At 62.2% G+C, this 57,671-nt stretch carries 45 protein-coding genes and 3 pseudogenes (2 of these 48 cut by a window edge); 16 read left to right on the top strand and 32 right to left on the bottom strand.

Annotation, left to right across the window (positions count from 1 at the left end; translation table 11 throughout):
* Positions 1-9, top strand: the 3' end of a protein-coding gene (locus tag J2W36_RS23500; protein ID WP_307692201.1) for a GlcG/HbpS family heme-binding protein. The gene continues 417 nt to the left of window position 1, outside the view; 9 of the gene's 426 nt are visible here — the last part of the coding sequence; its start codon lies off the left edge, out of view; the stop codon is at positions 7-9.
* A gap of 20 nt (positions 10-29) precedes the next feature.
* Here J2W36_RS23500 and J2W36_RS23495 read toward each other — a convergent pair whose 3' ends face one another.
* Positions 30-965: a LysR family transcriptional regulator gene (locus J2W36_RS23495; protein WP_307692200.1), complete on the bottom strand. Its 936-nt coding sequence runs from the start codon at positions 963-965 to the stop codon at positions 30-32.
* Between the two features lie 159 nt (positions 966-1,124).
* Here J2W36_RS23495 and J2W36_RS23490 point away from each other — a divergent pair, with 159 nt between their 5' ends.
* On the top strand, positions 1,125-2,192 hold the full coding sequence (locus J2W36_RS23490; RefSeq protein WP_307692199.1) for a porin: 1,068 nt from the start codon (positions 1,125-1,127) through the stop codon (positions 2,190-2,192).
* Here the strand turns inward: J2W36_RS23490 and J2W36_RS26635 are convergent.
* The 17 genes from J2W36_RS26635 to J2W36_RS23410 all read right to left on the bottom strand — a co-directional run bounded on the left by J2W36_RS26635 (position 2,162) and on the right by J2W36_RS23410 (position 31,322).
* Positions 2,162-2,347, bottom strand: a complete 186-nt coding sequence (locus J2W36_RS26635; protein WP_370869377.1) for a ParB N-terminal domain-containing protein — start codon at positions 2,345-2,347, stop codon at positions 2,162-2,164. The two genes, J2W36_RS23490 and J2W36_RS26635, sit on opposite strands and share 31 nt — an antisense overlap.
* Before the next feature lie 1,556 nt (positions 2,348-3,903).
* A complete protein-coding gene (locus J2W36_RS23485) occupies positions 3,904-4,620 on the bottom strand; it encodes an RNA polymerase sigma factor (protein WP_307692198.1) in 717 nt (238 codons plus the stop codon).
* A 166-nt stretch (positions 4,621-4,786) separates the two neighbouring features.
* Positions 4,787-16,810, bottom strand: coding sequence for a filamentous hemagglutinin family protein (locus J2W36_RS23480; RefSeq protein WP_307692197.1), 12,024 nt, complete (start codon positions 16,808-16,810; stop codon positions 4,787-4,789).
* Positions 16,811-17,097: 287 nt separating this feature from the next.
* Positions 17,098-18,063 (bottom strand): FecR family protein, encoded by a 966-nt coding sequence (locus tag J2W36_RS23475; protein WP_307692196.1) that lies wholly within the window; start codon positions 18,061-18,063, stop codon positions 17,098-17,100.
* Between the two features lie 160 nt (positions 18,064-18,223).
* The gene (locus tag J2W36_RS23470) at positions 18,224-18,730 is read right to left on the bottom strand and encodes an RNA polymerase sigma factor (RefSeq protein WP_307692195.1); all 507 of its coding nucleotides are present in this window, start codon (positions 18,728-18,730) and stop codon (positions 18,224-18,226) included.
* A 2-nt stretch (positions 18,731-18,732) separates the two neighbouring features.
* Positions 18,733-19,347, bottom strand: a complete 615-nt coding sequence (locus J2W36_RS23465) for an energy transducer TonB (RefSeq protein WP_307692194.1) — start codon at positions 19,345-19,347, stop codon at positions 18,733-18,735.
* A 710-nt stretch (positions 19,348-20,057) separates the two neighbouring features.
* Complete coding sequence (locus tag J2W36_RS23460; RefSeq protein ID WP_307692193.1) at positions 20,058-20,552, bottom strand: YbjN domain-containing protein; 495 nt, start codon at positions 20,550-20,552, stop codon at positions 20,058-20,060.
* 74 nt (positions 20,553-20,626) lie between these two features.
* Entirely contained in the window at positions 20,627-21,559 is a 933-nt protein-coding gene (locus J2W36_RS23455; protein WP_307692192.1) for a peptidylprolyl isomerase, read from the bottom strand.
* 166 nt (positions 21,560-21,725) lie between these two features.
* Complete coding sequence (locus J2W36_RS23450) at positions 21,726-22,517, bottom strand: hypothetical protein (protein WP_307692191.1); 792 nt, start codon at positions 22,515-22,517, stop codon at positions 21,726-21,728.
* 10 nt (positions 22,518-22,527) lie between these two features.
* The gene (locus tag J2W36_RS23445; protein WP_307692190.1) at positions 22,528-24,273 is read right to left on the bottom strand and encodes a putative porin; all 1,746 of its coding nucleotides are present in this window, start codon (positions 24,271-24,273) and stop codon (positions 22,528-22,530) included.
* Between the two features lie 40 nt (positions 24,274-24,313).
* Positions 24,314-25,036 (bottom strand): energy transducer TonB, encoded by a 723-nt coding sequence (locus tag J2W36_RS23440; protein WP_307692189.1) that lies wholly within the window; start codon positions 25,034-25,036, stop codon positions 24,314-24,316.
* Positions 25,037-25,046: 10 nt separating this feature from the next.
* On the bottom strand, positions 25,047-25,457 hold the full coding sequence (locus J2W36_RS23435) for an ExbD/TolR family protein (protein ID WP_307692188.1): 411 nt from the start codon (positions 25,455-25,457) through the stop codon (positions 25,047-25,049).
* Between the two features lie 14 nt (positions 25,458-25,471).
* The gene (locus J2W36_RS23430; protein ID WP_370869376.1) at positions 25,472-27,310 is read right to left on the bottom strand and encodes a DUF2341 domain-containing protein; all 1,839 of its coding nucleotides are present in this window, start codon (positions 27,308-27,310) and stop codon (positions 25,472-25,474) included.
* Between the two features lie 61 nt (positions 27,311-27,371).
* Complete coding sequence (locus tag J2W36_RS23425) at positions 27,372-29,003, bottom strand: ShlB/FhaC/HecB family hemolysin secretion/activation protein (RefSeq protein ID WP_307692186.1); 1,632 nt, start codon at positions 29,001-29,003, stop codon at positions 27,372-27,374.
* A gap of 670 nt (positions 29,004-29,673) precedes the next feature.
* Complete coding sequence (locus tag J2W36_RS23420) at positions 29,674-29,823, bottom strand: hypothetical protein (RefSeq protein WP_307692185.1); 150 nt, start codon at positions 29,821-29,823, stop codon at positions 29,674-29,676.
* A gap of 606 nt (positions 29,824-30,429) precedes the next feature.
* Positions 30,430-30,951: a RadC family protein gene (gene radC, locus J2W36_RS23415; RefSeq protein WP_307692184.1), complete on the bottom strand. Its 522-nt coding sequence runs from the start codon at positions 30,949-30,951 to the stop codon at positions 30,430-30,432.
* A 236-nt stretch (positions 30,952-31,187) separates the two neighbouring features.
* A complete protein-coding gene (locus J2W36_RS23410) occupies positions 31,188-31,322 on the bottom strand; it encodes a hypothetical protein (protein ID WP_307692183.1) in 135 nt (44 codons plus the stop codon).
* Between the two features lie 125 nt (positions 31,323-31,447).
* On the opposite strand from J2W36_RS23410, the gene J2W36_RS23405 reads away from it, so the two are divergent.
* Together J2W36_RS23405 and J2W36_RS23400 are read left to right on the top strand one after the other, a co-directional pair.
* A complete protein-coding gene (locus J2W36_RS23405) occupies positions 31,448-32,185 on the top strand; it encodes an MFS transporter (protein WP_307692182.1) in 738 nt (245 codons plus the stop codon).
* Positions 32,186-32,601: 416 nt separating this feature from the next.
* Entirely contained in the window at positions 32,602-33,225 is a 624-nt protein-coding gene (locus J2W36_RS23400; protein WP_307692181.1) for a hypothetical protein, read from the top strand.
* A 489-nt stretch (positions 33,226-33,714) separates the two neighbouring features.
* Here the strand turns inward: J2W36_RS23400 and J2W36_RS23395 are convergent.
* Positions 33,715-33,876, bottom strand: a pseudogene (locus J2W36_RS23395) (transposase); the annotation flags it as partial.
* Positions 33,877-34,325: 449 nt separating this feature from the next.
* A complete protein-coding gene (locus J2W36_RS23390) occupies positions 34,326-34,835 on the bottom strand; it encodes a hypothetical protein (RefSeq protein ID WP_307692180.1) in 510 nt (169 codons plus the stop codon).
* A 406-nt stretch (positions 34,836-35,241) separates the two neighbouring features.
* Between J2W36_RS23390 and J2W36_RS23385 the strand changes: the two are divergent.
* The 3 genes and pseudogenes from J2W36_RS23385 to J2W36_RS23375 form a co-directional block, all read left to right on the top strand.
* A pseudogene (locus J2W36_RS23385) lies at positions 35,242-35,667 on the top strand (IS66 family transposase); the annotation flags it as partial.
* Between the two features lie 43 nt (positions 35,668-35,710).
* A pseudogene (locus J2W36_RS23380) lies at positions 35,711-36,140 on the top strand (IS3 family transposase); the annotation flags it as partial.
* Between the two features lie 72 nt (positions 36,141-36,212).
* The gene (locus J2W36_RS23375) at positions 36,213-38,303 is read left to right on the top strand and encodes a sensor domain-containing diguanylate cyclase (RefSeq protein ID WP_307692225.1); all 2,091 of its coding nucleotides are present in this window, start codon (positions 36,213-36,215) and stop codon (positions 38,301-38,303) included.
* A gap of 187 nt (positions 38,304-38,490) precedes the next feature.
* On the opposite strand, the gene J2W36_RS23370 is transcribed toward J2W36_RS23375, so the two are convergent.
* On the bottom strand, positions 38,491-38,907 hold the full coding sequence (locus tag J2W36_RS23370; protein WP_307692179.1) for a nuclear transport factor 2 family protein: 417 nt from the start codon (positions 38,905-38,907) through the stop codon (positions 38,491-38,493).
* A gap of 69 nt (positions 38,908-38,976) precedes the next feature.
* Between J2W36_RS23370 and J2W36_RS23365 the strand changes: the two genes are divergently transcribed.
* Positions 38,977-39,918 carry a LysR family transcriptional regulator gene (locus J2W36_RS23365; protein ID WP_307692178.1) on the top strand — a complete coding sequence of 314 codons (942 nt, stop codon included), beginning with the start codon at positions 38,977-38,979 and terminating at the stop codon, positions 39,916-39,918.
* Here the strand turns inward: J2W36_RS23365 and J2W36_RS23360 are convergent.
* From J2W36_RS23360 to J2W36_RS23310, 11 genes are all read right to left on the bottom strand, one after another.
* Positions 39,871-40,389 carry a GNAT family N-acetyltransferase gene (locus tag J2W36_RS23360; protein ID WP_307692177.1) on the bottom strand — a complete coding sequence of 173 codons (519 nt, stop codon included), beginning with the start codon at positions 40,387-40,389 and terminating at the stop codon, positions 39,871-39,873. The two genes, J2W36_RS23365 and J2W36_RS23360, sit on opposite strands and share 48 nt — an antisense overlap.
* Positions 40,390-40,465: 76 nt before the next feature.
* Complete coding sequence (locus J2W36_RS23355; RefSeq protein ID WP_307692176.1) at positions 40,466-41,320, bottom strand: DNA/RNA non-specific endonuclease; 855 nt, start codon at positions 41,318-41,320, stop codon at positions 40,466-40,468.
* Between the two features lie 209 nt (positions 41,321-41,529).
* Positions 41,530-41,958: a hypothetical protein gene (locus tag J2W36_RS23350; RefSeq protein WP_307692175.1), complete on the bottom strand. Its 429-nt coding sequence runs from the start codon at positions 41,956-41,958 to the stop codon at positions 41,530-41,532.
* Complete coding sequence (locus tag J2W36_RS23345; protein WP_307692174.1) at positions 41,955-43,097, bottom strand: ParB/RepB/Spo0J family partition protein; 1,143 nt, start codon at positions 43,095-43,097, stop codon at positions 41,955-41,957. Before J2W36_RS23345 ends, J2W36_RS23350 begins: the two co-directional genes overlap by 4 nt.
* Positions 43,094-43,858, bottom strand: a complete 765-nt coding sequence (locus J2W36_RS23340; protein WP_307692173.1) for a ParA family protein — start codon at positions 43,856-43,858, stop codon at positions 43,094-43,096. The genes J2W36_RS23345 and J2W36_RS23340 overlap by 4 nt, the downstream gene beginning before the upstream one ends.
* A gap of 179 nt (positions 43,859-44,037) precedes the next feature.
* Positions 44,038-44,268, bottom strand: a complete 231-nt coding sequence (locus J2W36_RS23335; protein WP_307692172.1) for a hypothetical protein — start codon at positions 44,266-44,268, stop codon at positions 44,038-44,040.
* 117 nt (positions 44,269-44,385) lie between these two features.
* Positions 44,386-45,888 carry a DNA topoisomerase gene (locus J2W36_RS23330; protein ID WP_307692171.1) on the bottom strand — a complete coding sequence of 501 codons (1,503 nt, stop codon included), beginning with the start codon at positions 45,886-45,888 and terminating at the stop codon, positions 44,386-44,388.
* 5 nt (positions 45,889-45,893) lie between these two features.
* Positions 45,894-46,388 (bottom strand): toprim domain-containing protein, encoded by a 495-nt coding sequence (locus J2W36_RS23325; protein WP_307692170.1) that lies wholly within the window; start codon positions 46,386-46,388, stop codon positions 45,894-45,896.
* Positions 46,389-46,779: 391 nt separating this feature from the next.
* The gene (locus J2W36_RS23320; RefSeq protein ID WP_307692169.1) at positions 46,780-47,391 is read right to left on the bottom strand and encodes a YjaZ family protein; all 612 of its coding nucleotides are present in this window, start codon (positions 47,389-47,391) and stop codon (positions 46,780-46,782) included.
* A 133-nt stretch (positions 47,392-47,524) separates the two neighbouring features.
* Positions 47,525-50,857, bottom strand: a complete 3,333-nt coding sequence (locus tag J2W36_RS23315) for an LPD7 domain-containing protein (RefSeq protein WP_307692168.1) — start codon at positions 50,855-50,857, stop codon at positions 47,525-47,527.
* The gene (locus J2W36_RS23310) at positions 50,841-51,275 is read right to left on the bottom strand and encodes a plasmid mobilization protein (protein ID WP_307692167.1); all 435 of its coding nucleotides are present in this window, start codon (positions 51,273-51,275) and stop codon (positions 50,841-50,843) included. The genes J2W36_RS23315 and J2W36_RS23310 overlap by 17 nt, the downstream gene beginning before the upstream one ends.
* Positions 51,276-51,485: 210 nt before the next feature.
* Here J2W36_RS23310 and J2W36_RS23305 point away from each other — a divergent pair, with 210 nt between their 5' ends.
* The 8 genes from J2W36_RS23305 to J2W36_RS23270 all read left to right on the top strand — a co-directional run.
* On the top strand, positions 51,486-52,145 hold the full coding sequence (locus J2W36_RS23305) for a hypothetical protein (RefSeq protein WP_307692166.1): 660 nt from the start codon (positions 51,486-51,488) through the stop codon (positions 52,143-52,145).
* Positions 52,146-52,175: 30 nt separating this feature from the next.
* Positions 52,176-52,874 (top strand): StbB family protein, encoded by a 699-nt coding sequence (stbB, locus tag J2W36_RS23300; RefSeq protein ID WP_307692165.1) that lies wholly within the window; start codon positions 52,176-52,178, stop codon positions 52,872-52,874.
* 5 nt (positions 52,875-52,879) lie between these two features.
* On the top strand, positions 52,880-53,254 hold the full coding sequence (locus J2W36_RS23295; RefSeq protein ID WP_307692164.1) for a hypothetical protein: 375 nt from the start codon (positions 52,880-52,882) through the stop codon (positions 53,252-53,254).
* 201 nt (positions 53,255-53,455) lie between these two features.
* Positions 53,456-54,100, top strand: coding sequence for a response regulator transcription factor (locus J2W36_RS23290; protein ID WP_307692163.1), 645 nt, complete (start codon positions 53,456-53,458; stop codon positions 54,098-54,100).
* On the top strand, positions 54,087-55,484 hold the full coding sequence (locus J2W36_RS23285; RefSeq protein WP_307692162.1) for a sensor histidine kinase: 1,398 nt from the start codon (positions 54,087-54,089) through the stop codon (positions 55,482-55,484). Before J2W36_RS23290 ends, J2W36_RS23285 begins: the two co-directional genes overlap by 14 nt.
* A gap of 300 nt (positions 55,485-55,784) precedes the next feature.
* A complete protein-coding gene (locus J2W36_RS23280; RefSeq protein WP_307692161.1) occupies positions 55,785-56,090 on the top strand; it encodes a TrbC/VirB2 family protein in 306 nt (101 codons plus the stop codon).
* A gap of 2 nt (positions 56,091-56,092) precedes the next feature.
* On the top strand, positions 56,093-56,413 hold the full coding sequence (locus J2W36_RS23275; protein WP_307692160.1) for a VirB3 family type IV secretion system protein: 321 nt from the start codon (positions 56,093-56,095) through the stop codon (positions 56,411-56,413).
* Positions 56,410-57,671, top strand: partial view of a VirB4 family type IV secretion/conjugal transfer ATPase gene (locus J2W36_RS23270; RefSeq protein WP_307692159.1) — the 5' portion only. 1,138 nt of this gene lie beyond the right edge of the window; the window shows 1,262 of its 2,400 coding nt (coding positions 1-1,262); it begins with the start codon at positions 56,410-56,412; its stop codon lies beyond the right edge, outside the window. Before J2W36_RS23275 ends, J2W36_RS23270 begins: the two co-directional genes overlap by 4 nt.

The raw sequence follows: 57,671 nt of genomic DNA, 5'->3' as shown, positions 1-57,671 counted from the left end.
GCCGGATAGCGCGCGGCATCGCGCGCGCTTCAGGCGGGCGCATCCGCCGCCGCGGCAGGCGGCGGGTTCGCGCTTTCGAGGAGCATACGGCGGAACCATTGGTGCGCCGGGTCGTTGTCCAGATGCGGCGGCCAGCACATCATCGCGACGAGCGTCGGAATCTCGAACGGTGGCGGTACCAAGCGAACTGGCAGATAGCGCGCGAAGTGCTCCGCCATGCGGCTGTGGATCGTGGCGATGCGGTTCGTCCCGATGATGAGCAACGGCAAGGTGCTGAAGTTGTCGACGCCGATCTCGACACGCCGCTGCTTTCCGTAGCGAGGAAGAAACCATCCTTCGAAGGTGACGGCCCGGTCGTCGCCGAAACGCACGGCGACGTGGCTCATGGACATGTACTCGTCGAAGGTCATGGTGTCGGTGACCAACGTGTTGCGTGCGCAGACCAGGCAGACTTGGTCGTCCGTGAACCAGCGCTGCTTGGTGTACGTCAGGCGCTCCATGTACTGCTCCGGCATCACCAGCAGGTCGATGCTGCCGCGCTCGGACAACTCGAAGACGTCCTTCGGGGGCGTGCGAATGTCCACCGTCAGGTTTGGCGCGATCTTGCTGACGCGTTGCAGGGCGTCCGCGAGCATCACGGTGGTCACGTAATCCGAAGCGCAGACGGTGAAGCGTTCCGTCGCCGTGCCGGGATCGAACTGAGGCGTGGCCGAGATCGCAGCCTTCACGCTGAGCAGGCTTTCGCGCACCGGTTGAACCAGCGTCTTCGCCAGGGGCGTGAGCGTCAACTGACGTCCGACCATCACCAGCAGTTCGTCACTGAAATAGTCGCGCAACCGGGCCAGGGAACCGCTGGCGGCCGATTGACCGATGTGCAGGCGCTCGGCTGCACGCGTCACGTTCTTCTCTTCGAGCAAGGCATCCAGAACGACCAATAGATTCAAGTCGAAGCGTTCAAAGCGCATGAGTCCGTGTCTCGCAGGTATTGCCGATGGCGATGGAGACCATCGGCATAAATTGTTTTTCTATCAAGCGGGTTCCATCGAGAGTTCGGGCGTCCAGTCACGGTACCCCAAAGCCGTTGCCGACTGGACGCATTCTAAAAAAGAAGACCGGAGACAACCATGAGAACCAGATATTTCGCCATCCTGTTGGGTTTGAATCTCGCGCTAATGGCCTGCACCACGCAGGCCCAGGTGCAGCTCTACGGCACGGTCGACGCCTCCGTCGGCACCGTGTCCGCCCAACCACCCGGCGCGCCCAACGCGCCGATCACAAAGACCACCGGGGTGCATAGCGGCACCCTACAAACCAGCTACTTCGGCATGCGCGGGAGCGAAGATCTCGGCGGCGGGCTCACCGCGAGCTTCGTGCTCGAAAGCTTTTTCCGCGTCGACAACGGCGCGTCCGGGCGCTTCGATGGCAACCCGACCTCCGCGGGGGACCTCATGTGGTCCAGGCAGGCGGTCGTCGGGCTCGCGGGGCCGTGGGGGGAAGTACGTCTGGGCTCTAACGACAACCCGATGTTCGTGACAATGCTGCTGACCAACGCCATGGGCACCAACTCAACGTTCTCGCCGTCGTTCCGGCAGTTGTTCAACACCGGCGCCCGCGGCGTGCTGGAAGCGGACACCACGATTGTCAACTCCGTGCGCTACACCTCGCCGCGCCTCGGCGGCGTCGAGTTCAATGTCGAGGGGTCACCCGACGAAGGCCGCGGCTCGCCCAACTATGCCGCCAACGTCATCTACGTGGACGGCCCCTTGCTGCTGAGCGCCGCCACGCAGCACGTAGGCTACGCGCCGCCGCCGGCCTCCACAACCTTGCTGGTCGCCCCTTTCATGCCACTCGACACACGGCGGGACCAGACCACGCACATGCTGGGCGGCGCCTACGGCGTCGGTCCGGTGCGCGTCTTCGGCCAATACGCGCGCGTGCGGAACGACCGCACGGGCACCACCGACAAGATGCCCGATGTGGGCGTGACAGCCTGCTGGGGCAACGGCGAACTGCAGATGGCGGTCGGGCAGGACAAGACGAGCGGAAGCTTGACGGCCCGGCGGACCACCAGCACGCTGGGCTACGTCTACGACCTGTCCAAGCGCACGGCGCTCTATGCATTCGCGATGGCCGACAGGGTCAGCGCGGGAACGGCCAAGAGCTACGTGGTGGGCGTGCGCCATCGCTTTTGAAAACGGGGCGGCTTGGAGTGCAACGCCATCAGGCGGCGGCCACCAGCGATCACGCCGAAACGGCCCGTGGCGCGCTTCGTCTTGCCTTCCTCGGCCACCACACACAACGGGTTCAAAAGGCCTTCGGCTTCGATCAGCGCAGCGAGTTCAGGGATGTGACTTCACTGACACGCCAGGTTCCTAGATTCAGAGCCCTCCAAATGAGGGTTTTGTTGGCATCGGCCTCTTGCCCGTAGCTGGCCGCCGTTTTCCTGAGTTCTTCGCCCGGTGAGATGCGGCGACCCCGAGGACGGGGGAGCAAGGGGGTAGCATTCGCAACGCGCCCAGCGTTATGAACACCCCCTTGCAGGCAAAGCCGGCCCATGCCAGCAGGGGCGCAAATTCAACGGAATAGAGCGAAGGACGAGGGAAACGGCTGTCTTCGGGACAGCGGGCAGATGGCAGACAGAGCCGCCGCGCGGTGAGCGCCACATCGCGCCGCAGGACGCGACAAATCAGGGCTGCTGGAGGTCTGGTTTTCAGGGAGGTGCGGCGACGCCGCGCGCGGGACGTTATGCGCCCGCTGACTTGGGCTGCGCACGAACAGTGTGATACCGTCGCCGCCCTTCAGGGAGTCACGGATGAAAACAGGGATGCTCTCGGCGCGTGCTGTACGGGGATCCACGGCACCGTGCGGATCGGCGTGGCCGGAGCGACCAGCTATCCAGAAGTGCCGTCACGACAACTCGAGGTTTTGCTTTGAAGCCGCAGACGAAGCGATCACCCTGCACAGCAGGCCGACGCTTGCCAGCGTCGTACCGTCAAGCGATCCCACTCGATAGGCTGCCGAAATACGCGCGACGCTCCCCCCGCGTCCGATTGGCTACCGGCCTCAACGGACAGCCAAACGGGACCAGTGGCTGATAATGCCCATGCCCCAATCGACGGTATCGAGCGCAGGTCGCGATAGGCGGTTGAGAGCCGCAGTTTTGAATTTGAATCACCCGTTGCTCCGTGTTCCGCCAGGTAGAGCGACGGTCCATGCACGCTCGCGACAGCGCCGCGGGCATGGGATATCGAGCTTGGTTCCCCAGCTCGATTCACCCCTCCAGCCCGTCTTTGCAACGATCACGACGCCGCCAGATCATGCTCAACATGAGCACCACACCGACTCCCTGCATCGCGCCCAGGGTGATAAGAACTTCCTTCATGGCCCGAACCCGAATGCGATGGAGAAATCATCGATGTGGTGCAGGAAACGGCCTCGTAGTCGTAACTCGGAGCAGCACTGCATGCCGGTGATCAAATCGTCGGCCCCACGGACGCAGCTAACGTAGCTCATAGGATGCAACATAGCCTTCCGCTCTTCCTTATTTCACTTTGGGCTTTTCCGCTGCAGAACAACCACAACAGCCAGCAAGATCTGTGCACGCAATAGCTCGTCGGCATTTGTTGCATACCGCGCGGAGTATTCAACGGGTCGTTGCACGCTTCGCATGCGCTTGAAGCGCGCTCGACTGCGGTGGCACTCTGCACAAGACGCACGTCTAAGCGATGAGGACGCGTCCGACGGATACGAACGGCAGTCCCTGAATTCACCACATTTCAGGCCCACCGGCGCCGGGCCTAAAGACAGAACATCAACAACGTTCTCGCCTCGATGGTCGCAGTGCCACATGTCAGTCCGATTGAAAATTCTCGGGAGCGATCCCTCGCGGTTGATGCGGAATATTCAACTGGATATTGATACGCGGCAGATCGCGGACGAAGGATGTGGGCGCCAATCGCCACTGCGTTGCCGCGCCGACGCGGTGCCCCCTGAGGCAGCCCGCCACCGCCGCGAAAAACCACGCCTCGTTCGACTGACCCCCCCCATGACGACCTGACCCGTTGCTTCAGCACAATGGTCCAGCGCTTGGCGCAACATCGTGTCCACGCTCGCGAGCGAAATGTGACAGCCATCCGCGACCTCCTGGCGAGACTTCTGCTCGACACGCAAAGCGACCAGCACGTAGCGATGCCGGTGCGGCAGGCGCTGCATCGCATGCTCGACAGCCCTCAGATCCGATCGCAGTTCAGCAAGCAGGTGCGGACCGGGCGCGGGATCGACCAAGTGCTCGAGTTCAGCTTGGTCTAGGTGGAGCGATGAGCGATCGCCGCGCAGCTGATCTGTCGCGGCGTTGCAAGCTGCACGATAGATATAGGCTTCGGGACATTGCACCGCTCCCGAAAGCGTTACCTGCCCGAGCCGTAGCCAGGTCTCGTGCAGACATTCGCTCGCGAGGTCGGGACAACCCAGGCGCCGCATCAGACGACGGTGCAGGCCCGCATAGTTTCCTAACAGGAAATCACGCAGGGTGATGGTGGGTCCGTTGCCGACAAGCGGCCCCTCGGCAACGTCGTCGATGGCATGGGATGCGCTTGTGCAATGCGCCGCGTTTGGCTTCATGACGGATCGACCTCCGATGTTCAGCTGCGATCGGCCGCGCTAAGGCGATACGAGGTCGGCAGCGAGAAAGAATAATCAAAGACCATATACAACTCCAAGGCAAGACGGTGGTCACCTGTTCTGGGCCGAGACAAGAAGGAGGCAAATCCGATTTTTTGAGAGTGCCCTAGCGGTCATGTTGCAGAAGACGCTGCTCCTCGGCAGTCAACCGAGCTGCCTGCCTCGGGTCGACGGTGCCACCAAGACCGACAATCTGTACCGGACTGGCTTGTTGGTACGACCCTCCATCGGATTTGAGCTCTGGCGGCGACGGTGGCGCTTTTTCCCCGCCCTCCATCGGCTCGTTGCCGAAGCCAAGCACCCGTACCGTGAAGACCGAGGGTTGCGCCTGACGTGCTTCCTCGCGGGCGCGTTGCACCGTCTCCTGCGCCGCGATGGCCGCCGAACTGGCGGCCGCACTGGCGCTGGTCAGGGCACCCACGTTGACCGCCGCTACGGCCGGCAAGCCTGTCGATTGGCCCTGCGCCTGGATGTTCTCGGCATTCACCACGTGCAGCGCGGCGATGTTGACGTTGCCCGACACGCGAATACCCGCTTCCCCTGCATCAACGGTGCCGAGCGGGGCAATCAGGTCGATGTCGCCCGCCGGGACTTCTGGAATCGGGTTGAGCGTCGCGATGCCGGCACCCGACGATGGCACCTGCGGCGACAGCGTGACATTGCCGTAGGCGTCATAGACGCGCTTGGGGGGCGTGTAGATCTGCGTCGTCTTGCTGCCGCGACCGGCGTTGATGTCGCCCTGCGCGGACCAGGCGAGGATGTCGCCGCCAGAGGTCGTCATGATGCGCGACAGACCCAGCAGGATCGAGTCCTGGGAATACAGAGAGATATCGCCAGCGCCTTGCGTCACCACGCCCGCCGTCGAGGGCGGCACCTGCCCGTCGACGCCGATGATCTGTTTACCACCTGGCGTCAGCATCTGGATGTCGCCGCCGAACAGCGTCCGGACGCCACCGCCGCGCCGAACGTTGGGACCGAGCGCCGCGGAGGAGGTGAGCATGGTGATGTCACCGTCGTAGGTCTGGTCGGCCGGAAACAGCGCGGCGATCGCGGCGCGCCCGCGCAGGTAGGAGCCGTAGCGCGAGCTTGTGGGATCGTTGTACTCGCGCCCGGCCGCCTTCAGTTCGGCGAAATAGACCTCGCGCAGCAGGATGTTCTGCTGATCCGGCGCCAGCGCCGCGAAATAGGCGCGGGCATCGGCACCGTCCTTGGCGACATAGCCGAAGCGCTCCTTGAGCCAGGCGATCAGTTCGTCCTGATAGGTCTTGGCGACCTTGCCGGGCTGGTCGACGAGTGGCGCGCCCGCCGATGCCTGGTTGGCGGGATCGAGGTAGAGCTGTGCCAGCTTCGCATAGTCTGGCCCGGTGGCGCCTGCGCCGGCCGACACCACGATCGAGGCGCCTGGCCGCGTGTCGCCGGTGACGATGGCGCCGTACGAGATGATCGAGCCCTTGTCGTTCAGGTACTGACTGCCTTGGTCGCTCTGATAGACGTTACGGCCAGCCGAGACCTCGAGCTGGCCAGGCCCCCAGATTCCGATGACGGAGTTCAGGATGTCGCGCCCGGCGGAGATGACGGACACATCGGTGGGATCGTTGTTGAGGATATAGGCATTGGTGAGGATGTCGCGGCCGGCCCGCATCACCACGGGCTTCGCAGCGAGCAATTGGGGAGCATCAGACCCCGTGTTGTTGCTGTCATAGTTACCGACCGCCAGAATGACGTCGCCGGCCACGGCATAGAGACGGATCGGATCGCGGTCGCCGGCATGAAGATCGGTCGCCGTCGGTCCGCTGGTCATGATGGCTGTGCCGAACAGGCTGTCGCCGGCCAGCAGTTCCAGACTTCCGGTGCTGCTGGGAGACAGCATGAGCCCCACTGTGATCGAACCGGACGGCGCGATGGCCGTGAAGTTCGCCGGATCGAAGCTCAGATTGTCGCTATTGGAAAAACCGGCACCCGCCACCGGAAGTTGACTGAGACTTCCGCCGGCCGAAAACAGCGTGTAGCCGCTGCGGTCGGTCCAGAGGGATATGCCGTCCGGAGACGGGTCGGTTGCGGTGAGGACTGCGGCAGTGCCACGGGAATGAACCGTGATGCTGCCATCGCCGGTTACCAGCCGCAGCGGCGTATAAAACGTGCGGTCGCGAGGCCGCGTGGTGTCTGCGGCACGCGGGTCGTAGGGCGCCATCGAACTGACGGTATTGCGCAGGCCGTAGCCACTGGTCACGAGCTGGCCGATCGATCCGGCATCGATCGTGGTATCACCGCGCAGATTGATCACGGCGCCGGTACCGACTCCCAAGTTGTCGGCGAGCCCTCCGCTCGTATAAACGCCGGTGTTGATGCGGCCGCCGACATCCAGTTGCAGGGTGCCGCCGCCAAATTGGCTCGGCGTTGCGCCCGCGACATACCCGCTGCTGGCGACCACGACATTGAAGGAGTCGTCCGATGTAGGCAGATACCCAGAATTGTCTTTGACACTGAAGCTGCTGGTGGAGCCGGCATCGCCGCCGGCATGAATGTGGACGTTTCCGCCGCCGAGGGCACCCATTCCGGCAAAGCCGCCGAAATGGATGCCCCAGGCCGTGACCTCGCCTTGTGACGAATCACCCTGCTGCCACAGCCAGTTGGAAGGTTCGCTGCTGTTGAATTCACCACCTGCGGGATCGTAGGCTGTATAGCTACGCAGATCGCCTTGAGCGCTGACGGTGACATCGCCGCCGTGATCGACAAAGTACATGCGCTGGGTGTCCGAAGCTGTCTTGTTATAAGTATCGGTACCGGCGACCTGGGTACCGGCGGTGTAGATGCCGTAGAGCGAGTTCTGCCGGAAATCTCCACCGGCACGCAGGTCGAGCGAACCGGTGCCGGTGCGGAGTACCGACGCGACCTCAAGGCCGGTGGACGGATCTGTGGTGATCGGCGCATCCAGCACCAAGCTGCCATAACCGGGGCCTACCGCCCGCAGCGCCGAGGCGGCGACGAGCGTGCGCTGATCCGCAGACGCCGGATCGGCGCCAGCAACCAGCCGCAACGAAGCGCTTTGCGTGCCCGCCGCTTGCATGACAGCCCCGGCCGTTGCGCCGCTTTTTCCCGGGACGTCGGGCATGCCGGCAGTGAACGTAGCTGCAAGAACTGGCAACGTGACACCGGGGTCTATATAGAGTTCCCCCAAATAGAAGGGGGTTCCGGCCTTGACGGTATCTCCGGGATTGTAGGATCCGCTACCGAGGTAAAGTCCGTACTCATAGCTTGGGGTATTGGGAACGACCCAATCGGTGGCCATGTAGTACTGGGTGTTGTAGTCGAAACTGTAGTACCCGCCTGCGCCGTCAGATTCGAACGTCCCCGGAATATTCACCACGCCGCCATAGACATTGGGCGTTCCCGGAATGCCCGGCGTGCCGGCGAACCCGTCGGAGATGCTGCCTTTGACAGTGAGCGTGCCGGCGGCGCGGATGACCAGCGCCATCGGCTCGCCGGCGCCATAGGTGGCCGAGCTTGCGTCTCGGTTGGCATTGAGACCGTAGCGATAGCCCGACAGATCGAGATCGCCCGAGGTGGAGAGGTCGCCGGTCGATGCGATCTCGACGCCCGGCCGCAGGTGGAAGGCGTCGCCATAGGTCTTGAGACCGGCGAGGCGGGTCTGCAGCGCGCCATTGCCGAGCGCTGCGTTGATGAATCTGGTGTTTGCCGCATCGTAGCCATCGAGCGTCGTCTGGGTGATCACGCTGCCGCCCGGCAGCGCATAGGTCCAGAACGCGTCGAGCGCAATGTTGGCTGCGCCCTTGATCGCGAGCGGGCCGGCGGCGGCGATCAGGATGTCGCCTGATGTCTCCCCCGTGCGCGGCGTGTTGAGCACGACTTGACCATAAGCGCCGCTCGGCGTCGACAGGTCCAGCGTCGCGCCGGTATTCAGACGCAGCGTGCCGGCTTTTGCAGTCAATTCGATCTGGCCGCGGTTGTTGGCCTCGATTGGCGCGCCGCGACCATCGACGGCGAGGGTCGTGCCATGGACGTCGAGCACGGCGGTAGAGGCCAGCGTCAGGTCGTCACGTGCGGCCAGCGAAATGCTGCCAACGCTCGTCCCCGAGGCATCGATCCGGCCATTGACGGTGAGCGATCCGCCATCGGCCGAGATCGCAACGGTCTTGGCGCGCACCTCGTCGCCGATGGTGAGGTCGCCGGTTTTGATCACGAAGCTGCGCGCCTCCAAGAACCCTGCGGCGTTCAGCTTCTGGTTGAAGCGGGTGAAATCGTCGAGGCTGGTGACGCGCAGATCCATGCTGCCGGAGGCCAGGCCCTGACCGCCGGCACCGGCCAGGCTGCCTGCGAAGTCTACGGTGCCGCCGACGCCGGTCGCCGTGACCGTGACCGATCCGGCCTCACCTCTCGTCGACGACACGTCGATGCTGGACGCGGTCGCCTGGGTGATGGCGCCATGGGTGGTTTCCAGCAGCAGATCGCCGCCCCAGCTCTCTTTGGTAACGTCGAAGGCATGCACTGTCCGGCCGGCCAGGTCGATGGCGGCGCGCCCGTCGAGCGTGATGCCGTTGTCGGCGGTGATGGACAGCCGGCCGCTCGGCAACGCCACGGCAGTGTCGATGCTGACCTGGTTGCCGAACAGCTGGATGTCGGCACCGAGGGCGGTGACGGACGCGGTCGCAGCGGCGCCTGCCGCCGGCGCACTGACGGTCAGACCGCCGCCGGTGCGATAGGCCATTGACGAGCCGGCATCGCCGGTCAGAAGCGGGGTGACGAGGTTCAGCGTGCCGCCCTGGCCGACATAGGTGTCTGGGTCGAAGACCGCTCCGCGATTCGGTCCGGAGGCATAGACCGAGAGCGTGTTGCGATTGTTGGCGGTGATGCTGTCACTGGCGACGAGGTTCACCGTCGAGAAGCCGCGCGTCAGCCGGTGGAGTGCGGTCTGGTCCTGGCTACGAGCGCCGGGCGCGTAACCGAACACGATGTTGCGGGCATTGATGCTCAGGCTGCCGGAACCGGTGCCGGCACCGCCCGCCGTCACCGCGCCGGGCGTAGCGCTGACAAAGGGGCTGCCCGGCACGCCAAAGCCGCTGGACACCCCGCTCCACACCACCGTATCGGCGATGATCGAAGCCTGATCCGAGGCGCCCCCCCAGCCGTACAGCGCGGGCGTATTGAGCACCAATGTCGGCGCGACGCCAGCCTGATCGGTCAGATCGATGGCGGCATTGCCGTAAAAATTGATCGACTGGCTGGCCGCCAGCGTGATCTGCTCCAGCGGCGTGCCCGATCCGAGCAGTCGATCGATGATCGATTGGGTGAGGGCGATGCCGCCCGTGCTGCCGCCGGCAGCCAGGCTTTGCGCTGTACCGATGTTGAAGGCGGTGGTCGACAACGCCAGATAGCGCGCTTCAAGATTGACGTCGCCGAGCGTCTGCGCGCCGCTGCTTGATAGCGCGATGGTGCCGCGCGTCAGCAGCGATGCACCGTCCTTAATGGTGATACTGCTGGGCAAGGTGCCGCTCGCCGCGCCGAGGAAATCGAGTCGGCCATTGCCGACAGCGAGGATGGCGCTGCTGCCCTGATTATTCTGGGGCGACGAGATATTGAATACGTAGCCCAGTGAGGAATCCAGCAGGTTGGTAGCTCCCTGCCGCGTGTCGATCGTCGCACCGCTCTCGACGGTGACCGCGTCCTTGGCCAACACGAACACCTGCCCGGCATGAACAGCGGCGCCGGCGCGCAGGACCGTGCTGTCGGAAGCGGCGGAGAAGACAACCTCAGGCCCTGACGCCAAACCCGTCGATTGGTTGTTCGTCGCGTTTGTAAGGCTGTAGCGGCCACCGAGGGCCAGCGTGCCGGCATTGAAGCGCGACAGGTCCTCGGCGGTGACCGAGGCCATACCGGCAGTCGCGGCGGATCCCTCAGCCCGCACCTCGATTGAGGTGGGGAGGTTCAGCCTGCTGCTGGTGCCGACGAACAGGGTGCCGGCCTTTCCACCCTCATCGGCGGTCAGGTCGGCGAGCCCTTCGAAATCGAGCACATTGCCGGTGTTCGGGCCAAAGTCGATCGAGATCGACGAGGCGTCGCGTTCCAGGCGCGAGGTAACGCCGCCGAAGGTGGCGGCATTGGCGATGGCGAACTGGCTGTAGCTGGTCTCGTTGTATTGCGAATAGCTGCGAACCGCGGCCGCCGGGGTGATGGTCACGTTTGTCGCCAAGGAGTCGCGCAAGCCCGTATGGGCCGTGCCAAGCATGCCGGTGGCGACATAGGAGCCGTTGGTCAGTCGGACCGCATCCTGGGTCAGGGTTGTCTTGGTCCCGAGTTCGATGCGATAAGCGCCCGGTAGCAGCGCATAGGTCGCCGGCATCAAGGTGTAGGTGCCAGCCGGCAGGTCGCCGACCGCGTGGTCCAACGTGATCTGTTGGCCGATGGCTGGCGTGGTGGCGTCGGCGGTCGCTGGCGCGTAGGCAGATGCATTGCCGGGCACCAGCGCATAGACCTGTGAGCTCGAGTTACTGTAGGTGTTGGCCGGATTGGCGTTGGCCAGCGCGGTGTGCAGCACGTCGACCGAACCGCCGCGCCCGGCGACGAAGCCGGCGCCAGTCAGCAATCCTCCGCCGGAGACGTCGATCAGCGACCCCGCTTGCGCTGTCAGCGTTGCACTGTTGAAGCTGATGCCGCTGTTGAGCGTCGCCAGATCGGCAAACGACACAGCCTGCCCCTCATAGAGCCAGGACAGCCCATCCACGGTGCCGCCATAGGGCATTGTCAGCCCCTCGGCGCTGACCGAGGTGATGCTGCCGGCGCCGAGCGTGACGTGCGAGACATATTGCTTATTGCCACCGGTGTCGTAATAGGAGTAGTTTCCTTTGCCGAACGCGATCGTCCCGAGCGGCGCTCGGACGATGCCATTCTGGTGGATCGTCGGCGCATTCACGGTGAGCGATCCGAACGCCGACAGCGGTACGGCGGGGTTGTCGCCGAGGCCGTTGATTGTCAACGTCCAGTTTGGATCGCCGGCGGTCGGGTTCTCGTTCGGACCGACCTGTATCACCCCAACCCCGCCAGTGACCGGATAGAGCTGCGAGGCAGTGATGGTGAAATCCGCCCCACCCGAATACAGTCCAGCAGGAAGGTTCGTATAGCTGGCCGGATCGGTAGGATCGAACGACGCATCGCGCAGAACTTTGTGGCCCGCAAAGCGAAGATCGCCGCTGCTTTTCAATGCGACATGAGCGAAGCCGAGATCCTGCACCTCACCGAACGAAGACGATGCACCGAAGTAAACTGATTTATCGACATCGATCAGTGCAGCGGAGATTGTCAGGCTGCCGGCGTTGGTAGCCCCGACATCCAGGTTTATCGCCGCACCGTCCTTGATCGTCGCCGCTCCATCCAGAAGCACATAGGGCGCAGACAGCACGACACTCGACGCTGCCTCGGTATGTGTGAGCATCCCGCGATGCAGCAACAGCGACTTCGGCAGATTCAGTGAGACGTCACCATCGAAGACGAACTTGCTGCGCGACCACAGGTCGAGCGTGCCGAACCCGCCGGCGGCGACCCGATCGGCGCTGATCTGCGCCTGGCCGGTTGGCAAGCCGGCGGCATTCGCTGGCGTCAGGTCGGCGGCGAGACCCGACGCGACGTCGCTTTGAGTCAATGTAATGATGCGCCCGGCCGGATCGATCATCGGCTGGCCGGACTGATTGAGGACGGTACCGACTTCGAGCACGAGATTGAGCGTGCCACCGGCAGCGTTGGCGCCGCCGGAGCGCGCCTCCAGGGTACCGTCATTGAAGATGCTCTTGGTCGATCCGATGCGGATCAGACCGCCCTCACCGGCCAGCGCGACCTGAGCGGCCGCACCGGACAAGCCATCGGCCTGCGCGACATCGATCGTCGCGGCGGCACCGTTGGCCAGAAGTCGCGCACCCGGCCGTATCACTACCGGCGTCCCCATCGCCTTGAGCGTCGACCAGTTCCCGACGGCGTCGGGAGTCGAGGTATTGCTCTCCAACCCGATCAGGAGCGAGCCGCCGGTCTGCGCAAAACCGTAGCGACGCCCCCGGCTGTCGACGGCGATCGCCGCCTCGCCAGAGACGTCGAGCAGTGCGCTCTCGCCGATCCACAGCACGCCATTGTCAAAACTGGACGCAGCCCTGGTGAGATCGGGCAGCAAGGCGATGGTGCCGCCATGTGCCACCAGGTCGCCGTTCACGACGATCGAGTTCGACGCAGTCAGGCGGATCGACTGCGTCGGGTCGACCGTCAGGCTGGCGCCGCTGCCGACCGTGATTTCGCTGCCAGCCAGCGCGACGCTGGCGCCCGCCCGCTGGGTCAGCTCGCCGTGGATCGGATCTTCCGTATAGAGCATCGGCAGCACCAGATCGACCGCGCGCGCGACATCGCCGCCGGTCGCCAACCGAGAGGCCGAGGCCGAAAGCTGGTAGACCGGCATGGTCACATCCACTTTGGTGCCATCGCTGACGAAGACCCCGTGACCGCCATTGACCGCGTACTTGGAGAAACCAGAGCCGAAAACGCCGGGATCGAGTTGAAGGGGGGCCTGCACCGACGCCGCCTGCTGCAAGGTCGTGCCAGCGGAAATGACCGTGCCGGCCGACACGGCTACATCGACCGTGTATGTCGAACCCACCGCATAGGTGATCGTGAACGAGCTGAACTGATCCTTGAGGGAGGCGAAGACGCTGCTCGGAAATTGGACGACCGGCATTACGGTCAGTCCCGCGGTTTCGATGGAAACAAGGTTCACACCGGCCGGAATCGTGCCGCCCTTCGATACCGATACCGTACTTCCGCCGGACCGATAGGTCATCGCGACCGGAATGTCGGTCCACGCGCCGACGGTGGCGTTGTTGGCAAAAAATCCGGACCAAGCCACTACCAGAGCGCTCGCATTGCTGGCTGGCATCGCCTGATCGAGCAGCGACGTACCCGGCGCATAGTATCGCGTCATCTGAACTGGCAGTGGCGTTCCGGCCGCCACGTTGTAGTCCTGGACCAGCGTCAGGTCGTAGGGCGCGGCCACGCCCGCCGGCAGTTGCCCCGAGGAGAGATCGACCGCCTGGTCACCGATCGTCACCGTCCCGCCGGTCTGAATCGTCAGCGCGCCGCCCTTGCTGAAACCATAGGAGGCCAGTGTGCCGTCCAATGTCAGCGTCGCGGCGAGTCGCGACGATTGATGGGAACTGTCGTTCCAGTCGAAGGTCGCCAGCGTGATGTCGCCGCCCTTGCCGCCGGTGAATTTGCCATTGGCGAGGATGGCGCCGCCGGCGGAGGCATCGATCCGCGAACCCGTCTCCAGCGTCACGTCGCCGGAGTTGGTTGTCTGCGTATTGTCCCCGCCGGTCAGCTTCAGCGACACCCCGCCGCCGTCGATGAAGGCCAGACGCCAAGGATCGGCGTCGGGATCGGTGAGCAGGTTGGTCCACAAGCCACGCGTGTCGATCGTGGCCCCCGTATGCAGCCCGATATGGACCGCGCCATTGGCATCGATCAGCCCGATCGAACCGGCAAGACTGCCGAGGGACACGCTGCCGCCCCGCGCCGTGAGATTGGCATAGACGTCAACGCTCGGCGCAGCGAAATCGACCTTGCCGCCCGGTGCCAGCGTCAAGGCATCGGCGACGGCGATGCCCTTGGTCGACCACACCGTGAGGCCGCCAAGGCCGAAGCTGCTGATCGCGTCGGCGTTGAACCAGCTGGTGCCGGTGCGATCAGCGGGCGCCTTGTCGTTGCTGAAGGTGACTTGGGTGTCCGAGGCCAAGACCGTTGGCACGTTACCGAGGACGCCATAGCTCTGAAGCGCCAGCGTGCCCGGCAGTGCGACGGTGGTTTGCGTCAGTTTGTAGCCATCGGTGACGCCGGAAGGGCGTGCGCCGGCCTGGCGCTGGCCATTGAAGACGGTGGCGACGATGCTGCCCTCGAAGCTGGAGGTGGGCGCGTCGATCTGAAGCCGTCCCGCATCGCGCCCCACGGTGTAGCCGTTTTCCAGACGCTGCTGCGGCGCAATGATGGGACTGTAGAAGTGTTCGGTGGTGTTTTCGCCCCAGCGGGCGTGTTCGGCGTCGTAACCCGTGGTCACGCCCGTGAACAGCATGTCGGCCGGGGCCTTGTCCGCCCGGTACATCTGCCCATCGCTGCCGCGTAGCCAGGTCTGGCGGATCACGCCGGTCTGCACGTCGAGACTGCCGCCGGCCAGGTTCACCACCGAGCCCTGCTGCGTGACGACTTCCTTGCCGCTGAGCGTGACGGTGCCGCCCTGGGCCGCCCATTCGCCGATGCCGTGGCCCTGCAGGCCCAGGTAACCGCTGACCTCGAGCAGGCCACCGGCGCTGTACCAGCGGTCGCTGGTGTAGCCGCCCGTGCCGGCAGACACCAGGGTGAGCTCTCGCCGGTCGAGCCAGACGTTCTCGTTGAACAGGGTGGCGGCATTGCGGTTCAGGGGCGAGTCGCGCAGCTCATTGCCCTGCACGTTGACCTGCACGCTGTTGCTTTCCATGGCGACGTTGACGCCCACGGCGCCGGAAACGTCGAGCTGGGCACCCTCGGCGACGAAGCTGCGCTGGCCGGCGCTGACGGCGATCTGCCCGCCAGTGGCCACGGTGAGGCTGCCAGATTGGAACTTGGCGGTGCCGCCGGTGACGATTTCCACCCGGGATTGATCGCGACGGTCGCTCAGCACGGAGAGGTTGTCGAAGCCGCCGGTGCGGGTGCGCAACGCATCCTGGGTGGCCGACTCCTTGATGAGGGCGTCGCGCTGGCTGTCCAGGGCGGTGGTCTTGCCGTCGTCTTCGATCAGAATGGCGGTGAGGGCGTCTGGCCCGAGGGTGACCTGCCCCGTGCCGTCACTGGCCGAGTTGAGCAGATGGATAGTGCCTCGGGTGTTGACGGTGGTGCTGGAGACCGCCACGCCGTTTTGCTGCACGTCATGACCCGCCAGGGTGATGTCGCCCTCCCGGGCCCGAATCAGGCCGGTGTTGACGACCTTGCCGGTGCTACCGTCCTTGGTGTTGCCGTTCGCGACCTGGCCGGGGGTGAGACTGGTGTCGATCTGCGGGGCGATTTCATTGCCGCGGGTGGTGGAGGCGGTGTTGGTATCGGTGGCGACGCCTTTGCGGATGAGGAAACTGTCGCCAGCAGCCAGTTCGGTCTGGCCCTTGCGGGTGGTGATCTCACCGGCGTTGTTGACTTGATTGCCCAGCAGAAGCACGTAGCCACCACTCTGAGTACCGGAGGCGGGCTCCGGGGTGGTGATGCGGGCGCCGGCTTCCACAACGACCTTGCCAACGGCGTCCTTGAAGGTCGGGGTATTGCCGGTGCCAAGGGTGTAAATTCCGTTAGCCTTGAACAGGCTCAAGTCCACGTCGGTGGCGGCGGCCACCAGGTTGCGCGTGTCAACCTGACTCACACCGCTGAAGACGATGCCATTGCGGTTGACGATCAGCACGGTCCCGTCGCCATGGATCTGGCCTTGGACCCGGCTGGGGCGCGCGTTGGGATCGTTCACCCGGTTGAGCACGGCCCAGTCCTTCTGCTGCTGGAAGTCGACCGTGGTGTTCTTGCCCACGTTGAAGGTTTCCCAGTTCAGGATGGCCTTGTCGGCGGTCTGCTCGACCGCCACGTGGGTGCGTCCGTCAGCGTTCGATTGCACGGGAGCGTTGGCATTGAGCCAGCCCGCGGTAAGGCTGTTGGCATCGACCTTCAAACCACCTTCTGCGAGACCATCGGGAACGGAAGAGGGCTCCCCAGCCGCAGCCACGCGCGCAGCATTCTGAGCGGCCTGTTGCGCCGCGATTGAGCGCGCAGCGAGTCCGAGGTTGTCAATGGAACGTTGCAGCACCGCATTGGCCTGCTGTTGTTGCGCCTGGGGGCTGGTCAGGCTGGACGCCAGCGTCCCGTTGGGCAGTCGTCCGGTGGCCGCAGCCGTGTTCTGTATCGCGGACTTGCTCGCAAACCACGCCGAGCTGAAGGCCTGCTGCGCATCGGCATGGCCCAGCGCGCCGGCTGCCACCAACCCCACTGAGATGGCCCTGGCCAGCGGCACCATTCGGTATGCGCATGCCTCCTGTCGCATCCGCTGGCGATCCTTGCCGTTGCGCGCACGTGTCGTCATGTGAGTTCCTGCCAATGTTGGAGTCGATGTGTCGAATCGGCCGGCGTCTCGCATCGACCAGCCATGCTTCCGGAAATTGCGCACTTCGCACAGCGTGCACCGACACCCTGCAAAGCGCTTTCCGATGGCTAAGAACGAACGGCGACTGCCCTCACCCGCAGATTTTTTTCAATTCCCCCTGCTTTCACGGGTATTGCGGGCATGCGCATGCGGCATCGGCGGACGCGAGCGAATCGACGGCATGCAGCACGTCATCGGTCCGTCACGACAGTCGGTACCTGAAAGACTCAGCTCAAAATCAGGAGGCCCGCGGGCAACGACTGCGCATGAAGATCGAAAGTGCGCTGCAACTGGACCAGCGCGACATCCAGCAAGCCGATGGCGAAGCTGCCGCTCACCGGCTTGCTGCGCGCCGCGGCATTTATCAGCATGACGCGGCCCGACCGGTAGCGATTGATCTCTTCCACGACCCTCGCCAGCGGTGTCTGCCGGAACACCAACTCTCCCTCGCGCCAGGCCGACACGTCGGCCGCATCGACACTGCCGACACCGCTGACGGCAACACCGTCGTAGACGGCCTGCTGACCGGTCTCGAGCGCCCGCCGTCCTGCCGGGTGCTCGATACTGACATCGCCTTCGATGCAGGTCACACGCACCCTGCCGTCCAGATGTCGCACCTCGAAACGCCCGAACTCGGCGCGGCTTCGGCCCACGCCGGCGAGAACGGTGAATGGTTCGCCGGGATCCATGAGATCCACCGCAACCTCCCCAGCCAGCAGGTCGATGCCGATCGTCCCGCTACCGACGGTCTGGCGACGCACGCTGGTCTGTGTGTTCAGCATGACCTGAATACGCTGCGCCACCGCGAAAGTGCGTTGTTCGCCGGTCGCCGTGCGCTCGTCCGCGTTCCATTCGTTCAACGGACGCCAGAGGTCCATCTGCGGATGAAGTACTGCGACGCCCGCCACGGCGGCCGCACTCGCGGCTGCGCCCAGAAAGACGCGGCGGTTGTGATTGGGGCCGTTGAGCGCCCGTTCGTGAAGTGCGGCGGCCTCAGGGTTGGTGCGCAGCACGCTGCCAGCCGCAGGCTCGATCAGCGCCCAATCCCTTTTGGCCGCAGCAAAGATCGATCTGTGCGCTGGGCTCGTGCACAACCATCGCTTGAAGGCTTCGGCGTCCGAAACCCTAACATCGCCCGAATTGAGCCGGCGCAGCCAGGACCAGGCCTGTCGCTCGAGTTCGTCTAACGGCATACTTTCGCGTGCAGATCTCTTCATGACATCAGACCGCGCATCCAGGCGGTCTCCCGTCGAGAGGCGCCTTTCGGACGCGCACCCAGACTGCGATGCAGGTATTTGCGTGTTCCACATACAAGGACGTATGGCACGACGACCAGCCGCATAAATACTTTTTTCATGCGTCCCTCCTGGCGATCAGGTAGTCATGCGCCTTCTTCAGGTCCGACTCGACCGTCCGCAGTGACACGCCGAGGCGCTTGGCCACCTCTTTCTGCTCGAGATTTTCCCAGTGCACAAGCAGCACGACTTGGCGCTGCCGCTTGGGCAAGCGATCAATGTGCTGGCGCAGGTCTTTGATGCTCGAACGGTCCGTGACCACCTGCTCGGGGCCGGGCGCTGCATCTGCCATTTCCGTCAGCTCACTGACTTCATCGAGCGAAAGAGACCTGCTCTGGCGGCGCTGAATGTCCAGCGCGATATTGACCGTCATGCGCAACAGATAACCTGCAGGACTGTGAATCAGCGTTTCGTCTGGATTCTTGCTGTTGACACGAAGCCAGGCGTCCTGCAGTGCATCGCTGGCCAAGTCGCGATTGCCCAGCATCCGCGCTGCGCGTGATTTCAGACTGTCATAGTGCCTGATCAGGTAGTCCGAGAGGACGGCAGGTGCGTCTTCCGACATCGTCACCCTCCCCCCTGGACCTGATCGCAGCGCATGACAGCGCCTGCTTCGTGTGGCAACACAAGGACGGCCACAGGCTGCGCCAGGTCGGATGGCGGGGTGCTCCCCATGCGCACACGCCCCAGAACATCGAGCAGGGCGGCATCGCGCTCCCGATCACCGCTGGAAACAACAAGTCGCACCCGCTGGATCTGGCCCGAAGCGTCGACACGAAAACTCAATAGCGAGCGGTACCTACCAGGGGCCGTGCGTGAGTTCGCGCACAGTGCCTGCCACACCCGGGTCTGAATCAGGCGGGGATAGCCATCCATGCCACCCAGGCTGGCGACACCTGTGCCGTCTGCCTTGGCGTCGAGCATTGGCCTCAGGACGAATGCACTGCCCGCGTCATGACCGAACCTCTCGGCGACCAGGCCTGTGCCTCCTAACAGCAGATGCAAGGCCTCCTCGGCCGAATACCGGCCCGACACAGCCGCGGAGGTGCGGCCATCGACGATCTCGCTGCGAAACAAGGCAGGCTGCCGTGTCAAGACGCCGTAGTGCTGGAGTGCATCGATCAAGGGCTGCGCCGGAAGATCGAAGTCAAACAGAGCGTCGGCCGCTGGCGATGACGCCATGGACGACGCCGACCTTTCACCGCTCGACAGCGGGGTGGATCCATCAGACGCCCAACACGGCGAAGCGGGTACGCACACCGCCAGAGCGAGCATGCAACGGCTCAAAAGGGCCGAGTGCGAGCCCATCTAGACCAAGGTCCATGCATTGCACTGGCACGAGAGTGTTATGGCGTGCAAACAAACCTTGGGCATCGCGATGGGAGAAGTAGTCGGCTCGACAAGGACCGGACACCATTGTTGAATGCATGATCGTGACACCGATCCGTGACTCTTTTGTTACGCGGCCGAATGGAAGCCGAACTCGCCGTCGCAGGTCTCACTCACCACGGAGCCTGACGCTGGATGCCGATTGGAGGCAATCGGGTCGCCCACGCCGCTCCGACAATTCGCCAGCAAAGACGGGGCACCCCCAATCCAGGATTCAAGGACGACACTGGTCGGGACGGTGTGTAGGGCCGCCGAAGGCGCGTCGAGCCTCGCTCAACTCCGACATCGATATGTGGAGATCGGCCATCGCTCGCGCCATGAGTTCCAGAAGTGCTGCGCGTTGACGGAGACGCGCGGCCTCCGCGCGGCGCACGCGTTCGGCCTGCCGCGACGTGCCGACAAGCGCACGATGCGTGGGCGAATCCGGCCCACTCATATCCTGCAGCGTCGAAGCGACGTCAGGCTTCATCCTCGACATGGTGGTTTCGGAGGCTATGGACGGGTCAAGCAGCAGCTGGTTCTTCCTGCGGTGCGGCCGCCCCTTCGTCGGCCTTGAAGTTGCGCAGGTGCAAGAAAAACTGGCCCATCATCTGCGTCCATAACTGCATGGTGAGCACCACGTGTGCCAGCGTCACGCCACCGGCGACCACCACATCCATCTCCAGAACGACGAAATCACCGTGTTGGGAGACACGTGCGAAACGCTTGGTACGGTGCCATAAGGAAAGCACGCCGTCAGGCAGTTGTCCACCCTGCACGCGCAAGGGGCAACTCAGCGTCATATCGCTGTACTCGCCGGCGCCTGCGGGGTTGCCCCATAGGACCTGGAAGCCGATGCCATGACTGGCGCTATGCAGGCGCAGCACGCCATCTTGTTCAACAGCCGTCACGGCGCAACCCACGGCCTTGATGGCATCGGACACTACACCAGCATTGAGGGTCTGCAGAAACTCCGGTGTGGCGATATCGGCAGAAGAGGAGATGGGGGATGGGGTCATGAGTGTTCTTTCGCTCTGGAAATGCGCTGCGCGCTTGAGTTCGAGATGTCTAGGCAAGTAACTGTTTGCAGGGATCAGGGAGCCTTGCGCAGCGCCGCGTCGAGGGCTGCACTGTCAATGGTCACGCTGGCGGGCGGCGCGAGGCTGCTCAAGTACGCCTGCACCAGCTGTTGCTGGCGTTGCTGACGCAGGGCGAGTTGCAACCGTGGCGTCATCTCCTGCAGCGTCGCGATGCGCGCGGGCTGCATATCGAGCAGCTTGACGATGTGAAAGCCGGTGTCGGACTTCACCGCGTCGCTCACCTCGCCGACCTTGAGCGCCAAGACTGCGTTGCGGACTTCCGGCAACAGTTGGGCGAGCGTCAGACTCCCGACCTCACCGCCGCGCTCGGCGGTGGGCTTGTCCTCGGAACGCGTGCGGGCCAGGTTGGCAAAGTCGCCATGCTGCGCTTCACCCGCCAGCGTCTTTGCTGAGGTTGCCACCTTGGCGGTGGCGGCCGGGTCATCGGTCGGCGTCGCCAGAAAGATCTGCGCCACACGGTAGATTGCCGGCACCCCAAAGCCCGCCTTGCCCTGCTCATAGGCCGCAGCAAGCTCGGCGTCCGAAGGAAAATCCACTGGCACCTGCGCCACGGATTCGAGGTAACTACTGCTGATAATGCGTTGCGTAATTTCTTTCGTCGCTGCGTCAACGCGCGCCTTCACCTCGGGCCGTTCAGCCCATCCCTTGCTGCGTGCTTCGCGTAGCACTGCCTCGCTGGCCAAACGCTGACGCAGCCAGTTGTCGATCGCTGCACGGTTGCCTTTGAGAGCGGCGCGCTCAGCCTCGGGCACGCTCTGAATCAGTTGCTCGACCTCGGCCTGCCCGATCGACAGATCGCCCAGGCGCGCCACAGTTGGGCGTGGCGCCTGGGCAGCCGCAACGCCGAGGCACGCCACGAGCATCGCGCCGACGGCCATGCGAACCCCTGGTGCAATGCAGTTCGATCGCTTGTTGATGGGTTTCATTTCTCTCCATACCTTCACACGTAAAAAAGATCAGACGCCATCTTCTGAGCGCCAACATCTTGCGGCCCCGACATCGGAATGCCTTCATTGCATATCAACCTGCAAGAGCAATCGCGCTCCTAAGTCGCAAGGCTGGCTTGGCGATCGAAGATCAGCCCATGGCCCCTCACTTGGCCGGCTCTGCCGCGCCCGGGGCCGGTGCGGGATTCGCAGGCGCGGAGTTCGTCTTCGCAGCAGCTGCCGCAGCCGCCGAGGTCTCCACGCTACGCACATCGAAACGTCCTTCGTAGAGCTTGTCGCCGTACTGCTGCGCAATCTGCTCATACTTGACGCGGCTCTGCGCGGCAAAGGGCTGGCGCGAGGCGAGCACACGGCCGACATCCAGGGTCTCATAGGCGCGCAGGATCTCCTGGCCGACCGCGTAGAGCTGAGCGTTCTTGGCCTCGCATTGCGTCACTGCCGTGCGCTGCAGCGCCGAATCGGCCGCCAGACGTTGGCGTTCAGTTTCCGAAGCGCGCGCCATCTTCAATAGCTCGTCGTAAGCTTGGCGGTACTGCGCTACTTGAGATGAGGCCTTCTCAGTCACGGCTTGTACCTGTGTGCGCAACTGCTGGTTGTTCTCCATGGCTTGCGAACGACTGTGCCGCTCGGCGCTCAGCTGCCCCTCCGCATGCGCCAGTTCCTTGCGGAGCGCAGCAAGGTCAGTATCTACAGCGGCCGAAGCGGCCGGCTTGGCCTGCGGCGAAGCGGCCTTGAGCACAGACAGTTCGTTCTGGGCCTGTTGGAGCTGCGCGGTCGTGATGCGCAACTGCGCACGCAGCCGCTCCTCCATGCTCTGCGTCACCTGCGCCGCTGCGGTGGCGCATCCAAGCATGGCGAGAATGGTCAGCGCCGCTGCCTGCCATCGAGGGACCCACGAGCGCAGCACCTTCGTCTTGGCAATTGGATTGAAGATCAAGGGTCGCTCCTCAGAACCGGGCATTGAATTCAAGCTGCAGCGTGTCGATTGCCAGTGGCGGACCGAAGACCTGCTTGGTGGCCGACCAGCGGCCGGTGAACCAGAGGTTCTTGTCAATCGCATAGGAGCCACCCAGGAAATAACCCTTGGCGTTCGTGCCACCCTGATGGAAGGTTGAATCGTTGAAGCCATCCGGTAGCGCATCGGGTTCGATGCGCTTGTAACCGGCCAGCACATTCCAGTCGCCGCGCGCCGCCGGGCTCGGTTTGCCGAAGGTCGCCTGCACGCTGTAGGCATTGCCACCGCTCTGGAAGTCAGCTTCCGACGTGCCACCGGTGCCGCCGAAGTTATTGACGATACCGCCTTGCGCATGCGCAAACATCTTGGCCTTGTCGTAGGCTTGGTTGCGAAGGTAGTTCGCATCCAGGCGCAGACCGTAGCCGGCCACCTTGGTGTCCCAGCGCAGGTTCAGGTCGATCAGCTGGAACTTTGAGGCCAAGCCGACGTACTGCGGCTGCGGCGTATTGGCTGGATTCGCAGGGTCGAGCGCGATGTTCCGCAGCAGCATCAGCGTGTTGCCCTTCTGCATGAAAGCGGGGCGCGACCAATCGGTGCTGCAGGCCTCGGCGCCGGCGTACAGCGCGCATGGCTGCGACACCTGGCCCTCGGTATTGTGGAAGTCGTAGTAAGCCAGCGCACCGCGCACGCTGTTCTCCTTGTCGAGCTTCCAATTGGCGCCGAACTGCGCACCAAGCATCCATTTGTTTTCGCTGGACTGCTTGTCCTGGCTGCGGCTCGGAAAACTGTCCGACGAATACTCAAGCGGGATCAACCCCAGCGTACCGAAAAGCGAGATGTCCTTGTTGGCCAGCGTCTTGTCGAACTGCGCGGCAATGCCGTCGAAGTTGAGGTCGTTCGAGTACAACATGTCGGTTGAGACGAAAGGATTGCCGAAGCGTCCACCGGTGATCGTGAGCCATTCCTGGGGCTTGTGCGAGAGCCACATCTGATCGAGCCACACGTTCTTCTTTCCGAGGCCTCCGCCAAGCGTTTGCGTGGTCGACACCGGGCTGTCGTCGCTGCCCGAGGCAAGGCGCATGCCGGCCTTCGTCTGATCGGTGATGTCCGCGAAGATGCCCAGCCGCGCTCGCGCCTTCAGCTGATTGCGGCGGTCCTGTCGCGTGTTGAGCAGCGAAGGCAACGCCAGGTTGGTGGTCGGGTTGACATCAAAACCACTGCCTTCGTTGATGGCACCCCAGTTGATCTCGATATTGCTATTGCCGCCTGAATAGCTGCGCGATTCGTTGCGCACGCGCATGTCACCTTCAACATGGATACGTTTGCTCCACTCGGGCGTTTCGTTGGGCGCGGCCCATCCTTCGGTCTTGGCCTGCGCCATGACCTGACCCTTGACCTCGTCGCGAATCTGGTCACGCACAGTCTGCGAGATGTAGGGCACACGCACATCGCCCGGCTCCACGCGCAGGCCACCTGCGACCGCCGTAGGCGCCGCCGCTTGGCGCTGCGCCTGCTGCGCGGCTATGGCTTCGGTCTGGGCCTGCGCCAGCAACGCCTCGCCGACGTCCTTCGTCAGGGTGCCGCTCTGCATCAGGCCACGGATGAGTCGCACCATCGCGCTGTCCCCCAAGGGGGTGGGCTGCTGCGCATGTGCCGTGTCCATGGCGCCGAACAAGGCGATGGCGGATACAACCGCAAGCGACTGCGCGCTGCGTCGGAAATTGTTCGAATAGATCATTGGTTCGCTCAAAAAAGGTTGGACGGAATGCAAGCAGCTTTCAAGGCCGACGCCCCCGCATGGACACGCGCATCGGAAAGCGGGTCGAGGCGGGCGGACTCTCATCAATGCGGTTCATCTCGCGGACCATGGCCAACACGGCTTCGTCGACCTGCGCGTTGCCAGTGCCCCTCACCAACTGCACCCGTGCGGTCTTGCCAGCCGCGTCGAGCCACAGGTCGATCTGGATGTCGTCGAAAGTCAGTTGCCGGGTGCGCGAATCGCGCGCCAGTGCCTGCTGCAGCGCATTGGCAACGTAGCGGCCGTAGGACCCACTGCCCAGCCCGCCGCCGGTGCCGCCGGTCATGCCGCCACCACGCCCGGCCGCAATGCCGAAGGCGTCGGTGCCGGCCTGCGCCGGGCCGTCGATGGTCACGGGGTCACCGAGGTCTTGCGACGGGCTCGGTGGTGCTTCGTCTTTGGGTGGATCGGTCGATTCCACCGGCGTCGGCTCGCGCTCGACGATCTCCGGCTTGATCTTCTCGGGCTCGGGTTCAGGCAACTTCTCCGGCTCGGGTGGGGGGGGTGGCGGTGGTGGCAGCATCAGCATGGGCGCGTCCGCCACCTGACGCTTCTGGCTCGCCGTGTCAGACAGCAGATGCCAGACCAGCGTCACGAGCAAGGCCAGCACCACTGCACCGATGACGAGCCCGCCCCAGCGGCGCCACAGACCGGCCGCATCCATCGGCGTGGGCCGATCGGGGGTTGGATTGGCAAGGTTCACGAAGGGGCCCTCAGCTCGGCTTGCCGGTCACCAGACCGACCTGATTCAGCTCGATTCGGCGCAGCAGATCAAGCACCTCGACCACCTTGGCGTACTGCACCGCCGCGTCGCCGCGGACGATGACCGGGAAGTCGGGCGTCAGCGCCTTTTCGGTACGCAGCCGCTCCTCGAGCTCAGGCAGCGTCACGGGATATGCATCGAGAAAGAGCTGCCCAGCGTTGTCCACCGTGATGGCTTTCGTCTTTGGCTTCTCGAGCGCAATGGACGAGCTCGCCTTCGGCAGGTCCACCTTGATGCCCGGAATGCTGGCGTTGCTGGTGAGGATGAAAATCACCAGCACCACCAGCAGAACGTCGACGAAAGGCGTGATGTTGATGCCGCCGGTACGCTTCTTCGTACCGAACCTGTTGGGGTTTGCCATGGTGCCGTTCTGCCTCAGGCCGCGCTATGGGCCGACGCGGGCCAGCCGCCTTCGATACCATCGCCGCCTTGCGGTGCCCCTGCACGCATTGATGCGGCTTTGGGTAGCGCGCGGCCTTCGCCCTGCTCTTCTGCCAGGCGCGTCACGAACTCGTCGACGAACACAGCCATGTCGGCGCCGATAGCGTCCGAGCGCGAAGCGAGCCAGTTGTAACCGAACAACGCGGGGATGGCGACGCCAAGGCCGGCAGCGGTGCACAGCAGGGCTGCTGCCATGCCGGGAGCGACCGAGTTGATGTCCACGGCACCGGCCATGGCCGCCACCACGAACACCAGCATGATCCCAATCACAGTGCCAAACAGGCCGACGTAGGGCGCGCCTTCGATGGTCGTCGACAGCCAGTTCATGCGCTTGGACATGTGCTCGTTCTCACGCACCATGACACCGTCCATCGCTGCCCGGATGGCGCTGATGGTGGAGGCCGACACGGCGCTCAGGTCGTAACCGCGTTCATGGCGGCGACGCATCTCGTCGATCGCGACTTCATAAAGGCGCCACAGCGAAGAGTCGGCTTTGACTGTCTCAGACACGCTGTTGCTCATGGCCAGCCGATCAAGGGGAGCGCCGGCGGCTTCGCGGAAATGACGGATAAAGACAGCGTTAGCGCGGGAGGCAGCGCCATAGCTGCGGCCCTTGCCGATCATGATGGCCCACGAAAGCACCATCATCAGGCCAAGCAGGCCAACGACGACCCACGCGTCCAGCGGCATCGCGGCCAGGATGAAGCCGAAGTGGCTCTTGCCGGCCTGCTGCTCGTCGGCACCGAATACCGCCAGACGCGATTCGGCGCCTTGCGAAACGGCATCGGCCACCAGCATGGCATCGGGACGCGCGACCTTGGAGATGCGAACTTCATCGATCGCGCCGGTGAAGGTGGCAAGCGCGGCAGTCGTAACTGTGTCAGCGCCGATGGCGGCGGCAGTGCTGAGCGCTGGCGTCGGTGCAGCGACCGAGACGGTCGGTCGCCCCCCCACATAGAGCGTGGCGTTCTTGCCGTCGGACTTCATGGCCAAGTACGACCATTGGCCGGCCTGGATCGGCTGGCCCGGTGCACTGCGCTGGCCGTTGATCTGCACGAAAGGTATGCCTTGGTCGACGCCGATCACCAGTTCGTTGGCGCCGTCGCGACGGGCATAGACAACCTGCTGCGCGCCGAGTTGCTCGGGCTTGATCCATGCAGAGAAGGTGAACGGCGCGCCGGCCTGCTGTGCCAGCGATGGCGTTGCCGGCAGCATCAGCGGGCCGCGACCGAGCTGGGCGCCCTTGCCGATCACCGTGCCGTCGAGGCTCATCACTGCGGTCTGGCCATGGTTGCCATAGGCGGTGGTGTCACGCGGCGGAACGTTCGCTTCGGCGAAGTGATAGACCAGCGTGTAGTCGGGGTCGTAAGTGCGCTGACCATTGCCCGAAGCCGGGGCCTTGGGGTTGCCGTAATACATCCACAGCTTCTGTGGCGCGCCGGCGCCCACAGAGGGCACGTCCACCCAGATCAGCGCCATACCGAGCAGCGGATCGAACTGCTCGATCTGGTGGTTCAGCACGGTCTTGTCGTCACCCGCGACGAAGCGCAGGTCGGCGCCCGTCTCGCTCACGCCCTGAAAGCTGAAGTTGCCCGTGTGCAGACGCACCAGCACGGGCGTGCGGCCAGCTTCCCCGCCGATGGCACCGGCCTGCGGGCCGCCATCGATGGTCAGAGGCTTGCGGAAAGCCCAATCGGGCTGCCACCAAGCGTGCGCCAGACTCGGCAGGAACATGCTCAACAAGGTAAGCAGAGCAAATAGTGTGCGTCGCATGACAGAGTTCTCCGGAAGCTCGTAGGAATGAATGGTGGAATTTCGGATGCCGAGTCGACGGTCAGTAGTTGGCCGTCACACTGAAATTGATGCGGGTATGGTGCTTTTCTGTCCGCGCGCCGGCCTTGAGCGGATAGCCCACGTCCATGCGTGCGTTGACCCATTGACCGATGCGCAAGGTGGTACCGAAACCCACGGAGGCGAGCGTGAAGCCGCTCTGCTGATCAGGCAGCGGTGCTTTCAGTCGAAGCCGGCCGGCATCGGCGAAGGTATAGACGCGCCAGTTCTCAATCGTCGGTCCGAAGAATTCCAGCGGCTTGGTGCGCCACTCCAGGGAGCCGACCAGGCCGATGTCACCCGTGCTCTCGGCAGAAAGATAGCCGCGAACAGAGTTCATGCCGCCTGCGGCCATCTGCTCGCTGGAGATCAAAGGTGAATCGCTCAATTGGCCCGACAGGCGGAAACCCAACTGGGAATTGCCTTCAAAGGTATGGCTGCCATTGACGTCGCCCTTGAGCACCATGAAGCTCGGTGAGGACTTGTAGCGTTTGTAATCGAACGCCTGCCAGTCGCTGCCGTAGCCGAATGCGCTGCTGGTGCCGACAACGATCGACAAGCCGATGCCGTACTGGCTTCGTTCGGACTGCAGAAAGCCGTTGTAGCCCAGCGTGATCGGTGCGTACCTGAGCGGCACCACGTCGCCGGTGCGTCCCAAGCGCAACGCCTCTTCGTTGTCCTTGAAGTCGATGCCGGCGCTCAGCGCGTGGTACCAGTTGCCCGTGTTGGGCACCGTGTACGTCGCCTTCATGCCGATAGAGTGACCCTTGCCCAGCACGTCAGTGCCGCCGACTGTCGCAACCTCGCTGTCGGACTTGTAGCCCGACGCCTCGAGGGACCAGTTGGTGCCCGGAATCGGCGCGACGTACGACGCCGAGATCACCTGCGTTTGGCTCAGGTCCTGCGGCGCGCCGAAGAAGCTGATCGACGCGCTATGCCCCATTTGCCAGAGGTTGTCGTGGCCGATCGATGCGGTAGCGCGGAGCTTGCGCGTGTCTGCGCTGTAGTCATTGTTCATTCCGACGCTTGCGCGCCACGGACTCTCGTCCTCGACTTTCAGGTCAACGTCCATGGTGCCCGGCATCGTGCCCTGCTTGACCAGTGGCATAACCTGCCGCTTTGGTCCACGGTTGATTGCGGTGAGCTCCACTTGCGCTTGGTTGAAGTCAGGCACTTGGCCTTCCTTCAGGGCAGGCACCTGGTTGCGGATATCGACCGGTGACGTGTATTCGGAGCCGACCACGCGCACACGACCGACGCGGGTTTCGTTGACCTGAAGGAAGACGAGGCCCTCGGTGACTTGCTGCTCGGGAAGGTCGACATACACCGACTGAAAGCCTTTGGCCTGGTAAGCCGCGAGCAGCGCATCTCGCGCGCCCTCAATGTCCTTCATCGTGCGCTCGGGTCCCAGGAAGGGCGTGACGGCTGCTTCGATGTCGCGGACATCCAGCGCGGTGTTGCCACGCACGATGTACTCGACCACGTCAACCTTGCGTGAGGCCTCGGGTGCCGCGGCAGAAGCCTGAGGCGTCGGGGACGCCTGGGCGCTCGCGGTCGCGTGCGCCGCCAGACTCAGAGCAGCCAAGCCTATTGCTTTCCAGAGCGCCGGTGACCTGTTCTCTTTCAGTTCATGCATGTGTCCAACTCGATCTTCAAGATTGATGCGCCGCGACGCCGAACGCCGTCGCGTACAACAGCGAGGCACTGCGCACAGCCTGAAGTGGCCATGATGGAAGCGCTGCGTGTCGCAGTTGCGTACCGATACATAGACGCGACAGCCGGACAGCGACTGTCGTTTGTCACAAAAACTTCATGAAATAAGAAAGGACTGCATGCGCTTGCGCAAGCTTCACGGGCGCGTCACGCATGCGACCTAGAATTCGGTGTGTGGCGCAGTCGCGCATGATTGGGGCGCGAATGCGAAAGTACTGGCCATCATCGATCTCGCTGGGCCTGGGATTGATGGCCCTCACGGGTTCCGTGCTGGCTTCGGGGCCCAACGACCCACCGAAAGATGCTGCCCCGAGTTGCATTGAGGTGGAGGTGGACGGCGCCCGGGCGCCGTCCTATGCCTGTCTGAGCGAGCGACTGCGCCCAACCGAGGGCACACGTCCACCCCACGATCCGACGCTCGGGTCCGAGGCCATCGTGCAACGCCCAGGAAATCAGTTGGGCGTGTTCAACCGGGCCGCGACCGGGCATCGCATGGGCAATGCCTTCGGGAACTCGGTGTATCCGCAGCGGCCGCCGGTCACTCAGCCCGCCATGCCTTTCGGACCTCGCACGCCGTAGCGCACACGCTGAACTCAGAAGTCTCGATCCTCATCGCGTTCGTCGTCAAACTCCTCCTCGATGGGAAGCTCTTCGCGCGGCCCGCTGGACAGGTCTTCGGAAATTGCCTTCATCGCGGCGAAGCCAGCGTCCAGGGCTTCGACATAGGTAGAGAAACCATGCATGGACTCCATCAAAGTTTCGAATTCTGTGGAGTGATCAAAGGATTCGAGCAAGGCCTAAAAATAGTCCCCTTGGTCATGTTGGTCGACGGTCATGGCAAGTGAGAGAAGTTGCGTTCTCATTGAGGCGTTGGTAGCGATGCGACGGGTAACGGAGCCGGCGGCGATTTTGCGAGAGCCCGACGTCAACGCCGCGACATGATGCGATTGAACCGTGCCACGGCAAAGAGGGAGCACATCGGGACAGTGCAATGCCAACCCAAGGCCACCCGTCCGCTAAAGCGCATCGGCCCAGCGCGCACCGCTCGTTGGACGTCAGCGCCTGCCGCTGTGCGGCCGTCAGTGCGCCCCCCAAGCGATTGCATCACGCTGTCGAGGTTGTACGAGAACATCTCGCCCTGAGCGCCACTGCTGCTTTGCGACGCAACGAACACGTCGTTTCCTAAGCCGAGCACGCGCACCGTGAAAACCGATGGCAAATTCTGACGCGCTGTCGCCCGCTGATGCCTAGTGGTGAAGCGTCAAGAGGTTGTTTCTTGACGGGTGGAGTCTGGGCAGGGTAGTTCTGCTCCAGCCTGGCGAAGCAAAAAGGGGGCAACGCCCCCCCTCTCAAACGAGGCCTCGCTGTGCCATGGAGAGGACGGTGTTGCCGGCCACGATGATGTGATCGAGGACCCGTACGTCGATCATGAAGAGTGCGGTCTTCAGGTTTTGGGTGAGCAGCTCATCGGCTCGCGAAGGTTCGGCGATGCCTGACGGATGGTTGTGCACAAGGATCAGCGCTGCAGCGTTGCGCGCCAGTGATTCCTTGATGACCTCGCGGGGATAAACGGATGTCTGTGACACCGTGCCGCGGAACAGCTCGACGTATTCGATGAGGCGGTGCTGCGAGTCGAGCATCAGGACGGAAAAGACCTCATGTTCCAGCATGCCGAGCTTGGCCTTGAGATACTCCTGAACGAGCTTCGGCGAGTCTAAGACGAACGTTCCGCGCAGCTGCTTAATGAGAAGATCCTGTGCAGCGCGAAGCACCTCAGATGCTGCAGCTGGTCGGTACTGCCCGGTTGCGTCACCCACCATGAGGACGGACGTGCCAACTGCGGTTTCGAACGAGAGGGAATATTGCGACATTGTCTGCTCCGTGAATCGGGCGGGATTGCCCGGTACCGGTACCCGCACGGCGCAGCGCAGTTGTCAGGGCTCGTCGACGGCCGCAGGACGCAAGTGCGCGCCTTGGCGCGCACGCAGGCCTTGACAGCGAGAACGACGTGCTACGTTGAAGGGAACAGCAAGCCACCCCCCTGCCTCCGTGATCGGTGGTGGTGTCGTGGTGCCTCTCCAGAATGGGGGGAATGCGCAGCCTGTGCTCAGGCTTGAACCGGTGCTTTCGTCGCACGGCGGTCCAGTGCGTTGTCAGCTCCACGCATGGCGTCGGCGATCGCGATGAAGCGGCGTTTCGCAGTGCGGCGAACCTTGAAGCGCTCATCGACCACGTCGTTCACGCGCGCCCACTGGTTCCACGCGAAGCTGCGACCCAGGCCCACGGTGGTTGGCTGCTCGGGAAGCTGTCTCCGGTGCGGACCAGCTCCTCCCAGTTGGCGCCAAACTCGACCGCGTCGAATCGACCGTGCCGTCCAGTGAGCGCGTTGCGCTCGAGCACGAGCGCAGCGTCCAAGAGCTCGGGCTGATGGGCCGCGAGCCAGAACAGTTCGGGCCGCAGCGCATGGGCATGGTCATGGGCCTGTATGCGCTGATGCCGGGCGTCGGCGCCGTGCTGGGGGCCAGCGCCTCCTTTGCCCTGTACCAACTGCTGGGTGCGGACCGGACATGGGCCTTCCAGTCACTCGACCTGTGGGCGGCACCCGCCCTGCTGGCCCTGGTGGCATGGCTGCCGCAACTGCGGCATGCACCCGGCATGGGTGCACCTGCTGATGGGAGCGTCACGCCTGCGGTCGCGGTATACCGCAACTGCACGGCATGGTCGATCACCTTGTTCTTCGGCCTGCAGGTGCTCAAGCTGTACGTGTTTCTGCCGTGGATGCCCACGATCCTCACGGATCGCGGCGCGACGCTCGCCGCCGCGGCACAGGTCTTCTCGCTCTCGCAGGTCAGCCTGATGGTGGCCAGTTTCGTAGCGCCGCTTCTGGCCCACCGCAGCCGCGACCAGCGACCCCACATCGTGGTGACCGTGCTGCTACGCCTGGCGGGGACGCTGGGCCTGGCGTATGCGCCGATCGAAATCGCCCTGTCGTGGGCCGTGATCTTGGGACTCGGCCAGGGCGCGCGATGCCACTATTCTGGCGAGCACGCACGGCTACATAGGGCTGGGCACGTCCGTGCCTTTCACAAACTACCGCGCCGGTGACTCGCCGCAGGCGCGCCGGTACATCGCGACGAACTCGCTCGGCGTCGCATAGCCCAATGCATTAGAGACGCTGCCCACCGAGACGTCCCGTGCCAGGCTCTCCAGCGCATGCACCAATCCCGCTTGCTGGCGCGACTGTGAAGTTCATGCCCAGGTCGGTCTGGCACATAGGCGGTCTCGCGGCGGTGGATGATGGGGATCATTTCCTCGCGAATCCGGATGAATTCGTCGCGCCCGCTACGCCAGCCCAATTGCGTCAGGGATGCAAGCCCGAAGGGGGCGAGATGCTACGCGGCTCGATGCGCAGTACGGCAGCCTGGGCCTGCTACGCAGGCGACGCCATAAAGCAACCCAATTGACAATTCAACCGACAATCTATAATCCGCACTCCGATAGACCTGCATCAAGGTGCCTTCATGCTGAAACCGCCCTTTGCGACTGCCCTGCTCTACGCTGCGCTCGCCTTCAGTCCGGCCCACGCGGACGATTACGGCTGCAAGGTGCTGCTCTGTTTGGCCGATCCCGCAGGCCCGATGGCCCAGAACGAATGCAGGCCGCCCATCAGACGTTTCATTGAAGGTCAGAGCAAACATCCCAAGGATCCATTTCCGACGTGTGAGGAAGGAGCACCGGCGATGATGAGGCCGGGGATGAGAATGTTCGACGCCTGCCCCGAAGGTACCGACACCCTGGCTGCGGACCGGATGGCACTGCAGCTGACGCCGACGGTCTTCGCGCAACTCACGCAAGCGCAGAGACCCGGCAGGCCGATCATTTTGGGCTCAGGCCCGGGCATCCAGCTTCCCGAAGGAATGGTGATCCAGCGGGGAATTGGAGAAGGCGGGCAAATCAACGAGCCGCAGCGCGACAAGGTGTGCGTCGGCCAACGGCTCGGTCTGATGATGGTCAATGCGGGAGCAGAGCAACCGCCTTGGCAGGTGGAGGCCTTCGAGCAGATCACGACGATGGCACCAGCAGCTTCGCCGCGCGTGGTCGACATCTACATCAGCGGCAAGCTTTATCGGTCGACGCGGTACTGACACGCGAGAGAGGACATCCGCATTGATAATGATATCCAGTCTCGCGCGGTGCGGGTCCAGGCAGGCCGCCCCAGGACGTTGACCTACCAGGTTGGCCAAAAGCGCCGTTTGCTTGAGCGTCTCGAGAAGATCCTGTGTGTCGTTGGAAGCCGAACCATCGGTGCCCATGCAGACTCTTATACCGCGGTCCAGCATGCGGCTCACGGGAGAAACCCTGAGGTGAGCCGCATGTCACCGCCGGATGAATACTCCCCAGTTTGAGAGTTGAAGCGCAGGCGGGCCGACCATGTGGGGACACGCACACGTCGCCGGAGGGTCAGGTGGTCAATTTGAAGGGTCTGATGATGATTCTGGAGTTGCACAATCAGGGCCTGTCTGTCTCGGCGATCGCCGAGCGCACCGGCCACGACCGCATGACCGTACTCGCGCAATTGCTCACGCCGGTTCGGGCAGTACCTGGACCTGGTGGGCATCAAGGAACTGCGCACGGTCTTTCACTCGTTTCGCGTCACGTTCATCAACCGGATGACCAACACCGGGGTTCGCGTCGCTGAAGCCGCCTTTGCGGCACAGATCCTTCATCGGCAAACCGGCCTCGGCCTGCTTGATGAAACCGATGATCTGCTCCTCGGTAAATCTGCTCTTTCTCATGTCCGTCATTCTCCAGGTTGACGGACTTCGCTGCCATTACGCTGGTACGGCTGGGAGGGAGCAAGTCACAACGAGCGTAGGGTCTCGATTGATCGCATCAATCATTACTGATTGATATAGCCACCGCTCTGCGAGAACATTGGCATATCAAGAGTAATGAGCGTTGTAAGGCTATTTACAGTCATATCAGTTACCTACGTGAAAAATATCGACCCTGAATAGTCCAAAAAAAGGAAGGCAAACAGCCGATACGACCTCTTCGGCAGTGCACTTCCTTTTGAAGAGCACGGAATTTGGGATCCCGATGACCACAAGATTTCCAACTGAATTTTCACGGAGGATCTCGTAGTTTGCTATCGGATCTGCCGTGGCGGTGGGGTTTTCTGGATGAGTGCGGCCATAGATTTGTAAAATAGGCCCGACGTCGTAAATGTGCTCTAACTGCATATTCATACCAATATGGGTAATATTTTCAATGGATCGCTTGGCCATATTCTTGATGCGATAAATTTATCAACGGCCAATTTCAATATTCCCACACTCCCCAGCGCATCGCTTCGTCCCGTGTAGGTCTGCACTCTTCCGTAGACTCTATTGGTGAATCCATTCTGATTGAAGTACCCTCGAATCTGCGCGATCACATCAGCTGGAACTGGTTCTGTCACCCCATCGTTACTGATCGCGATGTCCAATATTTGTATTGCAGACCATCGATAGAAGGTGTCTGCTGCATCACGGATTTTGCCGAATTTGACAGCATATTTTTCATCCCACCAAACGATATCATCGAGTCCCTGGGATGCGAGGATGCCTCGAAGGGTCGAGGCTTTTCTCTGTACCTCTGTTTCAGCCGAACTCATCGCCGCTGCGCTGCTGGAATCGATCGCAAGAGCTTCGATCGGATAGATCGCCTTGACAACTGCAATCGCAAAAACTGCAGCGCGAGAGTATTTTTTCATCCTTCAATCTAGTGGATAGTGTTTGTCTGACCCTGCATCAGAAGACCAACTAAGGTCGCGTTGGTTCGGATGAGGAAGCATTTTTTAAATCTTTAAGCACTTGCAGTTTGTTCTAGATTAGCAGGGTGTGGCCTTTGCTTTGTGACATTTCGATGACTTTTCTTATGAGGGAATTAACATCTCTTTCTTTTATTGGAATTCTGAGTGGAACCTGACTAGTAGGCGACTAAGCGGATCTATTCAGAGTTCGCCGAAGTTGATGGCTCCGGCTAGCGGCCGTCCCTAGAAGTGCGGTCGTCGGGGAATTCGTTGCGTTGTCGTTGCCGGCTGAGCCGTCATTACCGCTGCCAAGATATCTCCCTATGAACGCCACGCCCGATCTCGTCCAACTTGACGTCGAACAGCTGAACGAGGTCGAATACGTCGGGCACAGGCCGAGCCGATTGCCGCGACCTTGCACGCTTGGCTGCAGGCGCAGCGCACGCGCGTGCCCGAGGGATCGGCGACAGCCCGGGCGATCGACTACAGCTTGAAGCGATGGCTTGCGCTGACGCGCTACCTCGGCGACGGCACCGTGCCGTGCGACAACAACTGGGTCGAGAACCAGATCCGTCCTATCGCGATCGGGCGCGGCAACTGGCTGTTCGCCGGCAGCTTGCGGGCCGGCAAACGCGCCGCCGCGATCATGAGCCTGGTGCACTCGGCCAAGCTCAATGGGCACGATCCGTACGCCTACCTGCGCGACGTGATGGACCGATTGCCCACCCAGCCAGCCAGCCGCATCGAGGAACTGCTGCCCCATCGTTGGCAACCTCTGACAGAACGTATATGAGACTCGGCGCGCGCAGCGTCAAGATGACATCGCCGCGTGCTTACGGCGCGCCTGCAGGCTTGTGGGGCTCTCCCGCGACAGCTACCGCAACCCACCCGAAGCCGATGCCATGACGCAAGAGCTCAGCAGCAAGATCGTCGAGAGCGCACGCGCGCCGGCGCTTCGGCTATCGGCGCATCCACGACATGGTGCGCTCGCACTTCCCCGGTGTGAACCATAAGAAGGTCTACCGGCTCTACAGCGCCGCCAACTTGGCAGTGCGCAAGCGCAAGAAGGTCAAGCGCCCGACCAGTGAACGCGTGCCGCTGCGATTGGCCACGACGGCAAATGAGGTGTGGAGCATGGACTTCGTTAGCGACAGCCTGAGTACGGGGCGGCGCATCAAGTGCTTGACGGTCGCTGATGACTTCAGCCACGAGTGCGTGAGCATCGCGGTGGACTGGGGCATCTCGGGCCAGTACGTCACACGGCTGCCGGCGTCTCGATCGCTGCCATCGCCCTGGCCAACGGCGTCAACGCGAACCTGCTTCGCCGCTGGATTCTGGATGCCGACCAAACGCCAGGCGAGCGTAGTGTGCAGCCTGTCGCGACACATGCCTCTTAAGCGCACGGGGAGTAGCATTCCTGCGATGGACATCGCAACACGCCCGACCCGCCCACGTCTGGCCTGGATTTACACGCTCAAGTTCCAGATCGTCGCCATTGCCCTAATGGCCGCCGCCGCTGCGGCCGTCATCACGGCCCACTTCGCATTCGTCGCTACCGAGCGCAATATGGAGCAGTTGCTGGTGAAGGGCGAAAGCGACGACGCCGAGCGCACTGCGACGCTGATGGGGACCAAGGTCGACATGCTGCGCGATGCGCTGAAGGCGGCGGCGCGGCAGTCCCCTTCCGAATTGTGGGCGGACCCCGAGGCGATGCGGCGGCACTTGCTGGCCAACTCGGCCCTGGGATCGCTTTTCGAGGGCGTTTTCGCCGCCCGGCCCAGCGGCGAACTGCTCGGGGGCATCTCGCAGGGAAGGCTCTCATCGGAGCTGCCCGACGTCGGCGATCGGGCTTATTTTCAGCAAGCGCTGAACACCGACCAGTTGATCATCTCAGAGCCACTGGCGGCCAAGCGTGTCAAGACACCGGTGGTCGTCATGGCGATCTCCACGCGAGGAAGAAACGGCGAGGTGCTCGGTGTGCTCGCCGGCGTGCTGGCGCTGAGCTCGAACAACCTTTTCTCTGAGGCGGCGCGCGCGGGCCGCGAAGACGCGTCGCGCGTTCTCGTGATGAACCGCCAGGGGATGCTCATGGCCCACACCAACCCGGCGCGTCTTCTGGGGCATGCGGCAGCCGAGCCCGGGCTCGCCGAGGCATTCGAACTCTGGCGCGCATCCGGCAGCGCGATAGACACCGTCGGCACCACCACGTTGAGCCAGGGACACCTGGTGGCGATGGCCGGCATCCCCGACACGGACTGGACGCTGGCGCGTCTGACCCCCTTGGCAGTGGCGCTCGCGCCGGTGGCGGCCGCTCGCAAGACCGCCTGGACCTCTGCCGCCTGGGTCGCGCTCGGGGCGGCAGCGCTATCCGGCGGCCTGGCGTGGCTCATCACTCTTCCGATTTCCCGGCTTCGCGCGCGCGCCAGCGTCTTGCTGTCGGAGGGCGACGTGTCGGTAGAGGATTGGCCGCACGGGCGCGGCGAGGTGGGGCAGCTGGGACGAGCGTTCGCGCGGGTGGTCGAGCAGCGCCGCCAAAAGCAAGATGAGACGGAAGCCCTTCTCGCGCAACTCGAGGCGGTGCTCGATCAGGCTGACATCGGCATCGCGCTCACGCGGGAAGGTCGATATGAAATGGTGAGCCGCCAGTTCTGCGAAATCTTCGGGTTCGCGAAAGCCGATCTGGTGGGCCAGCCCGCGTCCATCATCTATCCCTCGCAGGCGGCTTATGACGCGCTATCCGCGCTGGCAGATCGCTCCTTCATGCACGACGGAGCGTTCAGTGGCGAGGTCGAGCTGGCGCGAGCCGGCGGCGACGTTTTTTGGGCACGATTGCGCGGGAGGGCTGTGGCGCCGGAGGACCACTCGAAGGGAACCATCTGGACCCTGGAGGACGTCACAGTGTCGAGGGCTCACCGCGAGCGCCTCGCCTGGATCTCCAGCCACGACTCGCTGACCGGGCTGTCCAACCGCGCCGCTTTCGAGGAAATGCTCGAAGCGGCAACCGCGCGCGCTGATGACGAGCCGTTTTGCGCGATGTTCATCGATCTGGATCACTTCAAAGAGGTCAACGACACGGGGGGCCATCCGATAGGCGACGCTGTTTTGCGCGATGTGGCGAGCACGTTGACAGGCCACGTGCGCCTGGCTGACACCGTGGCCAGGCTGGGTGGCGATGAGTTCGCCATCCTGCTTCATGGATGCCCATTGCCACGGGCGGTGGAGGTCGCGGAAAAGCTGCGCCTCGCAGTCGAGGCCTATCAGTTGATCTGGGAAGGCCGCTCGTTCGGCGTAGGCGCAAGCATAGGCTTGGTGGCCGTTGATGCGTCTTTCAAGGACGCGGCTGCCGTCCTGCGCGCCGCCGATTCGGCCTGCTATGCGGCAAAGGCGCGAGGACGCAACGCCGTGGCCGTGTTTTCCGGACAGCCCTGATGTCGCCGCATCCGGCACCGCCGTGTTCCGCGCCCAGCAGCGCCAGACACCCTGCCATGCCGGCCAGGTGCGCATTCCTGCCTGGTACAGCCTCAAAGTGCACGAGGAGGTGTTTCTGCCTCACCCCCAGAGGAAAACGCGCTTTCAGCGTCGCCACGGCGGCCCGAGAGTCAGAATGTTTGCGAGGTCAAGCCCCCTGCGGATCAGGTGCGTACTTGTCGCCCACCTGCTCTCGCAAGGGATGCGTGTCGTACACGATCTGCATGTCCTGGATGAGGAGGCTGCCCGGACTGAAGCCGAAGACATCCACGCAGGTGAAGTCGACCAGCCGGCCGTCGTTCAACGTCCAGTCGTAGCGGAAGTAAGCCGCCACGCGAACGAAATCTGTGTCTGCCTGGACCGAAGTGAACAGGTCGATGAGCGTGATCACACTCTTGCTCGAGGCCTTGGCGAGCCTGCCGAAGAAGTCACTGGCCACCATGGTCCCGAGAAAGGGCGAATGCACCAAGCCATCGGGCGCGAAGGTGGCGATCATGCCCGAGGTGTCACTGGCATGCAGATGCCGCAGATAAGCGCGGACGGTGTCGTTGGGCGAGGAGGTCATGGCATGCAGTCTTTCCGATCCCGCACAGGATTGCAAGTAACAATCCCGGCTAACCCATCAACGCCGTTTATGTATTTTCGCCATCTGGACTACCTTCGGCTCGTAATCGCGCATGGCTCGTTCGCCGCTGCCGCCCAAGCTGGAAGCGTGACGCAGTCGGCCATCAGCCATGGCATGAAGCAGTTGCAAGCCGAACTCGGGCACCGGCTGTTCACTCGGGTCGGGCGCCGACTGGTGCCGACCGAGTTCGCGCTGCAGCTTGCCAGGGAGTCGGTCATGCTGGCGGACCGGGTCGACGCGTTGACAGGGACCGTGTCCCGCCCGGTCGATGCCGGGCTGCTGCGCATCGGGCTCACGCCCTCCGCCGCGTTGGTCTGCGGGCTGGCTCTGTACACCCATTGGTGCGGCGACGCGACTGGGCGCAGCTTGCAGTTGCACAGCGCCGACGAAGGCCAACTGCTCGCGAGCCTGTCGAGGCGAGAGGTGGACTTCGTCATTTCGCCCCGCCCGCGTGGCTACCGCGAGGTGCATGTGGCCTGCGAGCCGCTGTATCGACTGCAGCCGATGGTCTGGGCCCGACGTGGCCATGCGCTCGCGACGGCGCACAGCCTGGAGGACCTGCAGCACGCGAACTGGGCCATCGTCGGCCCCAGCGTCCGCGGTCCTGTGAACGTGCTGACCGAAGCCTTCTCGGTGCGAAACATGGAACCACCTCACGTGATGGTGAGCTGCCCCGACTACCCCAGCATGCTCAACCTCGTCGCCCATACCGATCTGCTCGCCGTCGTGCCGCATCCAGCGTTGGTGAGCGGTGAACTGAGTCCACTGATCGCGTCTTTGAAACTGCGCGAGACGCTGCCGCTGTATGAGATGTGGCTCTTCCACGCGGCACCGCTCGGCGTTGCCATGGCAGAGATCGCACAACAACTGCTGCACAGCTTGGCATCGACGACGGGCAGCAGGTCACGCGTTGGGGACGATGAAGATACGGCAGACGGTCGTGCGACCTGAGCCGTGGGGGCGCTTGGCTGGCTCAGGAAAGGTGTCAATCACCGTGAACCCGGCCTTGCGCATCATGCCGGCCGATGCGGCATTTTCTTCGTGCCGGTCGATGTACACCTCGCGCATGCCCCGCGCCTTCAGCACATCGAGCGCCGCTGCCAGCAAGCGAGCGCCCAAGCCTTGGCCAACGGCGTCACGGTGAACGACTGCTTCGCAGATGTAGCCATGAGTCTCCCCGGCCCGGCCCTCCGGCTGGTAGCGTGCGAAGTCTTGCGTCTGGCAGAAGGTCACCACGCCCTGAAGCGCCGAGCCATCCCAAGCGACCACCGCCTCCACTGCGCCTGTTGCGATCTGCCCCACATGCCGCGCCACCTCGTCAGGTGGCAGCCAATTCCACGGGTTGGGTCCGTGCATGAGAATCAGGTCGACGATCTCGGCAATGTTCTCGGGCCTGGCCGCCCGCAATTGGTGGGTTGTCATGCCCCCACTGTAGTTGCAGCCCGAGCAGATCACTCAAGCCGACTTAGGCGGCCCATAGAGCGCATTCTGGAACGACCTAATTCGCTCCCGCCAACAACTGCAAGCCCGATCGCTGCTCGAACTCCTGGTAGCTGATCGGCTGCAGGCTCTGCTTGCCAGCGTTGTTGGCCATCCAGTACGCCCACGCTCGACCGTCTCCGCTGCTGTAGACCACTTTCCAGGTATGGCTCGGCACCCACACTTGACCGGCTCCGATCGTGGTCGGTCGTTGGGCGAACGTCGGACCGGTGAACACGTACACATCCCCGCTTGCGCGGGCGGCGTACTTGCGCGTGGCTTGCTCGACCTGGTTCCAGGCCTTCTGATTGAGCTCTGGCACCTGAGGGACCATGTTGGCCAGCGAGAACGATTGCGCTTTGGACTCCACCGTCGGCATGTCGCCGGCTGGAGCCATGTGGCCACGGTCGTAGCCGCTTCCCGCGTAGTCGGTCAGTTGCGCCCGATCAGCCGCGGGCAATCGTGCTTCGGGGTAAAACCGATCGGACCGCTTGATTTTCTTGGCGGCTTCAACACCGCTTCGCGTCAGCCGCTCGACGGTGTAGACGGGGGTCTTGCTCTCCCCGGAATGAAGCACGGCGAAGGCATCGAAGCACAGTGCACGCTGACGGCCTGGCCACGCGACCGTTGGCACGTGCCCCGGGAAAAGCTGAGGGCACTGCGCGAAGGCGCCGACCTGGCTTGTCTGCGGCGCGGACTGACCGCCGGCGTGGGGTGCAGCAACGTGCGGAGTGACGCTGCAGCCAGGCACCTGCACGGCGCCGACGACCGCGAAGATGAACGCAATACCCAGCCTTCGCAGCGAACTCGTTTTCTTGCCTGCGAGGGTGCGTGCCGGACTTCTATCGGCCCTCCGGTGCGTCACTCTGGGCATCCGTACTCAGCAAAACTGCCGATCGTTTGACTACTCATGGCGGCAGCATAACCCGCAAGCAGTATGGAAAAACAGATGCAGATATAAAGGCCGAGATCACTTCAGAGACGGCGCCTTGGAAGCGAATTCGCACCGTATTTTGGTTAGCGCCCTCTGCTGATCAAGATTGCACTGGCGCTAACAGCGTCGGGGCTGGAGGAGAAAATCGGCTACTTCGCCGCTTTCTTGCTGGCCACTTTGCTCGCGGCGGTCTTCTTGGCTGCGACCTTCGCAGGCACTGCTTTCTTCGCGGCCGCTTTCTTCGCAGGCGCTTTCTTCGCGGGCGCCGGCTTGGCGGTGGGTGGCTGCGTGAATGAAGGATCGTTCTGCGGCCAAAGTTCAGCAACCAGACTCTGTGCCGATGCGATGTTCCGGGAAGCCTGTTGGTACTTGTCGTAGGCGTCAGCGAAGCGCGCGAGCGTCTTCACGATGTTCTGTTTCGAAGTACCCACCCTCTCCATGATGAGCGCGGTACGAAGACCGAGGACGTAATGAGCAAACGCAATTTCTTTCGAGTGCCCTCCGGCACGCGTGATGAAATACGGCATGGTCGCCTCGAAAATCTCGGGCGTCATTAACGTCTCGGTCGTTCTGGTCATTTCTTTGAGATGTTGATCTTGGCTAACGCCTGGTCAACTTCGAACTTTTCCGCTTTGCCCTGCCCCTGCAGGAACGCCACGAGATTGAATAGCTCGACGGGCCCCTTGCCGAATTCGTTGCGAGCGATTCCAGCGATCAGAGCTTGCGCGAGATCCTCCGTTTTGCGGCCACGCTCGAAAAAAGTCGTTCCCTGTTGGACGACGAGGTCGAGATCGGCTTTCGGTACGGTTCCCAGGATCGTAACAATATCCGCGCCCGATGTTTGCGATGAAGCCACCAAACTTCCAATTGCGCGCTCATGCGGCTTGAGCGGGGCGGTCGGGAAAATCGAGCCACCGCTCTGCACCGACGGCGCTCCAGGCGCTTCCACAGAGCGATCACGCGGCGTCGCCGTGGATGGCGTGGCTGCACCAGCCTTGCCTGCTGCGGGTGCAGAACCCGGCTTGGAATGAACCTTCGCCTGCTTCTTCGCTGCGTCGGCCTTGGCGCGCAGATCCTTGCCCCCGGCGCCGGGCTTGGCGGCCGCGGCTTGGTCCACCAGCGCTTTGGCGGCTGCAGGGTTCAGGCGCTCGACCTGCCGGACCGTGTTGATGGCCGTCACATCGGCCGTGATCTTCTCGTCGACCAGACGCTGCGCCTGGGGGGAGAGGTCCAGCAGGTTCAAGCGCTGTGTGATCCATGGTTGCTTCTTCTTCACTTTCTGGGCGAGCGCCTCCCGGTCGCCGTTCAGTGCATTCAGCATCTTCTTGAGCTGCCGCGCTTCCTCCATCTGCGTGAGGTTCTTGCGATGGATGTTCTCGACGAACTGCGCGTCGACAGCTTGCTCATCCGTCAGCGTGCGGATGAGGCACGGAATTTTCTCGAGACCGGCCATCTTGGCAGCGCGCAGGCGCCGCTCGCCGGCGACCAGCTCGTAGCGCCCGGCAGAGCGCGTGCGCAGGTAGATGGGCTGGATGACGCCTTGGGCCTTGATCGTCTCCGCCAGCTCCTGCAGCGTGTTCTCTGCGTCCTCGAATTCGTCGCGGACCTGGTCGGTCACGTCGATGAGCGAAATCAGGACTTCCGTCGGCGCAGCCTGCCTTACGTTTTTGAACATGTCGGTCATGCTCTGACCAAGAGGGTTAGCAGCGGCGTTCATTTCGTGGTTTCCTTCAGGATCATTGCGCAGGCATCCGACCATTCTTTCGCGGCTTTTTCGTGGCTCGAGCCACGCGGGTTCGACCAGACCGGTGTGCGTGCGTTGACGGCCTGACGTACGGCAGCGCGCTCGGGCAGCTCGGCCGACAGAACGTAGTCGCCGTGCTCCTCACGCATCGCCTTGACCATCGCGCGCTCCTTGGCGCTGCGGCCGTTGGTCTTCATGAGCAGGATGCCCAAATTCCGAAGGTCCGAGTTCAGCGCCGCCTGCACACCTTGGATGGTGTTGAAGAGCTTGCTCACGCCGCCCATTTCGTACAGTCCGAGCGTCATCGGCACGATGACGAAATCGGCGCTCGCCAGAGCACCGATCAGCAGCGAGTTACGTTCGGGCGGCGTATCGATGATGCACAGATCGAACTTCGGAGCCAAAGCACGCAGCATGGCACGGGCGCGCAGCAGGACGTCGGTCGTGGCGCCCAAGTATTCGTAGAGTTCTTCATCGCCGGCCGGGATGATGCTCATGTGGTCATCCACGGGCTGCAACGGCTTGTTCACCGGCCTCTCCGAGAACAGGTCGAGCGTGGTGAGATAGGCCGGGTCCGGCACCGCCACGTTGCATCCCAGCGAGAGGCTCGCCTGCGGGTCGAAGTCCACGAGTAGCACACGCATGTTCGCGCCGGCAGCCGCGAAGGCGAGATGCGACGAAAGCGTCGTCTTGCCGACGCCCCCCTTCTGGTTGGCAATTGCGATCGTTTTCATGTTTCCTCGACGGGTTGGAATATGCCCATTGTAAATTTTATGGACAACCTAATAGTCAACCTTGTTTACAACCCAAAAGCAGCCATCCGATTCTTCGCGACATAGAAAAAGCCGCGTCCCTGGCCAAGGGTACGCGGCTCTTCGCATGAGCCGGTCGGCGCGAGCCGACACGCTGATTGTTACTTGCTCGCGAGCAGGTAGTCCAACAGCTCCAACACCGTCGCATCGTCGAGACTCTCCTCGTCGACGATGCTCAGGTCATGGACGCTCATGTGCATCAACACTGCAGTCAGGCGGCGGATGTCCGCATCGGTCGCGCGAGCGTCGTTACCTGCGATCTCCAACGCGTCGTACACCTGAGCGCGGGTGAAGGATTTTAAAGGTTGCGTAGCGCGAAGAGCAGCATTCATGGAAGTCTCGAAGTGATGGCTCGAAGCCGGGAGAGAGAAGCTTGGTGAAGGGCGTTAACTGAATGTAAAAGTTCTCGTGCTACAGGGGAATGTGTAGTTCTGCACATCTGTCCACATTCACGACGCCGCCGAGGTAAGTTTTTTGCGTGCTGTGAAGTCCGGCTTGCCGTCGACATCGCTCGCGCTGGCGTTGCAGCCGGAGCTGCGCCAGGCAGAGCAGCTCCAGAAGTGACCAGTGCCGTCCTTGCGAGGGATGCGCCGCATGTGACCGGGGCACTGCCCATCTGGGCAAGCGATATGTTTCACGAATGGCAGATCGGCCCTTGCCTGCGCAATCAGGGCATCAACGAACCGCACTTGGTCGGAGACGAACTGGTCGATGCTGCGGTCGCCCTTTTCGATTTCGCGCAACTGGCGTTGGAAGTGCGCAGTGAGCGCTGGACTCTTCACCTCGGGCGGGAGCATCGCCAGAACGGCTCGCCCCTCATCCGTGCTCACGAGCCACTTGCCGCGGTTCGTGAGGAAACCACGGCGCTTGAGTTCTTCGATGATGGGGCCGCGCGTTGACGGCGCACCGATGCCATCGCCATCTTTCAGCGTCTTGCGGTCCTCCGGATCGTCGACGTAACGGAAGATGTTTTCCATGGCAGGCGGCAATGTGCCTTCCGTGAATCGCTTGGGCGCCGTCGTCTGCTTGTCGTGGCGCGTCGCTTCGAGCATCCCGATCGGGTCTTCCTCTTGCAGGACGGGCAAGGCCTGGATGTCGTCGTCTGGTTCGAGCGGGGCTTGGAAGAGCTGCTTCCAGCCCGGCTCCGTGACGACCTTGCCCCGCGCGGCAAACGCTTCACCGACTGCACTGGCCTGTACCGTGTTCTCGTCGTATGTATACGCTTGGTAGAACTGAGCGATGTATTGGCGCACGATGAGCTGATACAGGTTCATCTCCCACTCGTTCAGATGCGATAAGTCGGCACGCATGGCCGTGGGAATGATCCCGTGGTGCGCGGTGATCTTCGCGTTGTCCCATGTCCTCGACATGATCGACGCATCGGCGCCGTCGATCCATGGCGCGATCGCTGGCATGTTGTGCCGTAGCGCTTCAAGGATGGCCGGTGCGGCTGCGTGCTGGTTCTCTGGCAGGTACTCGCAATCGGTGCGCGGGTAACTGGCGAGCTTGTGGGTCTCATAGAGGGCTTGGCAGATCTGCAGCGTTTGGGTCGCGCTATAGCCGAACATTTCCGACGCGAGCAAACCGATGCCGGCGAGCGACAGTCCTTTGGGTTGCCTCTCGATTTTCGGAATCGATGCGTAGTTGGTGATCGTGCCGGCCGTACCGGCAAGCCGGACGACCAGATCGTCTGCCACGGTCGTGTCGACAAGTCGCCCTTCCTCATCGAGCCCGACTTGATCTTCGCGTGGCTGCCAGCGCATGCGGAAGTCGCCGGCCGCGTGGCGCACCATGACAGTGACGAAATGGTAGGGCACGGGCCTGAACTTGGCGAACTTGTCGTCTGCGGCCGCGACCATTGCAAGCGTGGGCGTCATCACGCGGCCGACGGGCACGACGCCCCGATTCCCTTGAGCCTGAGCGCGCAGCGTGAAGGCACGGCTTGCATTCATTCCGATCAGCCAATCGGCCCGACCGCGTCCGCCGCGTCGCGCATTCCTGCGAAGTCGCGGTTGTCACGAAGGTTCTCCATCGCCGCATGCAGACTGGCCGGGTCCTGTGCGCTGGACCAGAAGCGCAAAACCTGTCCGCGGAACTTGGCGTGCTCGATGACTTCGTCAACTAGGAGCTGCCCTTCGTTGTCCGGGTCGCCTGCGTTCACGACGACCGATACCTCGCGCATGAGCTGCGTCAGGAGCTTGATGCGATCGCGGGCGTCGTCTTTGGGCAATACCACCCAGGCAGGCGGCACGATCGGCAAGGTGGCGAAGGACCACTCTCTGTACGACGCGTTGTAGTACTCGGGCTTCGGCATCTCGTAGAGGTGCCCGAAGCAAGAGCTGACAAAGTCGTCGCCGCAAACGAAGAAGCCGCGTTCGCGGCGGGTGACACCCAGCAACTGGGCGAGCTCGGTAGCTACGGATGGTTTTTCAGCGATGAAGAGTCGACTCACGAAACCCCCTTTGACCAGGAATACAAACTAAGAAGCCTTAACGACAATCATAAAGACAACCTACCTGTAAACCAATAGGGTCTGTTTGAGGGTTTGCTTGAACTTTCGCATGCGAAATTCGGAGGGCCAGGCAGTGCGCCAGGGGGCGGTGGTGGCGAACGAATCACCCTTGGAGCCGATGTGACCCACATGCAAAAATTGACGACGCCGTCAAAAACATAAATAATGTTTCCTCAAGGCCGTGTTTGAGCTAGCGAGAAATATAGACACGGCGCCGCCTCAACATTCTTGATCAGAGGTCCCACCTGGAGTGGCGATAGCCAAACACCCAAAGTGAATGGCAAAGAGAGTCCTCGCATGCAGCAGCCACCTTCGGGTGGCTGCCGTCTTTTCAGCGCCTGATTTCTCTGCCTTCGTTCTTGGCGTTCAGAAGGATGAGAAAGTTGACCTTCTTCGCATCGTTCATCTTCCTGGTCCACGCCGCCATGGGGTACGCTGACTTCACGCGCAGGATGAAGCGACGCTTGCGTTCCCGGTCTTTATCCAGTGAGAAGAACAGCACGTAGTCGTCCGTCGTCCCATCTGGCTTGGGCACTGCTACCTTGAAGAACGATTCCTTGTGAACTCGTCTTGTCCGGGGGTCTTGCCATGGAGTCATCACCCGCACGTGACCTTTGTCGAAGTTGCGGATAATTTCGGGCAAGGCCGCCGAAAGCTTGTACCGGATTTCGTCAAGGACGCGCTCATCCCCCTCGTCGTCAACCCAGAACTCACCTTCCGGAATGTCAGCTCCGTCTCGGTCGTCGTCACGAAGCTTGTGGGTGAAGCAGTGGCACGAAAAGAAAACGACTACATCGACTTTGACGCCGCTTCCAAGGACTCGGGTCATGGCGAACGGCCGCAGGTGCGTGAAATCCCATCTGTCGCCACGGAATTGGACGCTGGGGAAATACGCGCTGTCGGGAACGATCGCGCCGTGCTCTTCGATGAAAGTCGGATCCAAGGTCGCTTCTTGTTTTAGGCAAAGCCAGCGTGCCCTGGCGATCTGATCTCCATTGTAGGGACGTGCTCGTCCTTGTCGTCGGTCGCATGCAAAGGTGTCGGCTACTCCGGGCTACGGGTCCAGAGAAACGTCGTCACCGCTCACGCGAGTTGATGAGAACAGGCGACGCCTTGGGGCGAGAGGCGTCCCGCAAAACCAGCTCAAGCCCTGTCCGACGCGCCGCATCGCTCATGCTCGCTACAAAGCGGGCGTCGCCGTTGAGCGTCAACGTCCTGCCATAGCGCGCGATGGCAACGCGAATCGCCGCGTCATAGGCGGCTATCTGTGCTTTCAGCACCGTGACGCCCTGGGTCGAGTCGCGCACGATCGCGCTCTCCCCTGCCCAATACGTGACGGCGCCCTTCGCATCCACGCTGTAAGTCGGCAGAGGAAACACCGGCTGGCTACGCGCTCCTGAAATCTTGGCGTCAGGCTCGGGTTGATGTGGCGCCATACGGCGCAGCTCACCCAATGCAGCGGTGTCGCCGTCGCTTGCCAGCTCAACCAGGAACTCACGGTAGTGTGCATTGCGCCTCGGAATTCGCGCAGCAGCTGACGCCTTCGCGCGGTCAACTGCGATGACCTGCTGAGCAACAAACTGGTCGGCGCGCGCACGTGCAACGGCCGCCGCGCGCTCTCGCCCTGGCAGCGGCTGGGCCTCTGCCTTGCGCCGCTTGTATTCCTCTCGTGCGTCGAGCACCCGCGACCGGAACGCAGCGCCGTCGGCGGACCTGCGCGCTGCAACTGTTTCGAACTGCCGCTCGCGCCATTGAGAAAACTGTCGCCATAGCACCTTATCAGGCGGCGGCAAGGCGTCCGAAATGCTTGCGTGATAGCAGTCACGCAACACCGTCTGGGCTTCCGCCCACGGCCGCTGCAGGTGCTTGGTGAGGAAGTCGCCAAGGTTGTACTGCTTGTGCTTGTGGATGATGCGAGGTGCGCCGTCAGAACCTGTGCCGACACTGTAGTCGGCGAGGTCAATACCGTAGAGCTTCTTCGCCGCGGTCAAAACAATGGCCGGATTGGTATCGGTCTTGAGTCGATCGGGGTGCAGCTGCCGAGGCTTGGCCGAAGCAGCAATGGCTTCGATGACGGTCTGCGACTTGCGTCGCTCTGGTCGATCAAGCGTCAGGCTGTGCAGCGCGAGCGATACGGCCTGGCCGAGCGTGCGACGGCTCAGAACGGCTCTGACCGCCTCTGGGTCAATATCGCGGTCGGTCGCGCGGGAAATGGCTTCACGCGCCCGCTCGATGCGATCGGCCGGCGTCAGAGGAGCTTCGTTCGACGGGCGATTCTCGCGAAGTTCGCGGAGAGTGGCTTCAAGAGCTGCGCCAAGATCCCGGCGCTGGAGGAACCTTGCGACTTTGTCAGCATCATCGGCAATTTGTTGGCCGCGCGCGATCGCCTGTGCCGAGCGGCTGAGCGTGATGTCTGTCTTCGACAGATTGGGAGGCCGGTCGAGCGTCAGGCTGTTCAGCGCGACCGATACGGCCTGGCCAAGCGTGCGACGGCTGAGCGCCGCCCTGACAGCCTCTGGGTCAATATCGCGGTCGGTCGCTCGGGAAATAGCTTCGCGTGCGCGCTCGATGCGATCGGCCGGCGTCAGAGGTGCTTCGTTCGACGGGCGATCTTCGCGTAGTCCACGTAGAGTGGCTTCAAGAGTCGCACCAAGACTTCGACGCTGGAGGTACCTGGCGACCTTGTCAGCATCCTCAGCAACTTGTTGGCCGCGCGCGATAGCCGCTGCTGAGCGGCTGAGTAAGCTTTGGCTTGAGCGATCGCCCGTGCGATCTCCTCCGGGGATGGTTGTTTCATGGGTATCCGTGTTCAGGGCGACCGTCCGGGCATGGCACTCGACCAGTATTTCGCGAGCCTCGGCCCAAGGGCGCTGCAGGTGCTTGGTAAAAAAGTCGCCGAGGTTGTACTGCTTGTCGTTGTGGACGATGCGCGGTGCGCCGTCCGACCCGGTGCGGATGAAATAGTCGACGGGATCTATGCCGAAGCGCTTGCGCGCGGCATCGAGAAGCAGCTGAGGGTCTGTGGACGACTTCAGCTCGGCATCGCTCAGATTCCGAGACGCTCCTTGATCTGCTGAGAGCTGTCGACCAGCGGGGCGAGCAACTTCTTCAGCGTCTCGACCAGACCGTCGTCGAACGGCCTTTCCATCTCGGCCAGAATCTTCTCGAACACGAGAGCCATCTGGAGATTTTGCTCGGTCAACGTTTCCATCATCACCGACAACTCGTTCAGGTCTTCCATTTTTGACTTCCTTGATAAGTGAATTAATTCGCTCTGCCAGTCCGACTGAGCGGGGCGTTGGAACGCCCTCCTTCTCGACTTGACGCATAGCTCGCTGAATCGCTTGTGCGGCTGCGTCGACGTGTTGGCGCTCGATCGGCACGTCGTAGGCCTCCAGCCGCGCCTGAGTGGCTTCACGAGCCTGGTTGAGGAACGCAACGCGTTCCGCCGGGCTCATGGCCTTGTAGGCAGCGCGCATCCTGGGGGAACCGTGGGCATAGCGAACCTCGAAGGCGCCCTGCTCTTTCCATTGGGTGGCGAGCTGCTGGAAGTCAGGCGTTGCGACGCCTTGACGCAGGCTCCGGGCTGTTGCGTCGAAGTCGCTGCGCCCCAGATCCTTGAGATTGATCCCACGATCAGCCCAATCGGGCTTGACGTTCAGGTATGCGCCGTCCTTGCCATCGCGCACGGTCGTCACGCCAATCACGCTTGCCGCTTCGACAAGCTGCTCGAAGCTGTCGACATGACCTTGAGCAACCAAGTCCGCCAGATACGCGCGAATCTGTTTAGGGCTCTGCCCTTCGAAGCTGGCAACGTGCCGACCGAGTGGGTGCTGTGGGGCTGCTGGGTCGCGACGAGAGGCAAGCGGGCTCTTGAGACCGAAACGCCGGTTGATGTCTTCCTGAATGGCCTGGGCTGCCCACATCGTCTGCTCGCCATGACCGAAGGGATTGAGATAACGGTCGGATTCGAGGTTGCGCATCGGAATGACGATGTGCACGTGAGGAAGTCGACTCTCGTAGTCCCCGGTACTCGCGTTAAGTTCGTGGGTGACTTTGGGGATGTGTGCCTCGGCGTAGAACAGGTATTCGCTCGGGTCGTATGCCGCCATGAGCGCCTGCCTGTAAGCGTCAACCACCTCGTGCAGCAGTTCAGCATTGATCTGCCCAGGACCGCACTCAGGCGCGGAAGTGAACTGCTCAGAGAAGCCCAGGGTGATGTGCAAGTAACGCGAATCCCCTTCCTGCTTGGTTTGGATCGACTGGATCACGTCGTCCAAGAGTTCAATGTCACCTGCCAGCGGAAGACGCTCGTCGATCAACTCACGGTCGTGCTCCCTGCCCTTCTTCCGCCCGGTTTCGAGGTATTCCTTGATGCCGCCCGCGGCAGCGTTAACGCGGACGAGCACTGGCGACCGCCTCCCTGAACGAGCCTTGAATCTTGGCGAGGAGGTAGAGAGCTTCCTCGCAATGAGCCTCCGAGAGCTTTCCTTGAAGCCTCAAAGCGTTGAAGTGGTGCGCGAGCTGATTGAGGTTGTTGCCGGCTTTGTTCGCCTGGAACAAGAGCGGCTTCAACTCCGGGTGCGGCTTTGCCACAGCAATGATTTCGGTTCGATTTTCAAGGATGGCCTGCTCGAGCCAAACACGGGGAGACAGGCCGGACTCGGCCGCGCGCGACATGAGGGTCTCGTGCGACTCTGCGCTGAGCCGGAACGATGCCACCTCCGTCTTGCGCCGCTTGGACGGGAGGGATTTCGCATGCGAAATCGAGAGGTCTTCAGCGAGCGCCGCATCCGCTGATGGGTCAGCGTCAAGGTTCTGTGTCATGTCCCTGGGCCAATTTCGCATGCGAAATTGAGAGGTGTAGCCGGCCCCCAAATCGGTTTCTAAGGCAGCGCCTTAGGCACAGGTATTTTACAGAGGCGTAGCCGGTTGTAAACATACCCAACGTGCCTAACTAAAGCTGCGCTCGAAAATGGCGTCGGTTGTGTTGGAAATGTCCGTCAGATGCGGAATAAAGTGAGACTCACTGCATCTATGAAGCAGAAGTGCAACCATGTGATATTTAGTGATAATCTCTGCAAATCAGCCGCGGTGGCGAAGAGGTACACACAGGTGCGTATGGATGAGGAAGAGCTGAATGCCAAGGTCAAGGCATTCAAGTCTGCGAATCCCCCGGACGCCAAGGCACGGCTTGAATGGCTGCGGCCAACGATTCTTGGCTTCTATCTCGACGGCTATACGAAGAGGCGTACCTTCGAATTCCTCAGCAGCGAAGGCCTTGTCTCTTGCTCGCTACTCGGTTTCTATCGCTGGATTGCCAAGCACATGGACCTCGAAGCAGAGGCGCGAGCACATTTAGCGGCGATGGCAGGAGGTTCCTCAGACCGTGAGACAACCGCGAAGCCCGTTCGGCAAAACGACACGACCGCGAAGCAGGGAGATGGATCGCCCGGGACGCGCGAAATATCTGTGGATACCGGATTCAAAAAACCAACCTTATCGACAACTCAACAGACACCTGTAAAATCAACCCACGACAAAGCCAAGCCCGACGACGAGGAGCGTCGCAGGATGGTGAAACTCGCAGATGAGGCGCTTGCAGATATGGAGCGCAACAGTCTGGGAGCCACGTCGGATCGGGTTCTTGCCCGGCTCAAACAACGCGACAAGGACAGCGGCGAGAGAGACGGGTAGGGCAGTCATGTGTCCGTTTGGGAGTTAGAAATGAACGCTAGCGCGTGCTTCAAGGTTGCGGTTCTGAATTACTCGGGCAACGTCGGCAAGACGACACTCGCCCGCCATCTCTTGCAGCCGCGAATGGGCAACTGTCCTATTCTGTTTGTCGAGACGATGAACGAGGGCGGCGACGAAACGAACGTCAAAGGCAAGGACTTCGCCTCGGTGATGATCGAGGTACTGGCATCGGACAGCGCCATCGTCGACATCGGCAGCAGCAACATCGAACAGGTGTTCGCGAAAGTAGGGCAGATGGGCGATGTGCTCGACGGCTTCGACTTCATCCTGATTCCTACCGTGGCCAAAGCGAAACAGCAGGCCGACACGTTGAAGGTGTTGCGCGATCTCCTCGACCTGGGGGTTACGCCGGATCGCTTGAAGCTGGTTCTTAACCATGTCGATTCCGATGATGACGTCGAGAAGGTGTTCGACAAGCTGCTGAAATTCGCAGGGTCGTTGGGCATTGCCCATGCTGTGGTCCACGAAAGCGATGGGTTTGCGCATCTGGCCCATCGAACCGTGGCTGAAGTTGCAGCAGCTGGTCGGGATTTCCGAAAGGAGATTGCTGCAGCAGACACCAAAGAGACGAAGAGAGAGCTTGCGACCGCGCAGATCTTCTCTCGCATCGCACAAGGGATCGAGCGCGAACTTGACTCAGTGTTTGTGAAACTCTTCGAACCAGCATGAGCGGGATGAAGACGCTTCTGGATGCTCTGCATGCCGAGCTTCTGACCGATGTTCAGCGCTTGGCGGCAGAAGTTGAGGAGCTGAACCTTAAGCTTCCTGCTATCACAGCCGATATGAGAGGGAGCGCGGGCGCTGTCACAGCGGCCGCGGACAAGACCCTCAGCGATTTCGAGGCCATGGGGCACGCGTTGGTGAAAGTGATTCGGCAGGAGGTTGTCGTGCATCGGGCTGAATCGATCAAAGCCAACGACCAGGCAGCGAATGCGACGAGGGGAGCGCTGGGTCAGTTCACTAAGTATTTCTGGCTTTTGATCGGTCTCTTGGGAGCCAACTCAATCCTCTTGGTAGGGTTGACGGCGGTTGTGGCGTTGCGTAGTTGAGGATTTCGCATGCGAAATCGTGACGGGGTGGAACAGCAGGGGAATTTCGTATGGGAAATTCCCGATCGAAGAGTGATGCATGCAACGAAAGCACATCTGTAAATTAGGCTCAGTGCAACGGATCCAAGTTGCACTTGGTTTCGCATGCGAAACCGTCCGTATCACGCTACAGCCCGGCGTCCGCACCACTGGAGCGAAGCGATGAACGAGGTTCTCATCGTTGAAGATCATCCGTTCGTGGCCGAGGCAACCAAGCGGCTGCTCAGCGCAAATTACCCACTGCTCAACGCCGTCGTACTGACGAACGCCGATGATGCGGTCAAAGCGGTATCCGACCCGCATCGGGCATGGCATCGCATCCTTCTTGATCTTGACGTTCCCGGCGCGCACGGGCTGTCGGTCGCAGCAGAAGTCCAGAAGCAGGGCCTCGCAGGCATCTCGTGCGTCGTGACGGGCAACATGCGGAGCGACTACATCGACGCAATCGAAAAGATGGGCTTTCTGGGCTACATCGGAAAAGGCATCGAAGTTCGTGAGTTCGCCGACTCGCTGGCGTTGATATTCGTCGGCGACCGGAGCTTTCCGAGCGACGACACGTGTCCCTTTACGCGCGCCGACAGCCCAAGGATCACGCTCCGACAACGTGAGGTACTGGATCTCGTGCGATGCGGATGCAACTCAAAGGAAATTGGTCGGCGTCTTCACCTATCGCCGGGCACCGTCAACAATCACATCAACGCATTGATGGCTGCCCTTGAAGTAAACAGCAGAAGCCACGCGGTGGGCCGTGCGATCGAACTGGGCATGCTGTCAATGCACGCGGAAACCCGCAGTGCCTGGTACTGATTCAACAGGCGAGGCCTTCAAGCGCCAACCTCTGGGAGGGATTCAAGCCGTTTGGAGCGAGGAGGCCACGGAACGCCTCATCGTTTTCAAAGCTTGGCTGATCAACCAGCTGGCCTTCATGCTGGCCATTCTTGCGATCTACGTTGTAGAGAGCTGCAAGCCGACGGTGTCGAAAGCAAGCTTCGAACTCTGGATCATCGTCGCCATCATCGGATGGGTCGTCCGCGGCGTGATCTACGTCCGCACGATGGGCGTCAGCGCGACTGAAGGTCGGCGCCTTGTTCTGGTGCTGCCCTACGTGATTTCGGCTCTGTCATTCACACACTGGGCTTGGACTGTGAGCCTGTTTCTGAACTCCGATAAGTTCAGCGCCACAGCGACCGTCATCTACATGGTGTTCACGATGATGAGCATCGCGATGGCCTCCGCTTGGCCCCATGCACCCGTCGCGTCGACTCTCTACGTGGTTGCCTTGTGGACATGCCTGTCGGTCAAATCCCTCTGGATCAACCTTTTGCCAGGCGGTGCAATGGTGGCGATCTGTTTGTGCATGACACTGATGATGGTGATCACGGTCTATTCGGTCATGAAGCTGCGACCGCTTATGACACGCAATGAGGCGGAGGCTCGAACAGTCAGTGAGCTTCGCTCGACGAACGCCACGCTTGAAGCAATGCGCTCGGAGGCCTCGGCCACTCTGAAAGAGCGCTCAGCATTCTTCGCCGGCGCGAGCCACGACTTCAAGCAACGCCTGCACGCCATGAAGCTCATGGCGTATTCGACCATTGCCACCTTGCCTCCTGACAATGATGCGCGATGGGCACTCAGCAGAATGTCAGACGAAGTTGAAGACCTAGAGCGGTATTTCAAGCAGATTCTCGAGTTCGCACGGATCGAAGCCCTCGACATCACTCCGACCCTGGAAAGGATTCCACTGCAGAAGCTGATGCAAAAAGCAGATCTGCACTTTGAAGGAGTCGCCAAGGCACGGAGCGTCAATTTGACGTTTCGGACGACGAAGCTCACCGTCGTAACCGATCCAGTGATGCTCCAGCGAATGCTGGAAAACCTTGTCTCCAATGCGCTGAAGTTCACGCGGCGAAAGGTGGTCGTCGCAGCGCGAACGCGCAACAACGAAGTTGTCATTGAGGTCTGGGATCAGGGGCCCGGCATCGACGAATCGCAGCGCTCCAAGATCTTCCAAGCATTCCATCAATCGCACCGGCCGCCGTCACGTGAGGAACCCGGCGTCGGCCTCGGCCTCGCGCTGGTCAAACGCTTCGCGGACAGGCTGAACTGTCGCGTCACGGTCAGCAGCAAAGCAGGGCAGGGCTCTGTGTTCCGACTGCACATTCCCGCCGCGCCAGAGCAACGCGCGATCTAGCTTCCTTCTCACCTTGCGATCGTTCCACGCGCATGACGCGCCGTGGGGCATCGCCGTGGGCGCAGAAATTCGACGCAACACGCGCAAACACCATCAAGTAGGTTTAAACTTAGGTTGTCTTTTCTGTTGTTTTCAGGGCTGTCGTTTAGGTAGTCATGAGAATTGAAGACAGCCGGGGAGGGCGTGTTGCCCTACCACGCGTTCAAGGCTCTGGGAATGCGAAAAAAGGGGCCGAAGTGATCAGGAACGACTTCGGCGTGTGGTGTGAATTTAACGGTCAGTCAGACCAGGAGTGTGTGTATGAAAGCTCGTCAATCCAACAACCATGGGATCAAGTTGCCAACGTTCAGCCGTGACGCGATTTTCTTGTTGCTCATCGGCGCGATGTGTTCTCCGGCATTCGCGCAGTTCGAAAAGATGAACCAAGGTCTGAGCAAAGTTCAGTACTTCTTGCTAAGCATCGGTGGCGTATGCGTCACGATCGCGATCATGGTCACGGGGTTCCGGATGGCATACCAAGCGGCGCAGTGGAAAGACTGCGCAAGCTGGTTTTGGGGAGGCATGCTGATCGGCAGCGGCAGCGCGATTTCTGCGCTGTTCTTCTGAACATGCGCGACCGCATTTTCAAAGGCGCTACACGCCCCGCAATGATGTGGGGCGTCCCGATCATTCCGTTCATCCTTGTGGCCGGAGCCTACATCCTCGTGGCAGTGTGGACGCTCATCTTCTTTGGACTAGTGGCAAGCCTGTCGGTGGCGGTCATGGCGGTCTTCACCGTCTTCGTTCTTCGCTTCATCACGAGCCAGGATGACCAGCGTCTCAATCAGATGCTGCTGTACATCAAGAGCCGGCCGTTCCGCAGGAACAAAGCTTTCTGGGGTGCGCACAGCATGTCTCCAACCGTCTACAAGCGAAGGGGCGGGCAGTGAGCGCTGCACTTGATTCGACACAACTGAGCGCTCGCGATGACTCGCCCGCGCGCATCATTCCGATGTCGTACGCGCTGACAGAGACAGTCGTGGTGTCACATGCCGGCGACTACATGACGTCGTGGCTCATCGAGGGCTTGCCCTTTGAAGGCCTGAGCGAAAAGCAGGCGCTGGACAAGATGAATGCGCTGAATCAGCTGATCCGCAGCCTTTCAAACGGTCGCTACGCATTCTGGATTCATCGCATTCGCCGCGAGGTCGCCGACGGCCTCGAAGTTCCCCCGGTAGGGTTCGCCCGGGAGACGATGACAAAGTACTACGCGCGAATGGAGCGCGGCGGCTTGATGGCGACGCAGATCTACTTGACGGTGATCTACCGGCCATACCCGCAGAAGTCGCGCGGCGTGGCCGGCAAAGCCGCACGCAATCTCACAGAGTTTGAGCTGGAGAACGATGCTGCACTGGACGCGCTCGACAACGTCGCGCGGCAGGTCGCTAGCACGTTGAGCGAATACCACCCGACGATTCTGGGCGCGTACCAATCGAACGGCATCACCTACAGCGACCAATTGGCCTTGTACGCCTTCCTTGTGAATGGCGTGTGGAAGGAGGTGCCCCTGAAGCGGCTCCCGCTTGCGAGCTACCTTGCGCGCACGCGCATCTTCTTCGGGTCAGAAATGATCGAGACGCGTGACGAACACGGCTCTGTATTTAGCGCGTTCGTCGACATCAAAGACTACGCGGACTTCTCGTCGCCGGGTGTGCTGAACACGATGCTGAGTCTGCCATGTGAGTACGTCGAGACGCAGTCGTTTTCGCCGATGAACACGCGCGACGCAATCGCCGCTCTCAAACGCCAACGCAGGCAGCTGATGAGCGGCGAGGACAACGCGAAATCACAGATCCTTGAAATCGACGAAGCGATCGACGCCGTAAGCAGCGGCAACTTCTCCTTCGGCGAATATCACTACACGATTCAAGTGAAGGGCGAGTCGGTCGAGCGCGTGAAGGCCGCCCGTGCTGCGGCCATCGACGCGCTGCAAGACGTTGGCTTTCTCGGCGTCCCGCTCGACCTGATCCCAGATCACGCCTATGGGGCGCAGCTCCCTGGAAACTGGCGTTCGCGCCCGCGCGTTGCGGCACTCAGTTCGCGCAACTTCACCGGACTGTCGACGCTGCACAACTTCGCCAACGGCAAGCGAGACGGTAACCCATGGGGCGAGGCTGTGACGATCCTTCAATCTCCAGCTGGGCAACC

The organism is Variovorax ginsengisoli (genome assembly GCF_030811835.1).
Classification (GTDB): domain Bacteria; phylum Pseudomonadota; class Gammaproteobacteria; order Burkholderiales; family Burkholderiaceae_C; genus Variovorax; species Variovorax ginsengisoli_C.
Note: the sequence above shows the minus strand (reverse complement) of the source record. Positions and strands in the feature narration are given on the sequence as shown.

Coding starts and splice junctions, on each gene's coding strand:
- J2W36_RS23370 (WP_307692179.1), bottom strand. CDS start 38,907: ATGACCTCCTCGCCCAACGACACCGTCCGCGCTTATCTGCGGCATCTG.
- J2W36_RS23330 (WP_307692171.1), bottom strand. CDS start 45,888: ATGAATGCAAGCCGTGCCTTCACGCTGCGCGCTCAGGCTCAAGGGAAT.
- J2W36_RS23335 (WP_307692172.1), bottom strand. CDS start 44,268: ATGAATGCTGCTCTTCGCGCTACGCAACCTTTAAAATCCTTCACCCGC.
- J2W36_RS23390 (WP_307692180.1), bottom strand. CDS start 34,835: ATGAAAAAATACTCTCGCGCTGCAGTTTTTGCGATTGCAGTTGTCAAG.
- J2W36_RS23340 (WP_307692173.1), bottom strand. CDS start 43,858: ATGAAAACGATCGCAATTGCCAACCAGAAGGGGGGCGTCGGCAAGACG.
- J2W36_RS23430 (WP_370869376.1), bottom strand. CDS start 27,310: ATGCGACGCACACTATTTGCTCTGCTTACCTTGTTGAGCATGTTCCTG.
- J2W36_RS23295 (WP_307692164.1), top strand. CDS start 52,880: ATGAAGACGCTTCTGGATGCTCTGCATGCCGAGCTTCTGACCGATGTT.
- J2W36_RS23305 (WP_307692166.1), top strand. CDS start 51,486: ATGAAGCAGAAGTGCAACCATGTGATATTTAGTGATAATCTCTGCAAA.
- J2W36_RS23345 (WP_307692174.1), bottom strand. CDS start 43,097: ATGAACGCCGCTGCTAACCCTCTTGGTCAGAGCATGACCGACATGTTC.
- J2W36_RS23375 (WP_307692225.1), top strand. CDS start 36,213: ATGCCGACCAAACGCCAGGCGAGCGTAGTGTGCAGCCTGTCGCGACAC.
- J2W36_RS23355 (WP_307692176.1), bottom strand. CDS start 41,320: ATGCCCAGAGTGACGCACCGGAGGGCCGATAGAAGTCCGGCACGCACC.
- J2W36_RS23400 (WP_307692181.1), top strand. CDS start 32,602: ATGCTGAAACCGCCCTTTGCGACTGCCCTGCTCTACGCTGCGCTCGCC.
- J2W36_RS23365 (WP_307692178.1), top strand. CDS start 38,977: ATGTATTTTCGCCATCTGGACTACCTTCGGCTCGTAATCGCGCATGGC.
- J2W36_RS23490 (WP_307692199.1), top strand. CDS start 1,125: ATGAGAACCAGATATTTCGCCATCCTGTTGGGTTTGAATCTCGCGCTA.
- radC (WP_307692184.1), bottom strand. CDS start 30,951: ATGTCGCAATATTCCCTCTCGTTCGAAACCGCAGTTGGCACGTCCGTC.
- J2W36_RS23280 (WP_307692161.1), top strand. CDS start 55,785: ATGAAAGCTCGTCAATCCAACAACCATGGGATCAAGTTGCCAACGTTC.
- J2W36_RS23425 (WP_307692186.1), bottom strand. CDS start 29,003: ATGCATGAACTGAAAGAGAACAGGTCACCGGCGCTCTGGAAAGCAATA.
- J2W36_RS23470 (WP_307692195.1), bottom strand. CDS start 18,730: ATGTCGGAAGACGCACCTGCCGTCCTCTCGGACTACCTGATCAGGCAC.
- J2W36_RS23435 (WP_307692188.1), bottom strand. CDS start 25,457: ATGGCAAACCCCAACAGGTTCGGTACGAAGAAGCGTACCGGCGGCATC.
- J2W36_RS23290 (WP_307692163.1), top strand. CDS start 53,456: ATGAACGAGGTTCTCATCGTTGAAGATCATCCGTTCGTGGCCGAGGCA.
- J2W36_RS23495 (WP_307692200.1), bottom strand. CDS start 965: ATGCGCTTTGAACGCTTCGACTTGAATCTATTGGTCGTTCTGGATGCC.
- J2W36_RS23465 (WP_307692194.1), bottom strand. CDS start 19,347: ATGGCGTCATCGCCAGCGGCCGACGCTCTGTTTGACTTCGATCTTCCG.
- stbB (WP_307692165.1), top strand. CDS start 52,176: ATGAACGCTAGCGCGTGCTTCAAGGTTGCGGTTCTGAATTACTCGGGC.
- J2W36_RS23420 (WP_307692185.1), bottom strand. CDS start 29,823: ATGCATGGTTTCTCTACCTATGTCGAAGCCCTGGACGCTGGCTTCGCC.
- J2W36_RS23475 (WP_307692196.1), bottom strand. CDS start 18,063: ATGCCGTTAGACGAACTCGAGCGACAGGCCTGGTCCTGGCTGCGCCGG.
- J2W36_RS23480 (WP_307692197.1), bottom strand. CDS start 16,810: ATGACGACACGTGCGCGCAACGGCAAGGATCGCCAGCGGATGCGACAG.
- J2W36_RS23350 (WP_307692175.1), bottom strand. CDS start 41,958: ATGACCAGAACGACCGAGACGTTAATGACGCCCGAGATTTTCGAGGCG.
- J2W36_RS23455 (WP_307692192.1), bottom strand. CDS start 21,559: ATGAAACCCATCAACAAGCGATCGAACTGCATTGCACCAGGGGTTCGC.
- J2W36_RS23460 (WP_307692193.1), bottom strand. CDS start 20,552: ATGACCCCATCCCCCATCTCCTCTTCTGCCGATATCGCCACACCGGAG.
- J2W36_RS23275 (WP_307692160.1), top strand. CDS start 56,093: ATGCGCGACCGCATTTTCAAAGGCGCTACACGCCCCGCAATGATGTGG.
- J2W36_RS23310 (WP_307692167.1), bottom strand. CDS start 51,275: ATGACACAGAACCTTGACGCTGACCCATCAGCGGATGCGGCGCTCGCT.
- J2W36_RS23485 (WP_307692198.1), bottom strand. CDS start 4,620: ATGAAGCCAAACGCGGCGCATTGCACAAGCGCATCCCATGCCATCGAC.
- J2W36_RS23360 (WP_307692177.1), bottom strand. CDS start 40,389: ATGACAACCCACCAATTGCGGGCGGCCAGGCCCGAGAACATTGCCGAG.
- J2W36_RS23445 (WP_307692190.1), bottom strand. CDS start 24,273: ATGATCTATTCGAACAATTTCCGACGCAGCGCGCAGTCGCTTGCGGTT.